The sequence below is a fragment of the Streptomyces thioluteus genome, assembly GCF_039535865.1.
The window spans coordinates 1-41,458 of sequence record NZ_BAAAXZ010000043.1; the positions used below are offsets into that span (position 1 = coordinate 1).

Here is a 41,458-nt window from a genome sequence, read left to right on the forward strand (position 1 = left end):
GCGCCGCAGCCCGTCCGTCTCCACCGCCTCGCCCACACTCCCGTGCTCGACCCGTACCGCCTCCGAACTGCGGCGCGGCGGCAGGACGTATGCTGCGCTTGCGGTTCTCCTCGCGGTGTGCCACGAGTCCGCTCGCGACGGCCGTACCGACGCGCCGGCCGCCGGACCGGAGGTCAGCAGCGGTTCAGCGCAGGACGACCCGCGCAGCCGGGTCCGTTCGATCGAGACGGACCGGGTCGTGAAGAGGCCGTGCCGGACGCGCAGGGTCGCGTCGTCGGACCATTCCAGCCGGTAGCCGCCACCAGTTCTCGGCGTAGAGGGCCCACCGCGCCCCACGACCCCGAGCACGGTGACGACCAGCAGTCCCGCCGGGATCGTCAGCCACAGCGCGCCCCGGCCGAACGCGTCGAACGCCCGCGCACGGGCGCCGACCCGCCACGGCTCGATCCCCATCCCGTCGAGCGCCCGCCACACCGCCCCCGCGCTCGCGAGGACGCCGCCGAACACCCAGAAGGTGACGCGGCGCGTAGCGCAGCCAGCGCGGGTCGGCGGTGGAGAGGACGGGGCCTCGGCCGCGTCCACCGACCCGGCGCGGGCGAGGAGTTCGCGGCGCAGCCGCTCCGCGCCGGTCCGGCCCCAGCGCCTCCAGCTTCAGCTCGCCGCTGTGCCCGCCGGTGCCGGGCGCGCAGGACGACCAGGCCGAGGAGCCGTTGGACGGGGTTGGCGGTGAGGTCGACGTTGCGGACGCGGTGCAGGGGGACGGCGCGGACCCGCCGGGTGACCAGTCCGGTGCGCAGCTCGATCGCCTCGGCGGTGACGCGGTAGCGTGCGTGAAGCGCCAGGATCAGGGCGTCGGCAGCGGTGATCGTGGCGAAGACGGCGGCGATGATCGCGAGGGTGGTCCAGGCCCTGTGCCCAGGTGTCCGCCGGTGGCCAGCGCGGTGAGCGCGAGCGAGCCGAGCGGGGCCGCCCAGCCAGGCGCGTGGGCGAGCGGGGTGCGGGGTCGAGGCGGCGCCAACCGCCCGTGTGCCGGGGCGCGTTCACGCGCGGCGTCCTCCCGTACGGTGACGGGCCGCCTCGGCGACGACGCTCGGCCATGGCCCCGCGCGTCGCTCCTCGGCCAGTCCCGGGTCTGAGAGCATCTTCACGGCGCGGCGCCTGGAGGCGGTGGTGACGGTGACGGTGGCGAGCCCGTAGCGCCGCTGGAGCGGGCCGATCTCCGTGTCACGGTCTGCACCCGGGAGAGCGGCGCGATGTGCGGCGCCGCTGGAGGAACCAGCCGCTCGCGTGTAGACGGCGGACTCGCCGACCTCCCAGGCGTTGGACGCGGTTAGCGCCAGGCGGGCATGGCCAGTTGGTAGAGAGCGCGGCGGCGCGACGAGGCGCCAGTGCCGACGGGGCGAGCCACGCAGGGCGCCGGAAGAACAGCGCGGACAGCACCAGCAGCGCCGCGGCCGCGAGCAGCAGCGGACCGGTGACGGCGCAGCACAGCCCTGACGCCCACCAGCGGCGGCGCGGGGGTCGACGCGGTGGCGCGTGGCCGCAGTCGGGTCCGGGTCATCGGTCATCGCGTGGTTCCCCCGCTTCTTTTCAAGTCGTTCGTATTGATCCTGCCCGGTAGGTATGCCAATACGTTCGACTTGCAAAACGGGTCCGGAAAATGGTTCCGGGAAAGGGAGAGTGTGGCGGCCGCGGACTGCCCAAGCGCGTGGACGCACGAGGAGACTGGCGCCGCCTGATCGCGGGGCGCTGTGGCGCATCGCCACACCCGCGGCCTGAGGGCGCGAGCCTGCGGGACGTGGCCGCCGAGGCCGGCATCTCGCTCGGCCAGCTCCAGCACTACTTCGCCGGCAAGGACGAGATGATCGTCTTCGCTCTGGAGCACATCAGCAGCCTCGGCGAGGAGCGCATCCGCCGCCGGATCACCGCCCTGCCCGAGGAACCCACCCCGCGTACGATCCTGCGCGAGTGCGCCGCCGGGATGCTGCCGCTGGACGACGAGTCCCGCACCGGACTCCTGGTCGGCATCGCCTACTTCATCCGGGCGCTGGGCGACGAGCGGCTGCGCCGCCACGCGCAGGAGGGGCAGCCGGCGCTGCGCGCCTTCTTCGCCGGCCAGTTCCGGCAGGCCGTCGGGAGCGGCGACGCCGTGCCCGGACTCGACCCGGACACCGAGGCGATGCTGCTGATCGCGCTCACGGACGGGCTGACGAGCTCCGCCCTGCTGGAAGTGATCACCCCCGACGAGGCGCTGGAGCTGCTGGAACGGCACCTGGACCGGCTGTTCGTCTCCTGAGACGGTGATCAGGCGCGCCGCGCCGCCCGGTTGCGCCCGCCCGGCCCCGGCGACAGCGCCGCCGCCCAGCTCGTCGAGCGCGTCCACCAGCAGCTCCGCGCCGCGCACCGCCACGCCCCGGTCGCCCTCGGCCGCGTACCAGTCGGCGATCGTCGCGCGCGGCCCCCGCCAGTCCGGCGCCCGCCGCTCCCGCACCGCGGCCACCGCGTCCGGCAGGGCGTCGCGCAGGCGTCCGCGAACTTCCCGGCGTACGGCGACGGTTGGGCGTCGCGGTCCGGGGTGTGGGCCTCCATCAGCATCGTCACCCGGCCCATCGTGGCCAGCGCCGTGTCCGCCGCGCGCTCGGCGGTACGGGACAGACCCCGGTGCCGCACGGGCTCCTTGAGGGCCCGCTCCGCCGTCTCCTCCCACGTCGTGCGCGCCGCGCGGGAGTCGAGCAGGGTGTCCCGCACCCGGCGCGGGCGGTGCTCGGCGGGGCGGGCGTACGCGTCGAGGACGGCGAGGGCGTACGCGCCGTTGGTCTCCAGCCAGTCGGCGAGGCGGTCGCGCAGCCGCGCGGTCTCCCACACCGGGAACATCGCGTAGGCGGCCATCGCCAGCAGCCCGCCCAGCAGCGTCAGCGCCACCCGGGCCTCCACGGTCTGCGACCAGCCCTCGCCGACGATGCCCAGCAGGAAGACGACGTACGCGCCGATGCACGCCGAGGCCACGATGTAGCCGGTGGCCATCAGCAGGTACAGCAGCCCGACGCAGACCACCGCCAGCGCCGCGCACACGTACGGGCCCGGGTGCAGCAGCGCGGCCAGCCCCGCGCCCAGGAGCACAGCCGACGAGCGTGCCGACGAACCGGGCGACCCCGCGCGAATAGGTCTGCCCGAAGTCCGGGCGCATGATCATCACCGAGGCCATGGGCACCCAGTAGCCGTGGCCGAGCGGCAGCGCGGTGCCGAGCACGTACCCGACGGACGCCACGACCGCGACGCGGACGGCGTGCCGGCCGACCGGCGACGACCACCGGGCCATCGCGCCGGACGGCCCGCAGGGCGACGGGGACGAGCCGGGGGACGCTGGGCCGCAGCAGGTGCCGGTGCTCCCCGGAGCGGCGGGCCGTCCGCACCGGCTCGTCGCTCTGGTCGACGACGTCGCCGAGCAGCGCGATCAGCCGGTACGCGGAGCGCCGCGCCGCGCCGGAGAGCACCGGGCCCTCCTCGGGCACCTGGAGCACGGCCAGCGCCTCGGGCGGCAGCCGGACGGGACGGCCCCAGCGGATCGCGCGGGCGACGGCGTCCAGCACGCTCGCCGCCGCGCCCAGCAGGTCGCGGGCCCGGTCGCGCTCCGGCCCCTCGGCGGGCGCCCCCGACCACCGTGTCGGCGAGCGCCGCCAGCACCGGCCGCAGCCGCTCGGCCAGCCCGCGCGGGCCGCCGAGCTGGGCGGGGGCGGTTGCGGGCCTGACGCGGCGTGAGTTCGCGGCGCTGCGGGCCTCCATCAGCGGCTGCGGATCGAAGCGGGCCGTGGGGTCGTGGCGCAGCCGGGCGCGCGTAGTCGGCCTCGGCGGCGAGCGCGTCGGCGAGCGCGTCCCGCTGCCGGCCCAGGGTCTGATCGGGAACAGGACGATGAGCAGCGCCTGGACGACGCCGCCGAAGGCGATCAGCGCGGCGTTCGCGGCCGCGCCCGCGACGGAGGTGGGCAGGGTGACGGTGACCAGCATGACCGCCACGGTCTGCGTGGCCACCAGCCCGGAGACCGGGCCGACGGCCCACGCCATGCCCGCCAGCAGCGTCCAGGTGGCGAGCAGGAGGACGAAGACGACGTGGCTGTACGCGGCCAGGTAGCCGAGGAAGGTGCTGGCGGCCAGCCCCACGGCCACGCCGAGGGCCAGCACCGGCCGCGGCCGCCAGCTCCGCTGGAACGTCGCGAGCCCGGCGGCGAACGCGCCGAGGCGGAGGAGACGGCGAGCGCCGGGTGCCGAAGGCGAGCATCAGCGCCATGACCAGGGCGATGCCGCGGCCGCGCGGAGGGTGACGAGGGGTTCGAGCGTGGCCCGCTCGACGGTCAGCCCGGAGCGGGCGGTGTCTTTGAGCGCGCTCAGCCAGGGCATGGGTCCGAGCTTACGTTCCGGATGGTCTGATTCCGGACGACGGGGGCGCTCCGCGTCCATCGTCCCCGGACCCGTACGCTCCCCGAAAAGTTTTCGGAATTTCTGTTATCCGGTCCCGTGCTCCTCCGTCTCCTAGGAGTCGGCCACCGAGCCGGCAACCAACGAAGAGAGGTGCGTAAGGCGTGAGGACCGAGATCGACGCCGCCCGGATCGAGGGCGGCGCGGGCCGGAAACACGGCGGCGCAGGACGAACTCGTCGCCGCCTGCCTGCCGCTCGTCTACAACATCGTCGGCCGGGCCCTGGGCGGCCACGCGGACGTGGACGACGTCGTCCAGGAGACGATGCTCCGCGTCGTCAACGGCCTGGGCGACCTCCGCGACCCCGCCGGCTTCCGCTCCTGGCTGGTCGCCATCACCACCAATCAGATACGGACGCACTGGCGCGAGAAGCGCCCCGAGAACACCCGGCGACCGGCCGGCCGAGGTGCCCGACCCGGCGTCCGACTTCGTGGCCGTGACCATCACCCGGCTCGGCCTGGAGGGCCAGCGCCGGGAGGTCGCCGAGGCGACCCGCTGGCTCGACGACGGCGAGCGCGAGGTCCTCTCGCTGTGGTGGCTGGAGGCCGCCGGCGAGCTGAGCCGCGCCGAGGTCGCCGCCGCACTCGGCCTCACCCCGCAGCACACCGCCGTCCGCGTCCAGCGCATCAAGGAGCGGCTCGACACCGCCCGCGGCGTCGTCCGCGCCCTGGCCGTCACCCCGCGCTGCCCCGAACTCGCCGCCCTCGTCGCCCCCTGGGACGGCGTCCCCTCCGCCCTGTGGCGCAAGCGCGTCGCCCGCCACGCGCGCACCTGTGCCGCCTGCGGCGGCGCCTGGTCGGCGCTCGTCCCGGCCGAGGGCCTGCTCGTCGGCCTCGGCCTCGTCCCGGTCACGGGTGCGCTGCTCCACTGGTGGGGCGGTGCGACGGTGCTGCACACCGAGTCCGTGGCCGCGACGTCGGCGGCTTCCGCACCGGTGCGCCGCGGCCACCGGGCGTCCGCCGGCGCCCCGCGAAGGGCCGGCGGGTCGTCGTCGGCGCCGCCGCCCTCGCCGTCGTGGCCGGGTGCGGTCGCGATCGGCGGTCCGTACCTCTTCGGCGACGACCCCGCCGTCACCGAGCCCGGCACCCTGGCCGCGAGCGACGCGGGCCGGGTGGTGCCGCTGGGCGACCGCACGGCGACCGTCTCCGCGACTCCCGGGGCCACCCCCTCCGCCTCCCCGAAGAAGAAGGACAAGGAGAAGGACAAGGGGACGAAGGGGGAGAAGAAGCATCCCCCCACCGCGAAGCCGACCGCCGAGGCGGACCGCCCGAGCCCCACCCCCGCCACGGCCCGGCCCACCCCGTCGTCCGGGCGCACGGCCCGGCCCACGCCGAAGGCCACCCCCCGCCCCGCGACCGGCGGCCCGCTGGAGCAGCAGGTCACCGATCTCGTCAACGCCGAGCGCGCCAAGGTGGGTTGCTCGCCGCTGACCCCCAACGGGCAGCTCGCCCGGGCCGCCCAGGGGCACTCGGACGACATGGCGGCCCGCGGCTTCTTCGACCACACGAACCCCGACGGCAAGGGCCCGGGCGACCGCGTCACGGCCGCCGGGTACCAGTGGACGACGTACGGCGAGAACATCGCGTACGGGCAGCAGTCCGCCGCCTCCGTGATGGACGGCTGGATGCACAGCTCCGGCCACCGCGCGAACATCCTCAACTGCTCCTTCAAAGAGATCGGCGTCGGCGTCAACCATGCGCCGGGCGGTCCGCGGTGGACGCAGGTCTTCGGGGCGCGCTGAACAAACGATTCCGCGTGGGGCCCGGGCCCGGCCGGCCGAGCGGGCCGCCCGCCCGGGTTGCGCCGGCAAAGGGGGCATTTAGGGTGACGGTGTGAGCCGTCACCGCCCCGTCGGCGCCCCGTGATCCGGCCCGTCGAGTGGCTGCTGCGGCAGCCCGACGGGCCGCAGGCGGCACGCCGCGCCGTCTGGGTGGTCCTGGCCGGCTGCCCCGGCTTCTACGTCCTGAACTACGCCCTGCACCGGCAGACCATGGCGATGTTCGCCGTCTTCGGCGCCCTGCCCCTGGTCCTCTTCTGCAAACTGCCCGGCCCGCCCCTGCTGCGGGCCCGCACCCTGTTCCTCACCCTCCCCGCCGGCCTGCTCGCCGTCACCGCCGGCACCCTCCTCGCCGCCCACGACTGGACGGCCGCGCTCGGCCTGTTCGCCGTCGGCTTCGTGGTCTCCTTCCTGAGCGCCGGCGGCCCCCGCCCGGCCGCCGTGGCCGCCGCGCTCCAGCTGTACTACGTGCTGCCGTGCTTCCCGCCGTACGTCCCGGGCCAGTTGGGCGACCGCCTCGCGGGTCTCACGATCGGCTTCCTGCTCACCGTCGCCGTGGACCTGCTGCTGTGGCGCGACCCGCTCCCCGTCCCGTACCGCACCTTCCTCGCCGACGCGACGGCCGCGCTGGCGGACTACTGCGCCGCCACCGCACGTCTCCTCGGCGCCGACGGCGACCCGGCCGCCGTCCGGGAAGCCGGGCTGGAGACCGACCGCGCCCTGGAGACCACCCTCCTCTCCCGCATCCCGCCCGACTCCCGCCCCGCCTCCGTCTCCCTGCGCGACCGCGGCCTCAACCACACCCGCGCGGCCGTCGGCCACGTCCGCACCCGGCTCGACGGCGTGGCCGTAGACGCCCACGAACCCGACGCCGACGCCGCCCCACCTGCTCCACCTCTCCGCCACGACCCTCCGGCACACCGCCGAGGCCCTGCGCTCCGGCTCGCCGACCGTCACCGGAGCCGTGGACGAACTCGCCGACGCCGTGGGCGCGTTCGACGGGAAGAGGGCGCGCCGCATCGTCGGCACGCCCTCTCCCGAGCGGCTGCGCCAGGACGCCGCCGTCCGCGCCGTCGCCGAAGGCGTGCTCGTCGCCCGGCAGGCCGCCTGCATCGCGCTCGGCGACCGCCTCGACGCCGACTGGCGCCGTACCACCGGGCCGTTCGCCTACGCCACCGTCCCCTCCGCCGTCTGGTGGTGGCGCCGGCTGTCCGTCCACCTCACCCCGCGCTCCGTTCTCCTGCGCAACGCCCTGCGCATCGCCGCCGCCCTGGCCTGCGCCCGGCTCGTCGCCGGGGCGCTGAGCCTGCCGCACGGTTTCTGGGTGCTGCTCGCCACGCTCAGCCTGATGCGCACCTCCGCCGCCGACACCCGCGCCGCCCTGGTGCCGGCCTTCGCCGGGACCGCGCTCGGCGCCCTGGTCGCCGTCGGCATGCTGGAGGCGGTCGGCGAACGCCCCCTCGTCTATGCGCTGTTGACGCCCGTCGTCTTCCTGGTCGGCTTCGCTTTCGGCGCCGTCGCCGGACCGATGTGGACCCAGGCGGTCATGACCCTGGCCTTCATGGTCCTCTTCGGGCAGGTCGCCTACCCCGGCTGGGACCTGCCCGCGCTCCGCTTCGTCAACGTCGTCGTCGGCGGCCTCATCGGCGCGGCGGCCGGGCTGCTCGCCTGGCCGCGCGGCGCGTACGGACAACTCCGCGACGACGTCGGCGAGTTCCTCGTCCGCGCCGCCGCCGGATGCCGGGAGGTGGCCGGGCTGCTGTGCCACACCGTCCGCGACGACGGGTCCGACGCGTTGCTCCCGGCCCGCCGCGCCATGCTCCTCGCCCAGGCGACGCACCTGGAGTACAGCGGCGAGCGCGCCGCCCGGCAGCACCGCTCCACCGACCCGCCCTGGGGCGCGTACATGCTCGCCGGGTACGCCGTGGTCACCGGCGGCGCCCTGCTCCTCGGCCGCCACCGGCACGGCGCCCACGACCCGCCCCCGCCGGAGGCCGCCGCCGAACTGGCCGCCCTCGCCGAGCGCGTGGCGGGGGAGTGCGTCCGCTCGGCGGGCGCGCTGGCCCGTCCCGCACGGCCCGGCCCGCTCTCCGACCCCAACCCCGCCCACACCTCCGGCCCCCTCCGCGTCGCGGACCGCACCTCCACCGCCGACCTGCTGCTGATCGCCGACGCGGAGGCGTGGCTGACGGCGGTGGCGCGGGACGCGGTGCGGGCACGGGGCTCGGGTTGACTCTGACATCTGTGTCAGGCTTTAGCGTCCTGCCATGACTTCCGCAGAGATCACTTCTTCCTTCGGCCGTATCGTCCGTGGCACCGGCCCCGGTCTGCTGCTCGCCCACGGCGCGGGCGGCGGCATCGACGCCAACTACGGCCCGGTCATGGACGGCCTGGCCGCGCACCGGACCGTCGTCGGACCCGACTTCCCCGGTACGGGCCGCACCCCGCGCTCCGACGTCCCGCTCACCCTGGACGGGCTGGCCGACGGGCTCGTGGCCGCCGCCGACGAGGAGGGCGTCGAGACGTTCGCCGTCAGCGGCTACTCCCTGGGCTCGGCCGTCGCCGTACGGATCGCGGCCCGGCACCCCGAGCGCGTCACCGGCCTCGTCCTCACCGCCGGCTTCGCCCGCCCCAACCCGCGCTTCCGCCTCGCGGCGCGGCTGTGGCGCGAACTGCTCGCCGAGGACGACGGCCACGCGAAGCTGGCCGCGTACGTCTCCCTGCTCGGGATGGGCGCGCCCGCGCTGGACGCCGTCCCGCAGGACGCCCTCGACGCGGCCCTGAAGCAGGCGGCGGCGACGGTTCCGCCGGGCACGGACGACCATGTGGAGCTGGCCGAACGCGTAGACGTGACGGCCGACCTGGCCGGGATCCGGGTGCCCACGCTCGTGATCTCCACGGCGTACGACTCGCTCGTGACGCCGCGCCTCCACCGGGAACTGGCGGACGGCATCCCGGGGGCGGAGTGGGCCGAGCTGGAGAGCGGGCACCTGCCGTTCGCGGAGCGGCCGGGGGAGTGGCTGGAGTTGATCAACGGCTTTCTGAACTGAGGGATTTGTGTGACGCCAAATCACTTTGTGTCGTATACGTTCCCTGGGCGAAGATGGCGCGTCCCCCGCCGTGATCCCCAGGAGAACCCTTCATGCGCATACGACGTGCCGGTGTTGTCGCAGCTGCCGCCGTGACGGCGGCGGTCGTCACGCTCGGAGGGTGCGGCTCCGGGAAGACGGAGAGAGTGGCCGGTGCGGTGAAGGGCTCGTCGTCTGCCTCGTCCGCCCCGGCCGACGGCTTCGACGTCGGGGAAGCCGTCCGGAAGGCCGACCCGGCGCCGTACTCCGCGCAGATGGACACGGAGACCTACCTCGGCTCCAGGCTCGCGATGACCATGTCCGGCCGGGGCAACCTCAACGCGCCGACGGGCATGAAGGTGCGCATGCGCACGGTGTCGGACGTCCCGGCCGACCAGGCCGTCGACATGGAGATGCTCGCCACCCCGGAGGGCGCCTACGGCCGTGGGAAGCTCGGGCAGTTCAACACCGGCGGAGGCTGGGCGAGGATGCCTGCGGGCGGTTCACAGGGCGCTGCCCAGGACTTCGACAAGTACACGCGCATGATGCTCGACCTGGGTCCTTCCGCCCGCAAGGGCGTCGAGGTACAGGGTGGACAGCCCGCCCACCGGCTTTCCGGCACGCTCACCCGGGAACAGGTCCGCAAGGCCGATGTGAAGCTCTACGACAACATGCGGACCAAGGGCATGGAGCAGATCGACTGCGACCTGTGGATCAACAAGGCCGGGCGGGTCGTCCGCCTCGAGCAGTGGATGGGCGTCAGCGGCGCCAAGGCCCACAACGTGATGGTCCTGAAGGACTTCGGCGCCCCGGTGAAGTTCACCGCCCCGCCGGAGTCCGAGATCAGGCCGCTCGGGCGTTGATCGCGTCCCTGCGATGATGGACCGCATGCGTCTCACCGGAACCGTCACCCCCGACCGCCCCCTCCTCGTCCTGGCCGTCCAGGAGGAGGCCGCCCACCTCGACACGGACCTCCCCGTGCTGCTCACGGGAATCGGCAAGGTCAACGCGGCGGCCTCGCTGGCGACGGTCCTGGCGCGGGGCGACCGCCCCTCCGAGATCCTCAACCTCGGCACGGCGGGCGCGCTGGAGTCCGGCTGGCTGGGGACGCACGAGATCGCGCAGGTCATCCAGCACGACATCGACACTCCGGTGCTGAAGGCGCTGACCGGCCGGACGTACGGCGACGCCCTCACGGTGAGCGAGGGCACCGGCCCGACGCTGGCCACGGGCGACCTGTTCGTCGCGGACGAGTCGGCGCGGGCGCGACTGGCGCAGCATGCGCAGCTGGTGGACATGGAGGGCTACGCGCTCGTCACGGTCGCCCGACGGGCGGACGTCCCGATCCGCCTGATCAAGCACGTGAGCGACGAGGCGGGGGCCGGGGCCGGGCAGACGTGGCAGGAGTCGGTGGACGGCTGCGCGAAGGTGCTGGCGGAGTGGGTGCGGGAGGAAGGGTTCTGAGGCGGGTCGCCTCGTAGCCGGTCGTTGCCGAAGGGCTGGGGCCCGGGAGGAGTTGTGCCCCGGCCCCGCCCTTTCACCGTTTCCCGGGGAGGCCCCGGACCCCATCCGTCCTCAGGGCGGAGGCGCGGGCGCCTCCGGTCCCGGCTCATGACGGAAGCTCGTCCATGACAGCACGAATGAACGCTGCGCTTTGCTGCGGCGGCAGGGCGGATGCGCACAGCTCTTGGTAGGCCTCGCGGAGGCGCTTGGCCTTGTTCGGAGACTCCTGGGCCCTGCACATGGTGATGCTCTCCTCGAAGGCGAGCACCGTACCGTTCGGCAAGGTGAACAGGCCTAAATGCCCGCCGATCAGGGCGTGTTCCCCGTGGGAGAAGGGGAGCACGTGCACCGCAACCGCGGAGTCGTCGGCCAGATCGGCCACAGCTCCCAGCTGATCCCGCCAGATTCGGGTTCCGCCGACGGGGCGTCGAAGAACGGCCTCGTCGATGAGGTAGCAGGTATGGGGCGGTGTGCCGCTGCGAAGCAGCGCTTGCCTGGCCATCCGGCGGGACACCATCCGTTCCGTCTCGCCCGCAGGGCGGTCCGGGGCATGGGTGCGAAACAGGGTCCGCGTGTAGTCCTCGGTCTGGATCAGCCCCGGAATGAAGCAACCCGCGTAGCTCTGGATCCTGCGTGCCCTTGCCTCCGCCTCCATAAAACGCCGGTACTCGTCCGGATGGGCCTCGTGCTGAGCGATTTCGTAGAGACGTCGGAACAACTGGCCGGAGCCGAATGCCGCGTCCAGCAGCGTGGGTAGGTCGGGAGGCGGCATGTACTCGGCAGTCTCGATGCGCGACAGATGGCTGCGGCTGTACGGGACGACCGTAGCGAGCTTCTCCAGGCTCATCCCGGCCTGCTTACGATGCCGCCGGAGCTCCGCTCCGAACAGGTGACGGGCCGATCGCCCAGGTGTGAGTTTGCGTGCCCGGCGCGGCATGGAGCCCTCCCAATTCCCAGCATGAGGTTGGGACATCAAATGCTTCCGGAGCGTACTCCCGAGTGGCAATCCTGTTGCCACATCCAGTGATTGCCGACCCGAAGGGGTGCCCCCATGGCCGCATCACCCATGCCCCAACTCCCACCCCCACCCCCCGTCCCCTGCACCGAATGCCGCCGCATCAAAGACGCCTTCCACGCCGCCACCCGCGAAGGGAACCGCACCGCCGCGCAGGGCTGGATCGTCACCATGGGACGCCACCAGCGCTGGATGCACTGACGTGGAGACGTGCGTTCACACCACGTGGGTGGTGGTGCCCGGCGTCGCCACCTGCGCCCACTGCCGCGTACGCCGCTTCACCGCGTACGCGGCCCTGTGGCGCGAGGTCCCCGGCCCGGCGGAGACCGGGCCCACGGCTGCCGCCACAGGAACGGCCCACTTGCCGTTACGGTCGCGGCATGATTCCCGAACTGCTCAACCGGCATTGGGGTTTCGACCCCGTGGACGTGACCGCCCTGGAAGGCGGTATGAACTCGCTGACATGGTCGGTCCGTTCTGATACAGCCCGCTGGGTCGGCAAGGCCGTGCCCGCTCACGCGGCGGAGGCGTTCGCGTACGGGCTCGGCCTCGCGGATCGGCTGGAGCGGGCCGGGATAGCCGCCGGCGCGCCGGAGCCCACGCTGGACGGGCGGTGGACGGCCCCGCTGGGGGAGCGGACGTTCGCGCTCCTGCGCTGGGTGGAGGGCGAGGAGCCGGAGGAGCAGGCCGTCGTCGGAAGGACGTTGGCCCGAGCGCACCTGGTGCTGGGGACGGCGGAGCCGGGGCGGCTGTACCTGCCCGAGGAGCACCTCGACATACGCCCATGGCTGCGCCCGATGGCGGAGGGTGTGATGCGGCTGCTCGACGCGGCGGCGCTCACCTGGGGCCCGGTCCATGGTGATCCGTCCATGGACGCGTTCCGGCTGGACCCGGCGACGGGCCGGTGCGGCGTGATCGACTGGGGCGGGGCGGGCGTGTGGCCGAGAGCATACGACCTGGCGGCGCTGGTGATGTACGAAGGTCCGGCGCGGATGCGGCCGTTGATCGACGCGTACATCGCGGAGGGCGCCCTCGCACGCGAGGAAATGGAGCGGGCACTGGGACCGCTGTTGGACTACCGGTGGGCGGGCCAGGCCGTCTACTTCGCGGGGCGGATCGCCCGGGGGGACGTGACCGGGCTGTGGAGTCCGGACGCGAACGAGGAGGGGCTGGAGGCGGCGCGACGGTGGTTCCACCCGAACGGGTGACGAAGCGCTTGGCGTTACCCACCTTCGGGGAGGCTCATCGGCAACGCAACTGTGCGTGACCGTGGGGGTGTTCATGCGTCGTCTTGTCGTCGTTCTCCTGGGGGCTCTCGCCTTCTTCGGCTTCGTCGCCCCGCCGGCGGGTGCGGCGCCGGATCCGGCCGGTGGTCTCTCGTCCTGTCTCTTCGGGGAGGACATCGGTCCTGTCGAGGCGCCCGTCGCCGTTTCCGTAGGACTTTCCGTGGACTGTCTGACGCCGTAATCCATGCTCCGTCCTGCCCCGGCCGCCGACGGGCCGGGCGGTGATCTCCACGCCTGGGAACGCGACCGCCGCTTCGGCGGTGGCCGGCTGACGCGGTCCTTTCCGTCCCGGACCGATCGATCGACTTCTTCGGCCCGGGACGAGCCGTCCTACCCCCGCCCCCGGTACTCCTCCGTCACCATCGCGACCGCCTCCCCCTCACTCAGCCCCTGCTTGCGCGTCAGGCGTACGAGTGGCGGCACGCCTCCACTGCCGACGCGCGAGCTGCCGGCGTACGCACGCCGCGATCTGTTCCGCCAGCGGCACCCGCGACCCGTGGTCGATGGAGACCGGCATCTCGGCGCCCCTGGGGGAGGGCTCGGCGGCGGTGGGGGCGTCGTCGACGGTGACGACGAACCGGGCGCTGCTCTTGAACTCCAGCCAGAGCGTGCCCCCTTGGCGCAGGGACACGGCACGGACGCCCGGCTGCCACGGTCACGCCCTCGGGCGCGACGGTCACCCGGACCGCCCCGCGAGGAGTCAGCCGCAGAACTGCGAGCGCTGCCAGACGGACTTGACGGTGCTCATGCCTTCCTCCGGGAGCGGGAACGGCCGCGGGAGCGGAGCCAGCCGCCGAGGGTCACGGCCCCGCCGGCCGCCAGGGCGACGACGAACTGGTAGGCGGGAACGGACGCGTCACCGCCGTCCCCCGCGTCGGCCCCGGCCTTGAGCGCGCTCCACATGAAGTAGGTCGTGGCCACGGAGACCGCCCAGGCGGCGATCAGGGTCGGCCGCGTGCTGCGCTGTTCCTCGTCGGTCAGTGACTTGACAAGGAACAGCACCGTTTCGACGGCGTAGAGCACCAGGTTTCCGGCCATGGCCTGGCCCGGCGGACCGTAGCCGTCCGCACCGCCCGGGCCGAAATGGGTGGGCATGCGGTGCGGCAGGTCGTCGCGCAGGACGAAGTAGGCGACGACGGCGACGGCGAGGCCGGTGGCGAAGGGCAGGACGGTAAGTCCGGCGATGCGCGAGGGACTTGGCCTTCCCGCGTCCGTCCCGTCCGTACTCCCTGCTGATTGCATCGGCAATTCCTCCCCCAGACGGTGCTGTTCGCGTCAATCTAGAACAACTAGATGGAGCAGCCAAGGATTCGCCCGGTCGTCACCGCTCCAATGCGCCATTGGTTGAGTGGAGTTGCATGGATTGCTCAGGGGGCTGTCGCCGGCTCGGCGTCGCATCGGTCCGCGGCTGCTGCGGCCGGTCCCTTCGTGGGCAGCACCAAGGACGGCCGTGACCTGTTTGCGGGCGGGATCCTGGTGCTGTGCGCGCCGCTGGGCGCCGGCCTGAACGTCACGCGCGTCCGCGAGGAGCCGGTGGCGGAGGCCGCGCCGGAGCACGAGTCCCCTAGGATTCCAGTTCGCGCCTGAGCTTGCGGCGTTCGCGGAGGCTGGGGTGGCGTACGACGACGCCGCCCATGCCGGCGCTGCCGACGAGACGGATCAGCGGCGTCCCGGGGGCGCGTCGGCCCTCGGCGGTCCGGTCCCTGACCCCGCCCATGTCGGGGTCCATCCGGTCCGTGTCGACGGCCCAGCCCTCCGGGACGACGACCACGACCCCGCCCATCTTGGCCTTCACCCGTATCTCCACCTCGGGGAGACGGGTGGTGACCCGGGTGAAGTCGAGGACGGCGCCGCCCATGCCCGCGTTCACGGTCAGGGACGCGGGCACGGTCCAGGCCCCCTTGCGGACGATGCCGGCCATGCCGCCGTTGAGGACGACCGGCTCGCCCGGCTCGGCACCGGCGACCGGCGGCAGATCGGCGACGAGCAGCGCGAGCTCCGCCTGCTCCTTGGCGCCCAGCGCCCTCTCCACCCGGACGTCCAGCTCGGCGAAGTCGATCCGTCCTTCGACGGCCGCGTCCTGGAGCCGCTCGATGACGGCGTCCCGCTCGGCGTGGGAGGCGCGGAGGGCGGGGGAGTCGGGGGCTGGTCCGGGAAGCGACGCGGTCATGGCGCCCATGATAGGGAGCGGGGCTCCGCCCCTGCACCCCACCGGGGGCTCCGCCCCCTGGCCCCCGAGCGGCTAACGCCGCTTCACCGACGCCCGCAGATACTCCCGGTTCAGCATCCCTATCGCCGACAACGGAATCCCCTTCGGGCAGGCCGTCGCGCACTCACCCGTATTCGTGCAGCCGCCGAACCCCTCCCCGTCCATCGCCGACACCATGTCCAGCACCCGCGACTCCCGCTCGGGCGCCCCCTGCGGCAGCACGTTCAGATGCACGACCTTCGCCGAAGTGAAGAGCATCGCCGACCCGTTGGGGCAGGCCGCCACGCACGCGCCGCAGCCGATGCACTCCGCGTGCTCGAAGGCCAGGTCGGCGGCCTCCTTCGGCACCGGCGTGGCGTGCGCCTCGGGCGCGGCCCCGGTCGGCACGGAGACGTAGCCGCCCGCCCCGATGACCCGGTCGAACGCCGAGCGGTCCACGACCAGATCCTTCACCACCGGGAACGCCGCCGCCCGCCACGGCTCCACGTCGATCGTGTCGCCGTCCCGGAAGTGCCGCATGTGCAGCTGACACGTCGTCGTCCGCTCCGGCCCGTGCGCCTGCCCGTTGATGACCATGCCGCACGCGCCGCAGATCCCCTCCCGGCAGTCGTGGTCGAAGGCGACGGGCTCGTCCCCGGCGAGGATGAGCTCCTCGTTGAGATGGTCCAGCATCTCCAGGAAGGACATGTCCTCGCTGATGCCGGAGACCTCGTACGTGGTCATGGCGCCGGCCGTGTCCGCGTCGCGCTGGCGCCAGATGCGCAGGGTGAGCTTCACGCGTAACTCCGCTGTGTGGGGTGGACGTACTCGAAGTGCAGGTCTTCCTTGTGGAGGACGGGCGCCGCGCCCGCCCCCGTGAACTCCCAGGCCGCGGCGTACGCGAACTCCTCGTCCCGGCGCGCCGCCTCTCCCTCCGCCGTCCGGCTCTCCTCGCGGAAGTGACCGCCGCAGGACTCGGCCCGGTGCAGCGCGTCGAGGCACATCAGCTCGGCGAGTTCGAGGTAGTCGACGATGCGGTTGGCCTTCTCCAGGGACTGGTTGAGCTCCTCGCCCGTGCCCGGCACCTTGATCCGGCGCCAGAACTCCTCCCGGAGCTCCGGAATCCGGCCGAGCGCCTTGCGCAGCCCCGCGTCCGTGCGGGCCATCCCGCATTCGTCCCAGAGGAGTTCGCCGAGTTCGCGGTGGAACGAGTCCGGCGTGCGGTCGCCGTCCACGGCGAGCAGCCGGTCCAGCCGGTCCGTCACCTCGGCGACGGCGGACGCCACCGCCGGGTGGTCGGGCGGTACTTCGTCGTGCGGGTGCCGGGCGAGGTAGTCGTTGATCGTCGACGGGAGGACGAAGTAGCCGTCGGCCAGGCCCTGCATCAGGGCCGAGGCGCCCAGCCGGTTCGCCCCGTGGTCGGAGAAGTTGGCCTCGCCGATGGCGAACAGGCCCGGGACGGTGGTCTGGAGGTCGTAGTCGACCCACAGTCCGCCCATCGTGTAGTGGATCGCCGGATAGATCCGCATCGGCACCTCGTACGGGTCCTCGGCGGTGATCCGCTCGTACATCTCGAAGAGGTTGCCGTACTTCGCCTCGACGGCCTTCCGCCCCATCCGCCGGATCGCGTCCGCGAAGTCCAGGTAGACGCCCTGCCCGCCGGGCCCGACGCCGCGCCCCTCGTCGCAGACGTTCTTCGCGGCGCGCGAGGCGATGTCGCGGGGGACGAGGTTGCCGAAGGACGGATAGATCCGCTCCAGGTAGTAGTCGCGCTCGTCCTCCGGGATCTCCGCCGGCGGGCGTGTGTCGCCCTTCGCCTTCGGCACCCAGATGCGGCCGTCGTTGCGCAGCGACTCGCTCATCAGCGTCAGCTTCGACTGGTGGTCGCCGGAGCGCGGGATGCAGGTGGGGTGGATCTGGGTGAAGCACGGGTTGGCGAAGTACGCGCCGCGCCGGTGCGCCCGCCAGACGGCCGTGGCATTGGAGTTCTTGGCGTTCGTCGACAGATAGAAGACGTTGCCGTAGCCGCCGCTCGCCAGCACGACCGCGTCCGCGAAGTAGGTGCTGATCCGGCCGGTGATCAGGTCGCGGGCGACGATCCCGCGGGCCCGCCCGTCGACGACGATCAGGTCGAGCATCTCGGTGCGCGGATGCATCTCGACGGTGCCGGCGGCGATCTGCCGGGACAGCGCCTGGTACGCGCCGAGCAGCAGCTGCTGCCCCGTCTGGCCGCGGGCGTAGAACGTCCGCGAGACCTGGACGCCGCCGAACGACCGGGTGTCCAGCAGACCGCCGTATTCGCGGGCGAACGGCACGCCCTGCGCCACGCACTGGTCGATGATCTCGACGGAGACCTGGGCGAGGCGGTGCACGTTGGACTCGCGGGCGCGGAAGTCGCCGCCCTTGACGGTGTCGTAGAAGAGCCGGTGCACGGAATCGCCGTCGTTGCGGTAGTTCTTGGCGGCGTTGATGCCGCCCTGCGCGGCGATGGAGTGCGCCCGTCGCGGCGAGTCCTGGTAGCAGAACTGGACGACGTGGTAGCCCTGTTCGGCGAGTGTGGCCCCGGCCGAGCCGCCGGCGAGGCCCGTGCCGACCACGATGACGGTGTGCTTGCGGCGGTTGGCGGGGTTGACGAGCTTCGCCTCGAAGCGGCGGCGGTCCCAGCGTTCGGCTATCGGGCCGTCGGGGGCCTTGGTGTCGGCGACGGGTTCGCCGGTCCGGTAGTGGACGTAGTCGGACATGGGTCAGCTCACGATTCCTGTCATGACGCCGATCGGGACGGCGACGAAGCCGAGGGTCAGCAGCGCGGCGAGGCCGTTCGCGACGGCCTTGAACGCCCGGTCGCGCCGCGGGGAGTTGGCGCCCAGCGTCTGTGCGGCGCTCCAGAAGCCGTGCCGGATGTGCAGGCCCAGGGCGAGCATCGCGGCGATGTAGAGGACGTCGACGTACCAGCGGTCGAAGGACGCGACGACGTTCTCGTACGGACGGCCGTGCTCCGCGTTGGGGTTCACGGTGAGGGTGGTGAGGTCGAGGATGTGCCAGACGATGAACAGCCCGAGGATGATCCCGCCCCAGCGCATGGTGCGCGTCGCATAGCTCGCGCGGGCGCGCCGGCGCTCGTACTTCGCGGGGCGCGCGGCGAGGTCGCGGCGGCTGAGCTGGTACGCGGCGACGCCGTGCAGCACGACGGACGCGGCGAGGGCGACGCGCACGAGCCACAGGAACCACTCGTAGTGCAGGAGCGGTTCACCGATCGTGCGCAGCCAGTGCGCGTAGTGGTTGAACTCCCCGGCCCCGAAGAAGATCTTCAGGTTGCCCAGCATGTGGGCGACCAGGTACGCCAGCATGATCAGGCCGGTGACCGCCATGACCGCCTTCTTGCCGACGGTCGAGTGCCACACGGAGCCGATGAGGGACGGGGAGCGCTCCGCCCGGGTCGCCAGTGCCATGTCACCGACGCTAGGTCGGCAACCTTCGATCCGTCCAAGACATGGCACCGCTGGTTTCCATAGGCATGGCCTATCTATTCTGGTGGTGATGCAACTCCAACAGCTCCGCTACTTCGCGACCGTCGCCGAACTCCGGCACTTCACCCGCGCCGCCGAGGCGCTGCACGTCGCCCAGCCGTCGCTGTCCCAGCAGATCCGCGCGCTCGAACGGGAGCTGGGCGCGGACCTCTTCCACCGGGCGCGCGGCAACATCACGCTGACCGACGCGGGGGAGGCGCTGCTGCCGCTGGCCCGGCGGATCCTCGCGGACACGGACACCGCGCGGCGCGAGGCCCAGGAGGTGGCCCAGCTGCGGCGGGGACGGGTGCGGCTGGGGGCGCCGCCGAGCCTGTGCGCGAGCCTGGTGCCGGACGTGCTGCGCGCGTACCACGCCCGGTTCCCCGGGATCGAGTTGTTCATCGACGAGGGGGGTTCGCAGGACCTGGTCCGCAGCCTGGCGGCCGGGGGCCTGGACCTGGCCCTGATCATCACGCCGCTGGGCGTCGGGGCACCGGCGCTCGAGACGACGGAGCTGCTGAGGGAGGACCTGGTCGTCGTGTCGGCGCCGTCGGTGCCGATGCCCCGTCGCCGCATGCGCGTCGAGGATCTCCGCGGCCTGCCGATGGTCATGTTCCGCCGCGGCTACGACCTCCGCGAGATCACGATCACCGCCTGCCGCGCGGCCGGCTTCGAGCCGTCGTTCACGGTGGAGGGCGGGGAGATGGACGCGGTGCTGGGCTTCGTGCGGGCGGGGCTGGGGGTGGCGGTGGTGCCCGGGATGGTGGCGGGGCGGTCGGGGTTGCGGGTGACGCCGTTCGAGGGGGACCGGATGCGGCGCACGGTGGCGGTGGCGCACCGGAAGGACGCGCCTCCGCCAAGGGCGGCACGGGAGTTGTGGGAGGTGCTGCTGGAGCACCTGCAGAGCCCGTCCGGCGATTGAGGACGAACGCGGCGAAGCCGCGTTGCCCGCGCGGAGCGCGCAAGAAACGGTGAAAGGGCGGGCCGGGGGCTAGAACAACACGGCGCCCAGCCACACCCCACCGAACGCCGCCGCAACCCCCGCCACCACACTCCCCACCACATTCATCAGCGCATACCCCCGCGCCCCGTCCCGCGCCAGCCGCAACGTCTCGTACGAGAACGTCGAATACGTCGTCAACGCCCCGCAGAACCCCGTCCCCAACGCCAGCCGCACGGCCGTCGGCGCCGCCCCCGTCACCACCCCCAACACCACGCACCCCACCACATTCACCGTGAACGTCCCCCACGGGAACACCGAGTCGTGACGCGCCTGGACCGCCCGGTCGGTCAGATACCGCAGCGGCGCACCGGCCATCGCACCGGCAACGACGAGAAGCCAGTTCACCCGCGGTGGACCTCGGTCGCGTCGAGGGTCACCAGGCCGCGCCCGTCCGGCCCGAGGAGCTCGTCCAGCACCGGCAGGAACCCCCGCACGCGCGACTCCTCGTCCACGATCACCACCGCCACCGGCAACTCCTCGCTCAGCGACAGCAGTCGCGCCGTGTGCACCCGCGACGAGGCGCCGTAGCCCTCGATCCCCCGGAAGGCGCTGGCGCCCGCCAGCCCCGCCCGGTGGGCCCGGTGCACGATCTCGGAGTAGAGCGGCCGGCCGTGGGCCGCCATGTCGGACTCGCCGACGTACACGGTCAGTCGGAGCGCCGTCATCGCACCTTCCCCTCGATCGCCCGGCGCGTCGCCCCCGCCGCCGCCCAGACCGCGGCCAGTGCCGCGAGCGGCGTCGCGACCAGGTACGCCAGCCCGATCCCGGCCCGTCCGTCCGCGACGAAGCGCTGGAAGTCGACCGCGTACGTGGAGAACGTCGTGTAGCCGCCGAGCACACCCGTGCCGAGGAACGGCCGGACCAGCCGGTGCGGGGCGCCGAGCCCGTCGATCGTCGCCATCAGGACACCGATCAGCGCACAGCCCGTCGCGTTGACGAGGAACGTCGTCCAGGGGAAGGCCGTGTCGGCCGTCGGCCAGAGCAGCCCCGCGCCGTAGCGGGCCGCGGCGCCGAGCCCGCCGCCGAGGGAGACGGCGCAGACCACGGGCCCCTGCCCGCCGTCGCGCGCCGTCGTTCTCGTGCTCACCCGGTCACGCTATCCCAGGGCGGCCAGGTAGGCCTCCGCCCGGTCCGCGTCCAGCAGCCAGTCCCGGTACCCGGCCGGGTCGGGGAAGCCGTTGACGTAGCGGTGGGCGACGTCGGGGCGCTCGGCCGCGGCGGTCAGCACGGCCCGGACGTGCGGCGGCAGCGGCTCCAGCAGGGTGTTGGTGAAGGCCACGGTGTGCCGGGCCCGCTCCCACCAGGGGGCGAACGCGTCGTGCATCCACGCCCGGTCGAACGGCTCGTCGCCGCGGGCGAGGACGGCCCGCAGGTAGTGGTCGGCGCAGTGCGCCGCGTTGTTGGAGCCCTGTCCCGTGAGCGGGTCGTTGAGGACGACCGCGTCGGCCATGCCGAGGACGTACGCGTCCGGGGCCACCTCGGCGACCGGGTGGCGGACGACGGGGACGAAGGCGCCGGTCAGCACGGCCCCCGCGTCCGTCGGCTCGGCGGCCGCGCAGCGTTCGTACTCCCAGGGCGCCCAGGCGCGCATCAGCTCCAGCGAGCGCTTCAGGGCCTCCGCCGGTCCGGGCCGGTCGCGCCAGCGGTCGAACGAGCCGTCCGGGACGGCCTCCCACAACAGCATCGTGCAGGGCCCGGAGAGCGTCAGCCCGGGCAGGACCATCAGCTCGCCCACCCCGGGACAGCCGGTCATCCGCAGGTGCGCGGGCCACTCGGGATGCGGCGCGACGCCGTGCACATAGACGACGGCGAGCTCGCGCCGCGGCTCGGTGAAGGGACTGTGCCGCCCGTCGCGGCCGAGGACGGCGCCGAGGTCGCCGCGCCCGGAGGCCAGCAGCGTCAGATCGTGGGCCGCGGCCAGCGCCGGCAGGTCGTCCGCGGTCACCGCGCGGTACTCGGCCCGGCCGCCCTCCTCCTCGAACAGCTCCAGCCAGCGCGCCGTCTTCATCCGCAGGTCCACCGACTGGGCCGGTTCCTCCAGGTCGGCGGCGATCGTCCGGGCGGCCGTTCCCGGGGGGTCGGCGGTGGTCAGCCGCATGCCCTCGATCCAGGGGGTCTCCGCGTCCCACAGGTTGAGCCCGGCCGCCCGCTCCAGGGCGCGGGCCGGGCCGAACATCTGCTGCGTGGACAGCACCCGGCCGGCGCGGATCTCCTCCGGCCGGCGGTCGGAGAGCAGCAGCACGTCGTACTCCCCGGGCGCGGCCCGGAGGAGTCCCAGCGCCAGGTGCAGCCCCGCCTGTCCCGCACCGACGATCGCGATCCTGCGCATCGTTGCCTCCCGCACCGATCGGTCCCACGTCCCTTGTAGCGGTGCGGCGCGGCGACTGTACAGACGGCACGCGGGTGCCGCCGCGGGCGCGGTGACCGTGCTCCGTCACCCGTCCGCCGCACCGACGAAACCTTTGCGGTCAACGGACGTTGATCCGGGCTCCGGCCTCCTACGGCCAGGAGTTCGACCCTGTCAGACCGAACAAAGGTGTCACCTCCCATGTCACGAATCGCCAAGGCAGCCGTCCTCACCGCCGCCGTGGGCGCCACCCTTGCCGGCGTCACCGGCACCGCCCTCGCCGACGCCGACGCGAAGGGGGCCGCCGTCGGCTCCCCGGGTGTCGTCTCCGGGAACGTGATCCAGGTCCCGATCCACCTCCCGATCAACCTCTGCGGCAACACCATCGACATCGTCGGCCTGCTGAACGCGGCGAGCGGAAACGTCTGCGTCAGCAAGTAGGCCGTTCGCCTCACGGCCGGAACAGCACTGCGGGGCCGTCCTCCCGGACGGCCCCGCAGTGCTGTGTCAGCGGACGGGGCCGCCGTTCCTCAGCAGCCCCAGCTCCATGGCCCGCACCCCGGCCTGGAAGCGCGAGGTGACGCCCAGGACCCGGAGGATCTCGGCCGCGTGCCGCCGGTAGGTCCGTACGGAGATGGACAGTTCGCGGGCCGCGGCGGTGTCCGTGTCGCCCGTGCACATCTGCCGCAGCACGCGGTAGGCGCCCTCGGAGAGCTCGAAGGCGGGGTCGCGCCGGGGCCCGCCCACAGGGGCGGCCGTCCGCCACACCCCCGAGAACAGCGCCTGGAGCGTCCTGACCACGTCGGGGGCGTGCACCAGCGAGGCCCGCCGGCCCGCGGCGACGCCGCAACGCACCAGTGCCGCCCGGCCGTTGACGATGATGACCTCGGGGATCGCGGTGTCGGTCACCCGGATCCGCGCGGCGCAGTCGGGGTCGGGCGCCGGATCCCGCACCGTCCCGCCCGCCGGGGACGCGGTGGTGCGCAGCAGTCTCAGCTCGGCGATCCGGTCCGAGCGCAGGAGCCGCAGCAGCGCCTCGCACATCTGCCGCGCCTCGGCCGGCCGTCCCGGCAGGACCGCGTCCACCGCCGCCCCGGATCCGGCCACGAGGCCGCCGAGCGAGGCGAGGAAGGCGGGGCCTTCGGGGTCGATGCCGGTGAACCCCCCGTTCACGGCTGCCTCTTGGGCGGCGAAACCCTTCGCGCACGATTCCGTCGTGCCGGGAGCCCGCGGGAAAGGCCGGGTCGATAAATCGTCGTGTGTCAACTGGTCACGTGTCCGAAGGTGAGACACGCAGCACCCCCCGTGCTTGTCAACTGCTCGAACCGCAGTGCGGTTGTCCAGCTTAGGAGGGGGTGGCCGGATCGCGGAACCGTTCACGGGGATCGTGGTGAATCGTTCCGCTCCGCAGCCACCCCGGTCCTCGTCCCGGCTCAGGCGCCGGACGGGCTGTGGGCGTACGCCTCCTCGCCGCGCTCCTCGTCCGGCACGGGCGCGAGCGGCAGCGCGATCGCCGTCACGACCAGGCCGTTCCCCACGGTCCAGCGGCCGGCGAAGCCGTCCAGCCGACGGCCCTCGACGACCGGGCCGGGCACCAGGAGCCGGGCCGCGAACGTCCCCGCGACCGGGTCCACGGTCAGCTCCGCCTCGTCGAAGTCCAGCTCGAGACCGGTCAACGGGTACCAGGTCTTGAACACGCTCTCCTTGGCGCTGAACAGCAGCCGGTCCCAGTGCACGGCGGGATGCGCGGCCGACAGCCCGGCGATCCACTCCTTCTCGGAGGGCAGGGCGATGGTGTCCAGCACCCCCTCCGGCAGCGGCCCGTTGGGCTCGGCGTCTATGCCGATCGACGCGAGGTCGCCCGCGCGTGCCACGACGGCGGCCCGGTAGCCCTGGCAGTGCGTCATGGACCCGACCACGCCCGCCGGCCACTGCGGCGCCCCGCGCTTGCTGGACAGCAGCGGGACGGGCGCGTACCCGAGCCGGCCCAACGCCCGGCGCGCGCACACCCGCACGGTGGCGTACTCGCGCTGCCGGCGCGGCACGGCGCGGGCGATGCGGTCCGCCTCCTCGGGGAAGAGGACGCTCGCGGGGTCGTCGGTGGCGTCGGTGAAGGTGTCCTCGGCGACGGCCCCGGAGGGCAGCAGTTCCTCGATCATTCCTTGATCACCACACGTCCCCGGGGCGGTCCACCGGCTGCGGGAGGATCTGGCGCAGCGGCTCGCGCGGCGGGCGCTTGCGCCACTCGCGCGGGTAGCCGACCGAGACCTCCTCGAAGCGCACCCCGTCGTGCCAGGAGACGCGGGGGATGTGCAGATGGCCGTAGACCGCGGCCGCGGCCCGGAAGCGCACGTGCCAGTCGGCGGTGAGCGTCGTGCCGCACCACTGGGCGAAGTCCGGGTAGCGCAGGATCCGGGTGGGGTCGCGGAGCAGCGGCCAGTGGTTGATGAGGACGGGACGCAGCTCCGGGCCGAGCTCGGCGAGGCGGCGCTCGGTGTACTCGACGCGGGCCCGGCACCAGTCCTCGCGGGTGGGGTACGGGTCGGGGTGCAGGAAGTGCTCGTCGGTGCAGACCACGCCGGACTCGTAGGCCCGCCGCAGGGACTCCTCCTTGGTGTCCGCCCCCGGCACCCGGAACGAGTAGTCGTAGAGGACGAACAGCGGGGCGACGGCCACCGGACCGCCCTCGCCCTCCCAGACGGGGTAGGGGTCCTCGGGCGTGGCGATGCCCAGCTCCCGGCACAGCTCCACCAGGCGCAGGTACCAGGGCATACGGTCGGGCCCGGGCGAGCGCGCCGTTCGGGCGCCACCCGGAATCAGGTGCGGCAGGAGACGGATCAGGTGTGGCAGAACGCGGATCAGGATCCGCGGTGAGAGCAGCGGCCACAGGCCGGTCACCAAATGCGCGATGCGCAGACAGGTCCGGGTGACGAGAGCGTCCCGTTCCATGGCGGCGCTCAGGACGATGCGGGCGAGGTCGGCCGACCACAGAAACACGGAGCGACGGCAGCCGGACTCGTACGGCAGCACATCGGAGGTGCGGGTGGCGATCCACGGCACGGTCAGCACGCGCGCGGCCCTGCGGTGGTAACGCCGGGGCAGTCGCTCGGTCCCGGCACGCAGACAGTCGTGCAGAGCCTTCGCCTGGAACGCGGCGACCGACATGCCGTGGGCCAGGGTCGGGTTGGTGCTGCACATCGCGTCGCCGATGACGACCAGCCCCTCGGGCGGTCTGGGCAACCGCTCGTAGCGACGGCGGAGAGCCTCGGGAAAACGCGTGCGGACGGGATCGTCGAGCGGCTCGGCGTCCATGACGACCTGCCGGATGCGCGAGTCGTCGAGAGAACGGCCGAACATCATGAACGCGTCGGCGGACACCGGCGGTTCGCCGGAAAGGACACCGGCCAGCGTGAGGACCCAGCGGTCGCCCTCCTCGGCGTACAGAGCCGCGCCCCGGGACCGGTCCGGCGTGACGTGCCGACCGATCGCCGAAGTACCGGGCACATGGTGCGACTCGCGCCGGTAATGCCGACTCGCGTAGGCCACCTTCACCCGAACCCGTTCCTCGCGCGGTGCCCGGTGTCCCAGCTCCCGCAGCCACAGCGGGGTACGCGAAGCACGCCCCGAGGCGTCGACCACCAGGTCGGCCCGCATCTCCAAGGCAGGCTCCGGCCGGCCGCGACGCACAGCACGCACCCCGCCGATCCCGCACCCGTCGGGAGCGGTGAGCAGACCGACGACCTCGTGCCGGGAGAGCACGCGCACCCCGGGAAGGGCCGCGATGCGGGCGCGTAGCCGGCTCTCCAGCAGCGTACGGCTCATCGCCAGGCAAGCCAGACCCGAGGGAGCGCGCTGCGCCGGACGTCCGTCGAAGACCCAGCTGCCGTCCCGTTGCGGGTCGTACGGTGTCGCGCCCGCGGCGGCCAGTTCCGCGGACAGCCCCGGGAAGAAGGACTCCAGGACCTCCAGTCCCCCGGCCAGCAGCCAGTGCGCGTGACGGGCCTGCGGCACCCCGACGCGATGGTCGAGCGTGGCCGGCAGGACGTCCCGGTCGACCATCAGCACTTCTTCGTAGGTGTCGGTCAGCGCGCGGGCGGCGAGCAGGCCCGCCATGCTGCCGCCGATCACCACGGCCCGCGCGGGCCTGCCGGTCGTCGTCATGACGCTGCCGACGGACGGGGAGCGTAGCGCCGCCACAGGCCGAGCAGCGGCGGCGCCATAAGGGAGGCAAGGCAGTAGATGAGGGCGTAGCCGCCGACGATGGCGGACGGCTGGGCGGCGATCGACATGAGGCCGGTGACGTCGTGGGGGCGATAGGCCACCATGCCCGTGCCGGTCGCCATGATGTCGTGCGGAACGGTCACCACGACGATCGCCGGAACCCGCGTGGCGGTCTCCCGGTGCCGGCACAGAGCCAGGAGCACGAGGAACCAGAGGACGCCGACCGTGTCGGCGCGCTCGCTCAGCAGCAGTTGCCAGGCCGCCCACAGACCGACCCCGGCGAGCGCGCATCCGGGCAGGAACCGCCGATTCGGCAGGCAGCGGGTGACCACGAGGACGGCAAGGAAGATGACGGCGTGCAGCGCGGGCAGATAGGCGGGCAGGTTGTGCAGGCGGTAGTCCCACAGACCCAGCCATCGGGTAGCGGCGACCTCCACCCCTGAGGTGATCAGGACGACGGCCAGGACCTGCACCCGGACGAGCGCCTCTTCACGCAGGGCGAGCCATCCGGCCACCATCGCGCACATCCCGAGAGCCAGGGCCAGTTGGCCCGGCGGGCCCAGCGGGTCCACCACTGCCACGGCCGAGGAGCAGACAGCCGCACCACCGAGCCCCCACAGCATGTCGGTCCGGAACCGGCACCCCCGTACGCCGGAGAGGAACGCGCTCTCGCCGCAAGCGAGTGCGCGCACGCGGCAACTGCCCGCAGGGCAGAACACGCCACCGGCCGCAGACACGTGATCGTTCTCCACAGGATGGAAACGAGACGCCGTGTGGGAGGTCCCTCTGTGTCTTTGGTCGGCTGGCATTTAGCGGACATGCTCCTTTACAGTCGGCGGGCGGATGCGGGGCCCGTCGCGGGCCATGAACGCCGGCGACCTCGCCCAGGACCTGTCCGCTGGACCTTGTCGCAAAACTGCCCCGACTTCATTGCGCCGGCGCATCGTTGTCCATGCCCTGGGCGCGGTCGCCGGATGATGGGCGCAGTCCGCCGAGTGCGCCGACCGAGTTGTGCATGCCCTCCCTCAATAGGCTGAACGGCGGCCGGCCCCGGCTCGGCGACTTCTTGTGCTTGTCGGCGAGTTCAGTGTTCGAGTGGTGCTTGATCGGGGTGATCGCGGTGCCGCCGGCGCCCTGGTGGCCCTTGTCCGCCAGGACCTCGAGGTCCAGCTGCACGCAGACGTCCACGATGTCGTGCTCACGGGCGGCGGCGTGATGGCTGGTGAGGGCCTCCGTCCACGAGGGCGCGTACGCGACGAGCCGCTCGAGGGTGTCGTGCTTGCGCAGGTAGACCAGGGCACACCGGGCCCGGTCGTACGGGCGCAGCCGGCACCGCCGGCCACCCTCGCACGAAGCGATCACCACCGTCTCCCGAACCTGGTCGACGAATCCAAGCCCCTGCGTCGTGAGGTGCAACCACTGGTCATGGGTCCCGCCGGCCATGCGCGTTGGATGAGTGCTCATGGGCGACCTCCCTCCCATCGGTCCGCGTCGCCCCTGGTAAAGGATCAGAGTGCGACAGCCTCCCGTGTCCCTGTCCGCCGCTCGTCCGCCCCTCTACGCTGGCGCTGCCCGCACACGAAAGGCTGGACGATGAAGCACGTTGGCGAACGCATCCGCGAAGTGCGCAAGGTGCGTCAGATGAGTGTGAAGCAGCTGGCGGACGCCGTCGCGATCTCCATCAGCACCCTCCAGAAGTACGAGAACGGTCAGCGCGTCGTGCCGCCCGCCATGCTCACGCACCTCGCTCGCGCCCTGCGTGTCGGCCCGACCCATCTCACGGGACAGCCCTACATCAACGGGGCGGAGACCGAGGAACAGGCCCAGGCCGTGATCCCCGAACTGCGGCGCGTCCTGCTGACGTACGACAACCCGGACGACCTTTCCGTCCCCGCACGTCCACTGCCCGTCCTGGTCGCCGAAACCGAGGCGGTGTCCGCGCTCCGTCGCGACAGCAAGTACGTCCCCATGGGCCCGCTGCTGCCGGGGCTGCTCTCGGAGCTGACGCACACCGCGTTGAACGGCGACGCCGCGGCCGCTCGACGGCCCGGCGCGCGCCTGGAACGCGAGCAGCGGGAAGCCTTCCGCCAGCTGGCCACCTGCTATCGGCCGTCAACTCACTCGCGCACAAGCTCGGGTACCACGACCTCAGCCTCACCGCAGTGGAACGGGTGCAGTGGGCAGCGGATTGCTCCGGCGACCCTCTGATGCAGGCCACGGCCGGATATCTCAAGGCGGGGGCCATGGTCCGCATGGGCAGTTACTCCTCCGCGCGCCGGCTGCTGGAGGGGCTCACGGACGAGGTGGAGCGGACGGCTCCGGAGCACTCGCTCACCGACGCCCATCTCGCGGTGATCGGCGCCATGCTGTTGAAGCTCGCCATCCTCGAGGTGCGGGACGGAAACGAGGGCCTCGCCCGGGAACGGCTCGCCACGGCGCGCTCGTACGCCGACCGCCTTCCCGGCGACTCGCTGCACTACGAAACAAGCTTCGGCCCCAGCAGCGTACGGATCCACGAGGTCGCCGTGCTCATCGACTCCGGCGACGTGGAGCAGGCGCTCGCCCGCGTCCGCGAGTGGGGCGCCGAACAGGATCGCGAGGAGTGGGAGCCACCGGCCGACCTTCGAGGAGCACCTGGTGATGTGGTGGAACTTCGTCGGCCGGACGCACGACGAGATCGCGCAGGCGCGGGAGGACTGGACGTCCGGGTCCCGCTTCGGGGACGTCCGGGGGTACGACGGTGCCCCGCTGGCCGCACCCACGCTCCCGCCGCGCCTCGAACCCCGGGGAAGGGAACGATGACGACGTCTCACCGCCCGGGGACAACCGCACCGCCGGCCGGTCACGGCGTGGGGTCGGTGACGGGGTACGGCACGAAGGTGCTGGTGTTCTGGTCGATCCGCAGTGGGCGGCCCAGGGGTGGTGCGGCGCGTTGGGGGCAGTCGAGGCGTTCGCAGACGCGGCAGCCCATGCCGATGGGGGTGGCGGCCGAGGTGCTGGCGAGGTCGAGGCCGTCGGAGTAGACGAGCCGGTGGGCGTGGCGGATCTCGCAGCCCAGGCCGATGGCGAAGGTCTTGTCGGGTCCGCCCCAGCCGCCGCGGTGGCGGGTGATGGTGCGGGCGGTCCACAAATAGCGTTGGCCGTCGGGCATTTCGGCGATCTGGACATGGATGCGGCCGGGGGCGGCGAACGCCTCGTAGACGTTCCACAGCGGGCAGGTGCCGCCGGCCCGGGAGAAGTGGAAGCCGGTCGCGGACTGGCGTTTGGACATGTTGCCGGCGCGGTCGACACGGACGAAGGAGAAGGGTACGCCGCGCAGCCGGGGTCGTTGGAGGGTGCTCAGCCGGTGGCAGACGGTTTCGTAGCCGAGGCCGTAGCGGTCGGTGAGGCGTTCGATGTCGTAGCGGACTTCTTCGGCCGCCGTGTGGAAGCTGCGGTACGGCAGGATCAGTGCGGCGGCGAAGTAGTTGGCGATGCCGATGCGCGCCAGGTCACGGGTGGGTGACCCGGTGGGGAAGTCCTCCGCGGCCTCGCGGTCCAGTTCGTCCCCGTGTTCCAGCAGGGCGAGTTGGGTGGCCATGCGGAAGGCTCGCTGGCCGGGCCGGAGGCGTGCGGACAGGTGGAGGGTGCGGGTCGTCCCGTCGTAGTGGTGCAGGTGGTTGCCGGTCCCGGCGGACAGGCGTACGCCGTGGCGGTCGGCGAGCCGGGCCGTGAGTGCCTGGCCGACCTCGCCGGGCCGGATGCCGATCTCGTCGGCCAGGTGCTCGGCCGCGAGGTCGGTGTCGTGCAGGTAGTTCCGGCGACGGTAGAAGAAGTCGCGGATCTCCTCGTGAGGTGATCCGGGTGGCTCCGGGCCGGTGGTACGGCCGTCCGTGGCGCCCGCCAGGCGCTCGGTCAGCAGGTGGTTGCGCCGCCCCAGTTCGAGCAGCACCTGCGCGACGGCCGGCAGGCGCGTGGCCACTTCCGCGAGGTCGCCCGCGGACACGCGGGCCTCGGCGATGTCGGGGGCCAGGACCTCCCGGAGGTCCGCCACCAGCCGCGTCGTGTCGCGCTCCGAGAAGAAGGAGGGGTCGACCCCGAAGGTCTCGGTCAGCCTCAGCAGCACGGGCACCGTGAGCGGGCGGGAGTCGTGCTCCATCTGGTTCAGATAGCTCGGCGAGATGCTCAGGACGCGGGCGAGTTCGGCCTGGCTCATCCGGCGCTCCTCGCGCAGCCGCCGCAGCCGCGCCCCCACGTAGGTCTTGCCCACCGCACCTCCACTCCCCCGGGACCGTGGTCAGCGTAGGCGAAGGACCGGCCGTCCGGCCATTGGCAGACTTGGCAATAAGTGCCGTGAAGATTCGCATAAGTTGGCAGCGGTCCACGCTTGATGGCACTCGGTGCCACTGCCAGAGTTCCTGTGCGGCCCCGCCGGGCCCCGGCCGGACGGCGGGCCGCGTCCCGGAGCCGGGCACACAGTGCCACTCTCCGCCGCTCATGGCAGCGGACTTGGCAGACCGAACCAACCGAGGAAGACGGTGACCGTCATGGCAGATGCGAGGACGACAGCGGCCGAGGAGCTCGCGCTGCGCTGGGCCACGGACGCGCGCTGGCAGGGCATCGAGCGTACCCACAGCGCCGAGGACGTCGTCCGGCTGAGCGGCAGCGTCCGCGAGGAGCACTCCCTGGCGAGGCGCGGCGCCGAGCGGCTGTGGCGGCAGCTGCACGAGCGGGATTATGTGCACGCGCTGGGCGCGCTGACCGGTGGGCAGGCCGTGCAGCAGGTCAGGGCCGGTCTCCAGGCGATCTACCTGTCGGGCTGGCAGGTGGCGGCGGACGCGAACCAGGCCGGGCACACCTACCCGGACCAGAGCCTCTACCCGGTCAACTCCGTTCCCACGGTGGTGCGTCGGATCAACAACGCGCTGCTGCGGGCCGACCAGATCGCCACCGCCGAGGGTGCCGGCGACGACACGGACTGGCTGGCGCCGATCGTCGCGGACGCGGAGGCCGGTTTCGGCGGGCCGCTGAACGCCTTCGAGCTGACGAAGGCGATGATCGCGGCGGGCGCGGCGGGCATCCACTACGAGGACCAGCTGGCCTCGGAGAAGAAGTGCGGCCACCTCGGCGGCAAGGTCCTCGTCCCCACCGCGCAGCACATCCGCACCCTCAACGCCGCCCGCCTCGCCGCCGACATCGCCGGTGTCCCCACCCTGATCGTCGCCCGCACGGACGCCCTCGCCGCCACCCTCCTCACCAGCGACGTCGACGAACGCGACGCACGCTTCTGCACCGGCGAACGGACCGCCGAAGGCTTCCACCACGTCCGCAACGGCATGGCGCCGGTCATCGCCCGCGGGCTGGCGTACGCGCCGTACGCCGACCTGCTGTGGATGGAGACCGGCACCCCGGACCTCGCCCAGGCACGGGAGTTCGCCGAGGCGGTCCACGCCGAACACCCCGGCAAAATGCTCGCCTACAACTGCTCGCCGTCCTTCAACTGGAAGGCCGCCCTCGACGACGACCGGATCGCCAAGTTCCAGCGCGAACTCGGCGCCATGGGCTACCGCTTCCAGTTCATCACCCTGGCCGGATTCCACTCCCTCAACCACGCCATGTTCGACCTCGCCCACGGCTACGCCGAACACGGCATGACCGCCTACGTCGACCTGCAGGAGCGGGAGTTCGCCGCACAGGCCCACGGCTTCACCGCCGTCAGGCACCAACGCGAGGTCGGCACGGGCTACTTCGACCTGGTCTCCACCGCCGTCAACCCCGCTTCCTCCACCATCGCGCTCACCGGCTCCACGGAGGAGGAGCAGTTCCACTAGAGCGGCATCGCGCGGGCGCCCGGCGCCCGCGGCCTCCACCGGGCGGGGGTGGGCGGAGCGACCGCCCCCACCCCGTCGCCCTCCGCCCCGACCAGGAGAACTCGTTGACCACCAGCGCACTGACCCACCGCGTCCGCGTCCTCGCGGCTCCGGGCGGCCGCCACGGAGAGATCCTCACGCCCGCCGCCCTGGACTTCGTCGGCCGCCTCGCCGCCGCCTTCGGCGAGCGCAGGACGGCACTTCTGAAGGAGCGCAGGCGGCAGGCGCTCCGGATCGCCACCGGAGCCCCTCTCGACTTCCCCCTCGTCACCTCCGCCGTCCGCACGGACCCCACCTGGCGCGTGGCCCCGCCCGCCCCCGGACTGACCGATCGCCGCGTCGAGATCACCGGCCCCCCGGACCGCCGCATGGCCGTCAACGCGCTCAACTCCGGTGCGCGCGTGTGGATGGCGGACTTCGAGGACGCCACCTCCCCCACCTGGGAGAAGATCGTCGACGGCCAGATCGTCCTCCTCGACGCCGTCGAGCGCCGGATCGACTTCACCACGCCGGAGGGCAAGGAGTACCGGCTCGGCGACCGGCCCGCCACCCTCGTGGTCCGCCCCCGCGGCTGGCACCTCGACGAGGAACACCTGGAGTTCGGCGGCCGCCCCGTCCCCGCCTCCCTGGTGGACTTCGGCCTGTACTTCTTCCACTGCGCGCAGCGCCAGATCGACGCCGGGCACGGCCCGTACTTCTACCTGCCGAAGCTGGAGAACCGGTACGAGGCCCGACTGTGGAACGACGTGTTCCTGCTCGCGCAGGAGCTGCTGGGCATTCCCCGGGGAACGGTCCGCGCCACCGTACTGATCGAGACGATCACGGCGGCCTTCGAGATGGAGGAGATCCTCTACGAACTGCGCGAGCACAGCTCCGGCCTCAACGCGGGCCGCTGGGACTATCTGTTCAGCCTGATCAAGACGTTCGGGCACCGCTCCGACTTCCTGCTGCCGGACCGGGCCAAGGTGACGATGACCGCCCCCTTCATGCGGGCGTACACCGAACTGCTCGTACGCACCTGCCACCGGCGCGGCGCCCACGCCATCGGCGGGATGGCCGCGCACGTGCCGGGCCGGGACCCGGCGGCCGACGAGGCGGCGTTCGCGAAGGTCCGGCTGGACAAGGAACGCGAGGCCGAGGACGGTTTCGACGGCTCCTGGGTCGCCCACCCCGGCCTCGTGCCCGTCTGCCAGGAGGTGTTCGACGGGGTCCTCGGTGAACGGCCGCACCAGATCGACCACGCTCGTGACGACGTGGAGGTGACCGCCGGGGACCTGCTCTCGGTGCGCCGCATCGGCGGACCCCCCCACGCCGGAAGGCGTGCGCACCAACATCGCGGTCGCCCTGCGCTACTTCGCCGCGTGGCTGCGCGGACAGGGGGCGGTCGCCCTCCACGGCCTGATGGAGGACGCGGCGACGGCCGAGATCGCACGGGTGCAGGTCTGGCAGTGGCTGCGGCACCGGGTCGTCGACCGGGAGACGGTGCTGCGGCTGCTGGACGACGAGTGCGCGGCGCTCGGCGCCGAGTACCCGTGGGCGTCGGTCGACGAGGCACGGGGCATCTTCGAACGGACGGCGCTGGTCGGCGAGTTGCCGCTCTTCTTCACTCCGGACGCCTGCTCCCGCCACCTCGTGCGCACCGTGGAGGGACTGTCGTGAGCGGGGAGATCCGGCGCGTGGGCGTCGTGGGCGGCGGGCAGATGGGTGCCGGCATCGCGGAGGTGTGCGCGCGGGCCGGGCTGGACACCGTGGTGTGCGAGGCAGATGCTCCGGCCGCCCGGGCCGCGCGGGAGCGGGTGGCCGCCTCGCTCGACCGCGCCGTCGGGCGGGGCAGGCTGGAGCGGGCGGCCGCGCGGGACGTCCTGGCCCGTATGGAGTTCACCGGCCGCCTCGACGATCTCGCCGACCGGCAGCTCGTCGTCGAGGCCGTCGTCGAGAACGCCCGGGCCAAGACCGAGGTGTTCACCGCCCTCGACGAGATCGTCAAGGACCCGGAGGCGGTGCTGGCGACGAACACCTCCTCCCTCCCCGTCATGCGCCTGGGCATGGCCACGCGCCGCGCCGACCGGGTCGTCGGGCTGCATTTCTTCAACCCTGTTCCCGTGCTGCCGCTGGTGGAGGTCGTCACCTCCCTGCATACGGCGCCGAGGACGGTCGCCGTCGTCGAGGATTTCGCCACCCGCACCCTGGGCAAGACCGTCATTCGCTCCCGGGACCGGGCGGGCTTCGTCGTCAACGCCCTCCTCATTCCCTACCTGTTGTCGGCGATCCGCATGGCGGAGTCCGGCTTCGCCTCCGCCACGGACCTGGACACCGGCATGGAGCTGGGCTGCGCACACCCCATGGGTCCGCTGAAGCTGGCCGATCTGATCGGTCTGGACACGGTGGCCTCGATCGCGGAGTCCCTGTACGACGAGTTCAAGGAACCTCTCTACGCTCCTCCCCCGCTGCTCCGGCGGATGGTGCAGGCAGGGCTGCTGGGGCGCAAGACGGGCCGAGGGTTCCATGTATACGACCGGGCCTGAGGGGCACGTGTCCCACCTCACCCATCCGAACGCCACGTCACCCTCTAGGCTGATCAATGCAGTTGGTTCGCCCCCGTCCGCCAGACGGGACGCGTCGTAAGAGGGAACCCGGTGGGAATCCGGGACTGCCCCGCAGCGGTGAGTGGGAACGACCGCCGTCATACGCACTGGGCCCGACGAACAGGGCCCGGGAAGCGACGGCCAGTAGGCGTCCTCGCACGAGGAGGATGTGCCCACGAGTCCGAAGACCTGCCATCTGCCCGCGTACGAACGACTCGTGTGCGGACATCCCGGTGACCTCGAGGGCGGGTCGGCGTACATATCGGACGGATGACCGTGCCTTGCCGCGCACGCTCGCACCGTCCGGTCCGTCACCCTTCGCGCTCTCGTCCCGGCACCGGGGATTCAGGGATCCATCTCGCGAAGGAGATCTCCGTGACCATCAAGCCCGCAGCCGCGGCAGCACGGGCCACCGTGTACGGCTACCCCCGTCAGGGACGGAACCGGGAACTCAAGAAGGCCATCGAGGGCTACTGGAAGGGCCGCGTCACCGCGGACGCCCTCCGCTCCACGGCCGCCGAACTGCGCCGCACGAACTGGCGGCAGCTCGCCGAGGCCGGCGTCCCACGAAGTGCCGACCGGTGACTTCTCGTACTACGACCACGTCCTGGACACCACGGTGATGGTGGGGGCGATCCCCGCCCGGCACCGGGCCGCCGTCGGGGCGGACGCCCTGGACGGCTACTTCGCCATGGCGCGCGGCACCCAGGACGTGGCCCCGCTGGAGATGACCAAGTGGTTCGACACCAACTACCACTACCTGGTGCCCGAGCTGGGCCCGGACACCGTCTTCACGGCCGACCCGGCCAAGCAGGTCACGGAGCTCGGCGAGGCCCTCGCGCTCGGCCTCACCGCCCGGCCGGTACTCGTCGGCCCGGTCACCTACCTCCTGCTCGCCAAGCCCGCGCCGGGTGTGGCCGCGGACTTCGACCCGCTCACCCTGCTGGACCGGCTGCTGCCGGTGTACGCGGAGGTCCTCGCCGACCTGCGCGCGGCCGGCGCCGAGTGGGTCCCAGCTCGACGAGCCCGCCCTCGTCCAGGACCGCACCCCGGCCGAACTCGACGCGGCCGCACGGGCCTACCGGGGGCTCGGCACCCTCACCGACCGGCCCAAGCTCCTCGTCGCCTCCTACTTCGACCGGCTCGGCGACGCCCTGCCCGTCCTCGCCGAGGCCCCGGTGGACGGGCTCGCGCTGGACTTCACCGAGGGGGCGGCCGCCAACCTGGACGCGCTGGCCACCGTCGGCGGGCTGCCGGGCAAGCGACTGGTCGCCGGTGTCGTCAACGGCCGCAACATCTGGGTCAACGACCTGGAGAAGTCGCTCGCCACGCTCGGCACCCTGCTGGGGCTGGCCGACCGGGTCGACGTGTCGGCCTCCTGCTCCCTCCTCCACGTGCCGCTGGACACGGCGGCCGAGCGGGACATCGAGCCGCAGATCCTGACCTGGCTGGCCTTCGCCGAGCAGAAGACCGCCGAGATCGTCACCCTCGCCGAGGGACTCGCCCGGGGCACCGGCGCGATCGCCGCCGAACTCGCCGTGAACCGCGCCACCCTGGCCTCCCGCGCCGACTCGCCGATCACGCACGACCCGGCCGTCCGGTCCCGGACGGCGGCGGTCACCGAGGCGGACGCCCGTCGCTCGCAGCCGTACCCCGAGCGCGCCACCGCCCAGCGCGCCCACCTCGGCCTGCCCCTGCTCCCGACCACCACCATCGGCTCCTTCCCACAGACCACCGAACTGCGCACCGCCCGCGCCGACCTGCGCGCCGGGCGGATCGACACCGTCGGCTACGAGGAGCGCATCAAGGCCGAGATCGGGGAAGTGATCTCCTTCCAGGAGAAGACCGGGATCGACGTTCTCGTCCATGGCGAGCCCGAACGCAACGACATGGTCCAGTACTTCGCCGAGCAGCTCACCGGCTACCTGGCCACCCAGCACGGCTGGGTGCAGTCCTACGGCACCCGCTATGTCCGTCCGCCGATCCTCGCCGGTGACATCTCCCGCCCGGAGCCGATGTCGGTGCGCTGGACGGCGTACGCGCAGTCCCTCACCGACCGGCCGGTCAAGGGCATGCTCACCGGCCCGGTCACCATGCTCGCCTGGTCCTTCGTCCGCGACGACCAGCCCCTCGGCGACACCGCCCGCCAGGTCGCCCTCGCCCTGCGGGACGAGGTGAACGATCTGGAGGCGTCGGGGACTTCGGTGATCCAGGTGGACGAGCCCGCACTGCGCGAGACCCTGCCCCTGCGGGCCGCCGACCGGCCCGCCTACCTGGCGTGGGCCACCGAGGCCTTCCGGCTCAGCACGAGCGGCGTGCGCCCGGACACCCAGATCCACACCCACATGTGCTACGCCGAGTTCGGCGACATCGTCCAGGCCATCGACGACCTCGACGCCGACGTCATCAGCCTGGAGGCCGCCCGCTCCCACATGCAGGTCGCCCGCGAACTGGCCGCTCACGGCTACCCGCGAGAGGCCGGACCCGGCGTGTACGACATCCACTCCCCGCGCGTGCCCAGTACCGAGGAAGCCGCCGCGCTGCTCCGTACCGGCCTCGAGGCCATCCCCGCGGAACGGCTGTGGGTCAACCCCGACTGCGGCCTGAAGACCCGCGGTTGGCCCGAGACCCGCGCCTCCCTGGAGAGCCTGGTCGCCGCCGCCCGTACCGTCCGCGAGGAGCTCTCCGCGTCCTGACGCGTGCGCCCATCGGCCGGGGAAGGGGCATCCACGCCCCTTCCCCGGCCCGTCGACGACAGGGGAGGGAACCCGGCGTGAAGCGGCAGCCCCGGCACATCGAGGTCGACGGCGAACCCATGGTCGCGCTGAGCGTGCGCGACTTCGAGAACCTCGCTGCCATGCGCCGGCAGGTCGGCAGCCAGGGTGCGCGTCTGCGCGCGTTCCGGACGGAGCTCATCGCCCTGTCCGAGTTCCTGGAAGCCCTCGACTCGGCCCTGCACGACCGGGCGGGACACACCGGCGGACCGGCATGCGCACAGCCGTCGGCGGCGGTCGCGCGCCTCGTCCCCGACCTCCGCCGACACGTGCGCAACGCACGCCGGATCACGGGCGCCAAGCGGGACGACGCTCCCCGCGAAACCCCGCAGAACTTCCAGAGTTAGGTCTACCTTACTTCGCCCCGAGACACAACATCTGGGTCGGTGTCATCCGGTGCGACTCAAGATGTAGTGTTGCCGGTGCTGGTGGTTCGCCGGGCACTTCTGTGCCGGGCGAGGCAAGAGGGAACCCGGTGGGAATCCGGGACTGCCCCGCAGCGGTGAGTGGGAACGACCGCCGTCATACGCACTGGACCCGACGAACGGGGCCCGGGAAGCGACGGCCAGTAGGCGTCTCGTAAGGCGTGCCCGCGAGTCCGAAGACCTGCCACCTGTGCGTGCGCCGACGAGCGGCGTACGCGCTCCGAGGCCCCGAGGGAGGGCCGCGCGGCAGTCGCACGGACCGGGGTCACGCACGTCCCCGGCGTCCGTCGTACGCGCCTCGACGCTCCTCCCCTCCCGGTCCTCGGACGGACGACGTGGGAGCGAGCGAGAGGAGACGGCGGCCGATGAGCGGTCTCGTGTATTTCTCCAGCGTCTCGGAGAACACCAAGCGCTTCGTGGAGCGGCTGGGCCTGCCCGCCACGCGCATTCCCCTGCATCCGCACCGCGAGGGCATGCCGACGGTCACCGGACCGTATGTGCTGATCGTGCCGACCTACGGCGGCGGCGAGCGCGCGGGCGCGGTCCCCAAGCAGGTGATCCGCTTCCTGAACATCGAGGCCAACCGGGCCCTGTTGCGGGGCGTGATCGTCTCCGGCAACACCAACTTCGGCGCGGACTACTGCCTTGCCGGGCGGGTGATCTCGGCGAAGTGCGGGGTCCCGGAGCTGTACCGATTCGAACTGCTGGGCACGGAACGCGACGTCCGTGCCGTGAGGGAAGGACTTCAGAGGTTTTGGACACGACACCCATCGGCGGCGAGGCCGGCGGCATGACCACCCTCACCACGGACGTCACGGCATCCGCCGCCCCGCGCGAATCGGTCGGTACCCGCAAGGACTACCACGCGCTCAACGCGATGCTGAACATGTACGACTGCCACGGCAGGATCCAGTTCGACAAGGACCGCGAGGCCGTCCGGCAGTACTTCCTCCAGCACGTGAACCCCAACACGGTGGTCTTCCCGACGCTCAAGGAGAAGATCGACTACCTGATCGGGAACGACTACTACGAGGAAGCACCGATCCGGGCCTACGCCTGGGAGTTCGTCGAGGGTCTGTACCGGGAGGCGTACGCCCACGAGCACCGGTTCCGCACCTTCCTGGGCGCGTTCAAGTACTACACGTCGTACACGCTGAAGACCTTCGACGGCTCCCGCTACCTGGAGCGCTACGAGGACCGGGTCGTCGCCACCGCCCTGTACCTGGGCGCCGGCGACGAGGCGCTGGCCTCCCGGCTGGTGGACGAGATGCTGACGGGCCGCTTCCAGCCCGCCACCCCCACCTTCCTCAACGCCGGGAAGGCGCAGCGCGGCGAGCTGGTCTCCTGCTTCCTGCTGCGCGTCGAGGACAATCTGGAGTCCATCGGACGGGGCGTCAACTCCGCGCTCCAGCTGTCCAAACGGGGCGGTGGCGTGGCCCTGCTGCTGACGAACCTGCGCGAACAGGGTGCTCCGATCAAGAAGATCGAGAACCAGTCGTCCGGCGTCGTCCCGGTGATGAAGCTGCTGGAGGACTCCTTCTCGTACGCCAACCAGCTGGGGGCCCGGCAGGGCGCGGGCGCGGTGTACCTGCACGCCCATCACCCGGACATCATGCGGTTCCTGGACACCAAGCGGGAGAACGCGGACGAGAAGATCCGCATCAAGACCCTCTCACTGGGCGTGGTCGTTCCGGACATCACCTTCGAACTCGCCAAGCGCAACGAGGACATGCACCTGTTCTCGCCGTACGACGTCGAGCGCGAGTACGGCAAGCCGCTCTCGGACCTGTCGGTCGGCGAGCACTACGACGACCTGGTCGCGAATCCGCGCATCCGTAGGACCACGCTCAGTGCCCGCGAGTTCTTCAAGACGATCGCGGAGCTGCAGTTCGAGTCGGGCTACCCGTACCTGCTGTTCGAGGACACGGTCAACCGGGCCAACCCCATCCCGGGGTGGATCAACATGTCCAATCTGTGCTCGGAGATCCTCCAGGTCAACACGCCGAGCACATACGACGCCTCGCTCGGCTACGAGATGGTCGGCAGGGACATCTCCTGCAACCTCGGGTCGCTGAACATCGCCGCCGCGATGGCCTCCCCGGACCTCGGCGCCACCGTCGAGACCGCGGTGCGCGGGCTGACATCCGTCTCCGACCAGTCGTCCATCGACGCCGTGCCCTCCGTGGCCCACGGCAACGCCCTCTCGCACGCCATCGGCCTCGGCCAGATGAACCTGCACGGCTACCTCGCGTCGCAGCGCATCCATTACGGCAGCGAGGAGGGCGTCGACTTCACCGGCATGTACTTCTACGCGGTCGCCTATCACGCGCTGCGCGCCTCGAACCGGATCGCGATCGAACGCGGCACGGCCTTCGACGGGTTCGAGGACTCCGCGTACGCCGACGGCTCGTACTTCGACAAGTACACCGAGCAGGTGTGGGAGCCGGCCACCGGGCGCGTACGCGCCCTGTTCGCCGAGGCGGGTGTGCGCCTTCCCACGCAGGACGACTGGCGCGCGCTGAAGGAGTCCGTCGGGGAGCACGGCATCTACAACCAGTACCTCCAGGCCGTCCCGCCCACCGGCTCCATCAGCTACATCAACGACGCCACCGCCTCCATCCACCCCGTCGCCGCCAAGGTGGAGATCCGCAAGGAGGGCAAGCTCGGCCGCGTCTACTACCCGGCGCCGCACATGGACGACGACAACCTGGAGTTCTTCCAGGACGCGTACGAGATCGGCCACGAGAAGATCATCGACACCTACGCGGCGGCCACCCAGCACGTGGACCAGGGCCTGAGCTGCACGCTCTTCTTCCGCGACACCGCCACCACCCGCGACCTGAACAAGGCGCAGATCCACGCCTGGCGCAAGGGCATCAAGACCCTCTACTACATCCGGCTGCGCCAGGAGGCGCTGGCCGGCACCGAGATCGAGAACTGCCTGTCCTGCACGCTGTGAGGAACACACCGACGATGACCACCGCCCCCGCCCCGCTGACCGAGCTGTCGGTCACTCCCCCGTCCTACCGCCACGATCCCGCCGCCCGGCTGCGCCCGGTCAACTGGAACCGCGTCACCGACGAGAAGGACCTGGAGGTGTGGAACCGGCTCACCGCCAACTTCTGGCTGCCCGAGAAGGTCCCGCTGTCCAACGACGTGAACGCCTGGCAGCAGCGCCTCACGCCCGAGGAACGCACGCTGACCATGCGGGTGTTCACCGGCCTCACCATGCTCGACACCGTGCAGGCCACGGTCGGCGAGATCGTACAGATCCAGGACGCGCGCACCGAGCACGAGGAGGCCGTCTACACCAACATCGCCTTCATGCAGGCGGTGCACGCCCGCAGCTACTCCTCGGTGTTCTCCACCCTCTCCAACACCCCCGAGATCGACGACGCCTACCGCTGGGCGGTGGGCAACGACGTCCTCCAGCAGCGC

At 72.2% G+C, this 41,458-nt stretch carries 35 protein-coding genes, 10 pseudogenes and 2 riboswitches; of the genes and pseudogenes, 22 read left to right on the forward strand and 23 right to left on the reverse strand.

Translation table 11 applies throughout. From position 1 onward, the window contains the following. The 3 genes and pseudogenes from ABD794_RS05820 to ABD794_RS05830 all read right to left on the reverse strand — a co-directional run. A pseudogene (locus ABD794_RS05820) lies at positions 1-582 on the reverse strand (PH domain-containing protein); the annotation flags it as partial. A 164-nt stretch (positions 583-746) separates the two neighbouring features. Next, positions 747-974 (reverse strand): annotated as a pseudogene (locus ABD794_RS05825) (hypothetical protein); the annotation flags it as partial. A 66-nt stretch (positions 975-1,040) separates the two neighbouring features. Then, positions 1,041-1,568 (reverse strand): hypothetical protein, encoded by a 528-nt coding sequence (locus ABD794_RS05830; protein WP_344961267.1) that lies wholly within the window; start codon positions 1,566-1,568, stop codon positions 1,041-1,043. A 230-nt stretch (positions 1,569-1,798) separates the two neighbouring features. Between ABD794_RS05830 and ABD794_RS05835 the strand changes: the two genes are divergently transcribed. Next, positions 1,799-2,296: a TetR/AcrR family transcriptional regulator gene (locus tag ABD794_RS05835; protein ID WP_344961269.1), complete on the forward strand. Its 498-nt coding sequence runs from the start codon at positions 1,799-1,801 to the stop codon at positions 2,294-2,296. A gap of 8 nt (positions 2,297-2,304) precedes the next feature. Here the strand turns inward: ABD794_RS05835 and ABD794_RS18620 are convergent. Beyond that, a pseudogene (locus tag ABD794_RS18620) lies at positions 2,305-4,395 on the reverse strand (FUSC family protein). 300 nt (positions 4,396-4,695) lie between these two features. Here ABD794_RS18620 and ABD794_RS18625 point away from each other — a divergent pair. Together ABD794_RS18625 and ABD794_RS05850 are read left to right on the forward strand one after the other, a co-directional pair. Further along, a pseudogene (locus ABD794_RS18625) lies at positions 4,696-4,797 on the forward strand (RNA polymerase sigma factor); the annotation flags it as partial. 82 nt (positions 4,798-4,879) lie between these two features. Beyond that, positions 4,880-6,214, forward strand: coding sequence for a CAP domain-containing protein (locus ABD794_RS05850; protein ID WP_425585936.1), 1,335 nt, complete (start codon positions 4,880-4,882; stop codon positions 6,212-6,214). A gap of 99 nt (positions 6,215-6,313) precedes the next feature. On the opposite strand, the gene ABD794_RS05855 is transcribed toward ABD794_RS05850, so the two are convergent. Further along, the gene (locus ABD794_RS05855; RefSeq protein ID WP_344961272.1) at positions 6,314-7,207 is read right to left on the reverse strand and encodes a hypothetical protein; all 894 of its coding nucleotides are present in this window, start codon (positions 7,205-7,207) and stop codon (positions 6,314-6,316) included. A 7-nt stretch (positions 7,208-7,214) separates the two neighbouring features. On the opposite strand from ABD794_RS05855, the gene ABD794_RS05860 reads away from it, so the two are divergent. The 4 genes from ABD794_RS05860 (at position 7,215) to ABD794_RS05875 (ending at position 10,782) form a co-directional block, all read left to right on the forward strand. Further along, positions 7,215-8,483 carry an FUSC family protein gene (locus tag ABD794_RS05860; protein ID WP_344961274.1) on the forward strand — a complete coding sequence of 423 codons (1,269 nt, stop codon included), beginning with the start codon at positions 7,215-7,217 and terminating at the stop codon, positions 8,481-8,483. 34 nt (positions 8,484-8,517) lie between these two features. Further along, the gene (locus ABD794_RS05865; RefSeq protein ID WP_344961276.1) at positions 8,518-9,300 is read left to right on the forward strand and encodes an alpha/beta fold hydrolase; all 783 of its coding nucleotides are present in this window, start codon (positions 8,518-8,520) and stop codon (positions 9,298-9,300) included. Between the two features lie 92 nt (positions 9,301-9,392). After that, a complete protein-coding gene (locus ABD794_RS05870; RefSeq protein ID WP_344961278.1) occupies positions 9,393-10,181 on the forward strand; it encodes an SCO4651 family lipoprotein in 789 nt (262 codons plus the stop codon). A gap of 25 nt (positions 10,182-10,206) precedes the next feature. Then, positions 10,207-10,782 (forward strand): nucleosidase, encoded by a 576-nt coding sequence (locus ABD794_RS05875; RefSeq protein WP_344961280.1) that lies wholly within the window; start codon positions 10,207-10,209, stop codon positions 10,780-10,782. Positions 10,783-10,927: 145 nt separating this feature from the next. Here ABD794_RS05875 and ABD794_RS05880 read toward each other — a convergent pair whose 3' ends face one another. After that, complete coding sequence (locus tag ABD794_RS05880; protein ID WP_344961282.1) at positions 10,928-11,794, reverse strand: helix-turn-helix domain-containing protein; 867 nt, start codon at positions 11,792-11,794, stop codon at positions 10,928-10,930. Between the two features lie 78 nt (positions 11,795-11,872). On the opposite strand from ABD794_RS05880, the gene ABD794_RS05885 reads away from it, so the two are divergent. Beyond that, a complete protein-coding gene (locus tag ABD794_RS05885; RefSeq protein ID WP_344961284.1) occupies positions 11,873-12,037 on the forward strand; it encodes a hypothetical protein in 165 nt (54 codons plus the stop codon). Positions 12,038-12,052: 15 nt separating this feature from the next. Here ABD794_RS05885 and ABD794_RS05890 read toward each other — a convergent pair whose 3' ends face one another. Further along, positions 12,053-12,184, reverse strand: coding sequence for a hypothetical protein (locus ABD794_RS05890; RefSeq protein WP_344961286.1), 132 nt, complete (start codon positions 12,182-12,184; stop codon positions 12,053-12,055). A gap of 32 nt (positions 12,185-12,216) precedes the next feature. Between ABD794_RS05890 and ABD794_RS05895 the strand changes: the two genes are divergently transcribed. Further along, the gene (locus tag ABD794_RS05895) at positions 12,217-13,044 is read left to right on the forward strand and encodes a phosphotransferase enzyme family protein (RefSeq protein ID WP_344961288.1); all 828 of its coding nucleotides are present in this window, start codon (positions 12,217-12,219) and stop codon (positions 13,042-13,044) included. Positions 13,045-13,501: 457 nt separating this feature from the next. Here the strand turns inward: ABD794_RS05895 and ABD794_RS05900 are convergent, their stop codons facing one another. Together ABD794_RS05900 and ABD794_RS05905 are read right to left on the reverse strand one after the other, a co-directional pair. Beyond that, the gene (locus tag ABD794_RS05900; protein ID WP_344961291.1) at positions 13,502-13,753 is read right to left on the reverse strand and encodes a hypothetical protein; all 252 of its coding nucleotides are present in this window, start codon (positions 13,751-13,753) and stop codon (positions 13,502-13,504) included. A 113-nt stretch (positions 13,754-13,866) separates the two neighbouring features. After that, complete coding sequence (locus ABD794_RS05905) at positions 13,867-14,364, reverse strand: DUF1648 domain-containing protein (RefSeq protein ID WP_344961293.1); 498 nt, start codon at positions 14,362-14,364, stop codon at positions 13,867-13,869. A gap of 186 nt (positions 14,365-14,550) precedes the next feature. On the opposite strand from ABD794_RS05905, the gene ABD794_RS05910 reads away from it, so the two are divergent. Then, positions 14,551-14,709: a hypothetical protein gene (locus tag ABD794_RS05910; protein ID WP_344961295.1), complete on the forward strand. Its 159-nt coding sequence runs from the start codon at positions 14,551-14,553 to the stop codon at positions 14,707-14,709. Here the strand turns inward: ABD794_RS05910 and ABD794_RS05915 are convergent. The 4 genes from ABD794_RS05915 to ABD794_RS05930 all read right to left on the reverse strand — a co-directional run bounded on the left by ABD794_RS05915 (position 14,687) and on the right by ABD794_RS05930 (position 18,759). Next, the gene (locus ABD794_RS05915) at positions 14,687-15,292 is read right to left on the reverse strand and encodes a DUF1707 SHOCT-like domain-containing protein (protein WP_344961299.1); all 606 of its coding nucleotides are present in this window, start codon (positions 15,290-15,292) and stop codon (positions 14,687-14,689) included. The two genes, ABD794_RS05910 and ABD794_RS05915, sit on opposite strands and share 23 nt — an antisense overlap. Positions 15,293-15,364: 72 nt before the next feature. Next, positions 15,365-16,108 carry a succinate dehydrogenase/fumarate reductase iron-sulfur subunit gene (locus tag ABD794_RS05920; protein ID WP_344961300.1) on the reverse strand — a complete coding sequence of 248 codons (744 nt, stop codon included), beginning with the start codon at positions 16,106-16,108 and terminating at the stop codon, positions 15,365-15,367. Next, complete coding sequence (locus tag ABD794_RS05925) at positions 16,105-18,051, reverse strand: fumarate reductase/succinate dehydrogenase flavoprotein subunit (protein ID WP_344961302.1); 1,947 nt, start codon at positions 18,049-18,051, stop codon at positions 16,105-16,107. Before ABD794_RS05925 ends, ABD794_RS05920 begins: the two co-directional genes overlap by 4 nt. A 3-nt stretch (positions 18,052-18,054) precedes the next feature. After that, a complete protein-coding gene (locus ABD794_RS05930) occupies positions 18,055-18,759 on the reverse strand; it encodes a succinate dehydrogenase cytochrome b subunit (RefSeq protein ID WP_344961304.1) in 705 nt (234 codons plus the stop codon). Positions 18,760-18,847: 88 nt separating this feature from the next. On the opposite strand from ABD794_RS05930, the gene ABD794_RS05935 reads away from it, so the two are divergent. Continuing rightward, positions 18,848-19,738 carry a LysR family transcriptional regulator gene (locus tag ABD794_RS05935; RefSeq protein WP_344961338.1) on the forward strand — a complete coding sequence of 297 codons (891 nt, stop codon included), beginning with the start codon at positions 18,848-18,850 and terminating at the stop codon, positions 19,736-19,738. Between the two features lie 69 nt (positions 19,739-19,807). Here ABD794_RS05935 and crcB read toward each other — a convergent pair whose 3' ends face one another. From crcB to ABD794_RS05955, 4 genes are read right to left on the reverse strand one after another with little or no spacing between them, the layout of a single operon-like run. Continuing rightward, complete coding sequence (crcB, locus tag ABD794_RS05940; RefSeq protein WP_344961306.1) at positions 19,808-20,164, reverse strand: fluoride efflux transporter CrcB; 357 nt, start codon at positions 20,162-20,164, stop codon at positions 19,808-19,810. Then, the gene (locus ABD794_RS05945; RefSeq protein ID WP_344961308.1) at positions 20,161-20,484 is read right to left on the reverse strand and encodes a DUF190 domain-containing protein; all 324 of its coding nucleotides are present in this window, start codon (positions 20,482-20,484) and stop codon (positions 20,161-20,163) included. The genes crcB and ABD794_RS05945 overlap by 4 nt, the downstream gene beginning before the upstream one ends. Then, positions 20,481-20,906 carry a fluoride efflux transporter FluC gene (locus tag ABD794_RS05950; RefSeq protein WP_344961310.1) on the reverse strand — a complete coding sequence of 142 codons (426 nt, stop codon included), beginning with the start codon at positions 20,904-20,906 and terminating at the stop codon, positions 20,481-20,483. Before ABD794_RS05950 ends, ABD794_RS05945 begins: the two co-directional genes overlap by 4 nt. 9 nt (positions 20,907-20,915) lie before the next feature. Then, complete coding sequence (locus ABD794_RS05955; protein WP_344961312.1) at positions 20,916-22,148, reverse strand: styrene monooxygenase/indole monooxygenase family protein; 1,233 nt, start codon at positions 22,146-22,148, stop codon at positions 20,916-20,918. A gap of 219 nt (positions 22,149-22,367) precedes the next feature. Here ABD794_RS05955 and ABD794_RS05960 point away from each other — a divergent pair, with 219 nt between their 5' ends. Then, positions 22,368-22,607, forward strand: coding sequence for a chaplin (locus ABD794_RS05960; RefSeq protein ID WP_344961314.1), 240 nt, complete (start codon positions 22,368-22,370; stop codon positions 22,605-22,607). Positions 22,608-22,673: 66 nt separating this feature from the next. Here the strand turns inward: ABD794_RS05960 and ABD794_RS05965 are convergent, their stop codons facing one another. From ABD794_RS05965 to ABD794_RS18630, 5 genes and pseudogenes are all read right to left on the reverse strand, one after another. Beyond that, positions 22,674-23,339 (reverse strand): helix-turn-helix transcriptional regulator, encoded by a 666-nt coding sequence (locus ABD794_RS05965; RefSeq protein WP_344961316.1) that lies wholly within the window; start codon positions 23,337-23,339, stop codon positions 22,674-22,676. Between the two features lie 260 nt (positions 23,340-23,599). Continuing rightward, positions 23,600-24,325: a 4'-phosphopantetheinyl transferase family protein gene (locus ABD794_RS05970; protein ID WP_344961318.1), complete on the reverse strand. Its 726-nt coding sequence runs from the start codon at positions 24,323-24,325 to the stop codon at positions 23,600-23,602. Between the two features lie 7 nt (positions 24,326-24,332). Beyond that, positions 24,333-24,929 (reverse strand): annotated as a pseudogene (locus ABD794_RS05975) (metallophosphoesterase); the annotation flags it as partial. Positions 24,930-26,323: 1,394 nt separating this feature from the next. Beyond that, positions 26,324-27,079, reverse strand: coding sequence for a hypothetical protein (locus ABD794_RS05980; RefSeq protein ID WP_344961320.1), 756 nt, complete (start codon positions 27,077-27,079; stop codon positions 26,324-26,326). 565 nt (positions 27,080-27,644) lie between these two features. Beyond that, a pseudogene (locus ABD794_RS18630) lies at positions 27,645-27,740 on the reverse strand (IS5/IS1182 family transposase); the annotation flags it as partial. A gap of 288 nt (positions 27,741-28,028) precedes the next feature. Here ABD794_RS18630 and ABD794_RS05990 point away from each other — a divergent pair. Both ABD794_RS05990 and ABD794_RS05995 read left to right on the forward strand, forming a co-directional pair. After that, a complete protein-coding gene (locus ABD794_RS05990) occupies positions 28,029-28,595 on the forward strand; it encodes a helix-turn-helix domain-containing protein (protein WP_344961325.1) in 567 nt (188 codons plus the stop codon). A 414-nt stretch (positions 28,596-29,009) separates the two neighbouring features. Next, positions 29,010-29,189, forward strand: a pseudogene (locus tag ABD794_RS05995) (pirin-like C-terminal cupin domain-containing protein); the annotation flags it as partial. Between the two features lie 40 nt (positions 29,190-29,229). Here the strand turns inward: ABD794_RS05995 and ABD794_RS06000 are convergent. After that, positions 29,230-30,636, reverse strand: coding sequence for a short-chain fatty acyl-CoA regulator family protein (locus tag ABD794_RS06000; protein WP_344961328.1), 1,407 nt, complete (start codon positions 30,634-30,636; stop codon positions 29,230-29,232). Between the two features lie 277 nt (positions 30,637-30,913). Here ABD794_RS06000 and aceA point away from each other — a divergent pair, with 277 nt between their 5' ends. From aceA to ABD794_RS06040, 8 genes and pseudogenes are all read left to right on the forward strand, one after another. Next, entirely contained in the window at positions 30,914-32,197 is a 1,284-nt protein-coding gene (gene aceA / locus ABD794_RS06005; protein WP_344961340.1) for an isocitrate lyase, read from the forward strand. 104 nt (positions 32,198-32,301) lie between these two features. Continuing rightward, positions 32,302-33,895, forward strand: a pseudogene (aceB, locus tag ABD794_RS06010) (malate synthase A). 14 nt (positions 33,896-33,909) lie between these two features. Then, positions 33,910-34,761: pseudogene (locus ABD794_RS06015) on the forward strand (3-hydroxybutyryl-CoA dehydrogenase); the annotation flags it as partial. Positions 34,762-34,807: 46 nt separating this feature from the next. Next, a riboswitch (cobalamin riboswitch) is annotated at positions 34,808-35,032 on the forward strand. A 164-nt stretch (positions 35,033-35,196) separates the two neighbouring features. After that, a pseudogene (gene metE / locus ABD794_RS06020) lies at positions 35,197-37,517 on the forward strand (5-methyltetrahydropteroyltriglutamate--homocysteine S-methyltransferase). Positions 37,518-37,594: 77 nt separating this feature from the next. Then, on the forward strand, positions 37,595-37,942 hold the full coding sequence (locus ABD794_RS06025) for a hypothetical protein (protein WP_344961330.1): 348 nt from the start codon (positions 37,595-37,597) through the stop codon (positions 37,940-37,942). A 65-nt stretch (positions 37,943-38,007) separates the two neighbouring features. After that, positions 38,008-38,223: riboswitch (cobalamin riboswitch) on the forward strand. A gap of 162 nt (positions 38,224-38,385) precedes the next feature. Beyond that, the gene (gene nrdI / locus ABD794_RS06030) at positions 38,386-38,814 is read left to right on the forward strand and encodes a class Ib ribonucleoside-diphosphate reductase assembly flavoprotein NrdI (RefSeq protein ID WP_344961333.1); all 429 of its coding nucleotides are present in this window, start codon (positions 38,386-38,388) and stop codon (positions 38,812-38,814) included. Further along, positions 38,775-40,979, forward strand: coding sequence for a class 1b ribonucleoside-diphosphate reductase subunit alpha (gene nrdE / locus ABD794_RS06035; protein WP_425585937.1), 2,205 nt, complete (start codon positions 38,775-38,777; stop codon positions 40,977-40,979). Before nrdI ends, nrdE begins: the two co-directional genes overlap by 40 nt. A gap of 14 nt (positions 40,980-40,993) precedes the next feature. After that, positions 40,994-41,458, forward strand: a 465-nt coding sequence (locus ABD794_RS06040) for a ribonucleotide-diphosphate reductase subunit beta (protein WP_344961336.1), incomplete at its 3' end; no start/stop codon positions are given.

Excerpts from the sequence above, each read along its gene's own strand:
- ABD794_RS05830 (WP_344961267.1), bottom strand. The coding sequence starts at position 1,568 with ATGACCGATGACCCGGACCCGACTGCGGCCACGCGCCACCGCGTCGAC.
- ABD794_RS05865 (WP_344961276.1), top strand. The coding sequence starts at position 8,518 with ATGACTTCCGCAGAGATCACTTCTTCCTTCGGCCGTATCGTCCGTGGC.
- ABD794_RS05870 (WP_344961278.1), top strand. The coding sequence starts at position 9,393 with ATGCGCATACGACGTGCCGGTGTTGTCGCAGCTGCCGCCGTGACGGCG.
- ABD794_RS05875 (WP_344961280.1), top strand. The coding sequence starts at position 10,207 with ATGCGTCTCACCGGAACCGTCACCCCCGACCGCCCCCTCCTCGTCCTG.
- ABD794_RS05880 (WP_344961282.1), bottom strand. The coding sequence starts at position 11,794 with ATGTCCCAACCTCATGCTGGGAATTGGGAGGGCTCCATGCCGCGCCGG.
- ABD794_RS05885 (WP_344961284.1), top strand. The coding sequence starts at position 11,873 with ATGGCCGCATCACCCATGCCCCAACTCCCACCCCCACCCCCCGTCCCC.
- ABD794_RS05895 (WP_344961288.1), top strand. The coding sequence starts at position 12,217 with ATGATTCCCGAACTGCTCAACCGGCATTGGGGTTTCGACCCCGTGGAC.
- ABD794_RS05905 (WP_344961293.1), bottom strand. The coding sequence starts at position 14,364 with ATGCAATCAGCAGGGAGTACGGACGGGACGGACGCGGGAAGGCCAAGT.
- ABD794_RS05915 (WP_344961299.1), bottom strand. The coding sequence starts at position 15,292 with ATGACCGCGTCGCTTCCCGGACCAGCCCCCGACTCCCCCGCCCTCCGC.
- ABD794_RS05925 (WP_344961302.1), bottom strand. The coding sequence starts at position 18,051 with ATGTCCGACTACGTCCACTACCGGACCGGCGAACCCGTCGCCGACACC.
- ABD794_RS05930 (WP_344961304.1), bottom strand. The coding sequence starts at position 18,759 with ATGGCACTGGCGACCCGGGCGGAGCGCTCCCCGTCCCTCATCGGCTCC.
- ABD794_RS05935 (WP_344961338.1), top strand. The coding sequence starts at position 18,848 with ATGCAACTCCAACAGCTCCGCTACTTCGCGACCGTCGCCGAACTCCGG.
- ABD794_RS05945 (WP_344961308.1), bottom strand. The coding sequence starts at position 20,484 with ATGACGGCGCTCCGACTGACCGTGTACGTCGGCGAGTCCGACATGGCG.
- ABD794_RS05955 (WP_344961312.1), bottom strand. The coding sequence starts at position 22,148 with ATGCGCAGGATCGCGATCGTCGGTGCGGGACAGGCGGGGCTGCACCTG.
- ABD794_RS05960 (WP_344961314.1), top strand. The coding sequence starts at position 22,368 with ATGTCACGAATCGCCAAGGCAGCCGTCCTCACCGCCGCCGTGGGCGCC.
- ABD794_RS05970 (WP_344961318.1), bottom strand. The coding sequence starts at position 24,325 with ATGATCGAGGAACTGCTGCCCTCCGGGGCCGTCGCCGAGGACACCTTC.
- ABD794_RS05990 (WP_344961325.1), top strand. The coding sequence starts at position 28,029 with ATGAGTGTGAAGCAGCTGGCGGACGCCGTCGCGATCTCCATCAGCACC.
- aceA (WP_344961340.1), top strand. The coding sequence starts at position 30,914 with ATGGCAGATGCGAGGACGACAGCGGCCGAGGAGCTCGCGCTGCGCTGG.
- nrdI (WP_344961333.1), top strand. The coding sequence starts at position 38,386 with ATGAGCGGTCTCGTGTATTTCTCCAGCGTCTCGGAGAACACCAAGCGC.